Below are 57671 nucleotides of genomic sequence, written 5' to 3'. Positions count from 1 at the left end.
GCATCCGCGGGGAGGCTGCGGCTGACCACACCCTTGCCCATCCGCACACCCTTGCCCAACCGACCTTCCGGGCATGGTTCGCGCCATCCCGTCCGTTCGACGGTGACGGCGTCTTCTGGACGATGGCGGGCGAACATTCGGCAGGAAAGAGACCTCGGTCGTGAACAATGTTAAGAACCTCGCGCTCTGGGTGATCATCGCCCTGCTGCTGGTGGCTCTGTTCAATCTGTTCCAGAGCCCCCAGAGTCAGGGTCCGTCGCGCCAGGTCGCGTATTCGGACTTCCTCAACGCCGTGCAGGAAGGCCGCGTCACCGACGTGACCATCCAGGGCGACACGATCCGCGGTCATTTCAATGACGGCAGCGGGGTCGAATTCCGCACGGTCGCCCCGCCGAACGATAACGGCATGGTCGACCGGCTGCGCGAAGGCAATGTCCGCATCAATGTGGCACCGGCCGAGGACAATGTGCCCTCGCTGTTCGGGATTCTGATCTCGTGGTTCCCGATGCTGCTGCTGATCGGCGTGTGGATCTTCTTCATGCGTCAGATGCAGGGCGGCGGCGGAAAGGCGATGGGCTTCGGCAAGTCCAAGGCCCGTCTGCTGACCGAGAAATCGGGGCGCGTGACTTTTGAGGACGTCGCCGGTATCGACGAGGCGAAGGACGAACTCCACGAGATCGTCGAATTCCTGAAGTCGCCGCAGAAGTTCCAGCGGCTGGGCGGCCGCATTCCCAAGGGCGTGCTGCTTGTGGGCCCTCCGGGTACCGGCAAGACGCTTCTGGCGCGGGCGATCGCCGGCGAGGCGAACGTTCCCTTCTTCTCGATCTCGGGTTCCGATTTCGTCGAGATGTTCGTGGGTGTCGGCGCCAGCCGTGTCCGCGACATGTTCGAACAGGGCAAGAAGAACGCCCCCTGCCTGATCTTCATCGACGAGATCGACGCGGTCGGTCGCCATCGCGGCGCCGGCCTCGGCGGTGGTAATGACGAACGCGAGCAGACCCTGAACCAGTTGCTGGTCGAAATGGACGGCTTCGAGGCGAATGAGGGCGTGATCATCATCGCCGCCACCAACCGCCCCGACGTGCTGGACCCGGCCCTGCTGCGTCCGGGCCGCTTCGACCGGCAGGTCGTTGTGCCGAACCCCGACGTGTCGGGCCGTGAGAAGATCCTGTCGGTGCACATGCGCAAGGTGCCGATCGGCCCTGATGTGAATGCCCGGGTCATCGCCCGCGCGACACCCGGCTTCTCGGGTGCCGACCTGGCCAATCTGGTCAACGAGGCAGCCCTGCTGGCCGCGCGCCGCAACAAGCGCGTGGTCGGTATGGCGGAATTCGAGGACGCCAAGGACAAGGTGATGATGGGGGCCGAGCGCCGCTCGATCGCGATGAGCGAGGACGAGAAGCGCCTGACCGCCTATCACGAGGGCGGCCACGCCATCGTCGCCATGCACTGCCCGGCATCCGACCCGATCCACAAGGCGACCATCATCCCGCGCGGTCGTGCACTGGGCATGGTGATGCGGCTGCCGGAGCGGGACCGTCTGTCGGTGTCGCGCGAGAAGCTGGAAGCGGATCTGGCGGTCGCCATGGGTGGCCGGCTGGCTGAAGAGATCATCTTCGGCCATGACAAGGTCACCAGTGGCGCGTCGTCGGATATCCAGATGGCGACCAAGCTGGCCAAGAACATGGTCACCCAGTGGGGCATGAGCGACAAGCTGGGCCCGCTGAATTATGGCGAGGGCGACAACGAGCCCTTCGTCGGCTATGCGGTGACCCAGTCGCGCGGCACATCCGAGGCGACGGCCAATGTCATCGACCAGGAAGTGCGGCGGATCGTCGAGGAAGCCTATGACCGGGCGCGCACCATCCTGACCGATTACCGCGACCAGCTGGAGCGGGTCGCCCAGGCGCTGCTGGAATATGAAACCCTGTCGGGTGACGAGTTGAAGGCGATCGCCGCAGGCGAAACCATCAAGCGGCACCGCCCCGACGACATGGGCGATGGCGGCACCGCGCCGGCATCCGATCCGCGGCCGCCCAGGGCCTCGGTGCCGACGGCGGGCGGCGATGACGGGCTGCGACCCAGCCCGCAGCCGGGCGCCTGATCCGGCAGGACGGCCATCCGGCAGGACGGGCGGCTGCTCGCTTGGCCGATAGCCGTCTGACGATCATGGGGCCGGTGTCGACAGATACCGGCTCCGCACCGCCGACCGACAGCCAGGGACTGCTGACTTGCCCGCTGACCTGTCCACATCCATCGCGGCCGCATCGTCTGATGCGGCCGCGATGTCATATGTCGAGACCCGCATCCGTGACGCCGATGCGGGTCTTCGAGTGTATGTCCGCCCGATCGGGTTCGTGCCGGCCCGCACCGCCGGCGTCGGCGCGGCGCCCCGCGCGGCGTTGAGGCGGGCGCCGGTCGCGGGGTTCCGCTGCCTTGCCGGCGGCTGGCTGGCCTTTGGGGTGGTCGAGATCATCTGGCGGGCCGGACGGGGCGCCGGCGCGGCCGACCGGGTGGGCCGGGCGGTGATGCCGATCGAGGATGCCCTGCGTCTGGCCGACCGCTTGACCGCTCTGCCGGCGGGCCGGCGACTGGCCCGGCGCTTGCGGGCGCTGGAGGTGCCGCGCCAGAGGTTTGCCGGACTGGATATGCGCGGCCGGCCGCAGGTGATGGCGATCGTCAACGTCACGCCCGACAGCTTCTCGGATGGCGGCGATGCCTTCGCACCGGTCGACGCGGCGGCGGCGGTGCGCCGGGCGCTGGAGGATGGCGCCGATCTTGTGGATCTTGGCGCCGAAACCACCCGTCCGGGTGCGGCCGCCGTCGACCCGGCGGAAGAGATCCATCGCCTGGAGCCGGCACTGACGGCGGCGGCGGAACTGGGGGCGGTGGTGTCCGTCGACACCCGCAAGGCGGTGGTGATGCGCCATGCCGCGCGCCGTGGCGCTGCGATCGTCAACGACGTCAGCGGCTTCACCTATGATCCGGGGGCGGCCGATGCCGTGGCCGCCGCCGGGCTTGCCGCCGTGGTCATGCATATGCGTGGCACGCCGGCCGACATGCAGTCTCTGGCGGTCTATGACGATGTGGTTCTGGACGTCTTCGACGAGTTGGAAGACCGGCTGGCGCTGATGGATGAGGCCGGGGTGCCGCAGGGCGATGTGGCGATCGATCCGGGCATCGGCTTTGCCAAGACGGTGGACCAGAACCTTGCCTTGCTGCATAACCTGTCGATCTTCCATGGGCTTGGCCGGCCGCTTCTGATCGGCGTGTCGCGCAAGAGCTTCATCGGGCGCGTGGCCGGCATCGACCAGCCGAAGGCACGGGTGCCGGGGTCGCTGGCAGCAGCGCTGGCCGCGGTGGCCCAGGGCGCGCAGATCGTGAGGGTGCATGACGTGGCTGAAACGGCTCAGGCATTGGTGGTCGACGCGGCCATCGCCCGCGGCCGGGCGCCGGCGGGTTGACCCGCTGCCACCGCCTGTCCGGATGACGCCGCCGAAAGGGCCATGCTTCGGCGCCAGTTTCGCGCATACCCCGGACGAGGACCACGACCCCGATGCGGCAGAGATGCCGCACGACCGGGACAATCAGCCAGGATCTTGATCATGTCGCATCGCTATTTCGGCACCGACGGTATTCGCGGCCGTGCCAACAGCTGGCCGATGACCGCCGAGGTCGCCCTGCGGCTGGGTGTGGCCACCGGCATGCGGTTCCGGTCGATCCGTGCGCGCACGCGGGTGGTGATCGGCAAAGACACGAGGCTGTCGGGCTATATGATCGAACCGGCGCTGACCGCGGGCTTCGTTTCGGCCGGCTGTGACGTCATTCTTGTCGGGCCGATACCGACGCCGGCGATCGCGATGCTGACCCGGTCGATGCGGTGCGATCTGGGCGTGATGATTTCCGCCTCGCACAATCCGTTCGCCGATAATGGCGTCAAGCTGTTCGGCCCCGACGGCTACAAGCTGTCCGACGAGGTGCAGGACGAGATCGAGGCCCTGATGGACGGCCCTCCCGATGTCGGCCTTGCCGCATCGGAGAAGCTGGGCCGGGCCCGACGGCTGGATACCGCCCGCGACCGCTATGTCGAGGCGATCAAGGGCACCTTGCCCCGGGGCCTGAGGCTCGACGGCCTGAAAGTGGCCATCGACTGCGCCAATGGCGCCGCCTATTCGGTGGCCCCGACGATCTTGTGGGAGCTGGGTGCCGATGTGACGGCGATCGGGGTGGAGCCGGACGGCTTCAACATCAATCGCGACTGCGGCTCGACCGCGCCGGATGCCCTGGCACGGGCGGTGGTGGAGAAGGGATGCGATATCGGCTTTGCCCTGGATGGTGATGCCGACCGGGTGATCGTGGTCGATGAAGCCGGGCGCCAGGTGGATGGCGACCAGATCATGGCCCTGATCGCAACCAGCTGGGCCAAACGCAACCGGCTGGTCGGCGGTGGGATCGTGGCCACGGTGATGTCGAATATGGGGCTGGAACGCTATCTGGAGGCCAGCGGCCTGCATCTGGTCCGCACCCAGGTGGGCGACCGCTATGTGGGCGAGCGGATGCGTGCCGATGGCTACAATGTCGGCGGCGAGCAGTCGGGCCATATGATCTTCAGCGATTATGCCACCACCGGCGACGGACTGGTGGCGGCCCTGCAGGTGCTGGCGGTGATGGTGGATGACGGCATCAGTGCCAAGGCGGCGACCAACCGTTTCGAACCCTGGCCGCAGCTGCTGCGCAATGTCCGCTATGCTGGCCAGCCGCCGCAGACCGACCCGGAGGTGATGGCGGTGATTGCCGCCGAGACCGCGCGGCTCGACGGACATGGTCGGGTTCTGATCCGCCCGTCCGGGACTGAAACCCTTATCCGCGTGATGGCCGAGGCGGATGATGCCGCCCTGGTTGAAAGCGCCGTCGATCGCATCGTTTCTGCCATGGAAAAGGCGACCGCAAGGCGGTCTTGACCGCCCGGACGGGTGGAAGCGTTAACACTACGCCCGCTAACATGGCCTCATAGGACACGAGAGGCCGGCGGATCGGGCAATACCTCCGGGCGTCCGGGCTCGATGCATGGCAGGAAAGGGGCAGGTTGATGACGGGTGCTTCACGCGCGCCGATGAGGCGGCTGCTCAGCGTCGACCATGGCGATCCTGAAGGTCGTGGCGGTATCGCCTTCGACCTGAAGCTCGCCACGGCCTGCGGCGTCTATGCGGCCAGCGCCGTGACGGCGATCGTGGCCGACGGTGCCGCGATGACCGTGCCGGCCGACATCGTTGGCGGGCAGTTGAGGGTGGTGTTGGACGATATTGGTGCCGATGCGTTGAGAATCGGCCGGGCGACCGAAACCGATCAGTTGCTGGCGATTTCTGAGGCCGTGGAGCATTTCGGCGGCAATGTGCCGCTGATTCTGGACCCCGTTCTGGTCGACCCGTCGGGCCGTCACCTGATGAACCGCGACGCGTTGCAGGTGCTGAAGGCTCGGCTGGTGGTGCGGGCACAGGCCCTGGTGCTGGATCTGGCGGCTGCGGAAGTGATGGTCGGCCGCGAGATCCGCCATGTCGACGCGCTGATCGATGCCGTGGCGACCCTGGCGAGCCTGGGCCCTGAGCAGGTGGTGGTGGCCGGCGGACCGGCTTTCGGCATCGCCATCCTGAGCGGTGACAGCCTGGATGTGCTGCCGGATCTGGGCCTGGTTGCCGGGCCGCTGGGCGGGCCGCCGATCGGGCTTGCCAGTGCTGTCGCCCTGGGGGCGATGGAGCGGCTGGACGCACGCAGCGCCTGGTTGCGGCATCAGCCGCTGATCCGGGCGGTGATCGCCGCCGACCCGGCTGCGCGCGACGCCATGCATGCCCATCCCCATGTCGACCTGACCGGCGCCTTTCGGACGGTTGCCGCCGATGGTCCGGCAAGCCAGGAGACCCTGTCGTGACCGCAGACAGCACCATCGCCGGCAAGCCCACCCTGCTGCCGGCGGGCATGCTGCCGGCAGGCCGCCATCTGCCCCGCCTGCTGATCATCGCCGGGTCCGATTCCGGCGGTGGTGCCGGCATTCAGGCCGATGTGAAGACCGCCCTGGCTCTGGGGGTGGACGGCTATGCCGCCATCACCGCACTGACCGTGCAGAACACCCTGGGCGTCCATGGCGTGTGGGAGGTGCCGCAGCCGGCGCTGATGGCCCAGATCGACGCTGTCCTGGCCACCGGCGTGGTGGCGGTCAAGACCGGCATGCTGCATTCGGCCATGGTGATCGACACCGTCATCGGCCGCATCGGCGCCGTGGTCCGGGCCGGGCTGCCGCTGGTGGTGGACCCGGTGATGGTGGCCAAGGGCGGGCACCGGTTGCTGCGCGAGGATGCGATCGCGGCCCTGACCACGCGCATGCTGCCGCTGGCCACGATCGTGACCCCCAATCTGCCCGAAGCCGAGGTGCTGACCGGGCGGAAGATCGCGACCGTCGACGACATGATCGCGGCCGGCCGCAGCCTGATCGGCATGGGCGCGCGGTCCGCCTTGATCAAGGGCGGCCATATGTCGGGCGATACGTTGAGCGACATTCTGGTGATCGCCGGCGCCACCGGGCTTGACCCGGTGACGGTGACGCGGTTCGACGGTCCGCGTATCGACAGCCGCCATACCCATGGCACCGGCTGCACGATGGCAAGCGCCATCGCGGCCGGCCTGGCCCGCGAGCGGGCCACCGCGGATGCGGTGGCGATCGCGCGCAGCTATGTGCGCCAGGCCATGCTGGCGGCACCGGGTCTGGGCCATGGCCATGGCCCCCTGCGTCACGACTGGAACCGGCGAACGGCCTGATGGCCGCGCCCCGCCCGGCGTTCGAGTGTTCCGCCGCCGGCCGGCAGCGGGCGCCGACACCGGTTCTGGCCTGCAACCGTTCTGATGATGGCGCCGCACCACGAAACCTATGGTGGTTTTGCGGCGGAATGGCGTCCGCGGCAGAAGCCGTGTAAGGTGAGTCTTCTGGTCGGGCCAAGCATGGTCCGGCCCGTCATCGATCGGGCCGCGAGGTCCGGTTGCCACCTGTCGTCGTCGCGGACTGTTGCCAAAGATGTCGAACGGCACCCCAGACCAGCCGGGGGAGGGGCCAGCTTCCTCTCCGGGACAGACCAGCCGGGCCGTCAGCGGCCGACCGGTCGGGGACGTTCACGTATTGGCCACGCCGGTGCGCGCGCCCACGACCCAGACCGAGGTGTCCGGCCGTCGCATGCAGATACCCATCTGCCATCTGGACGTCTTCGCCGACCGCGTGTTTCGCGGCGTTCCAGCCGTGGTCTGCCCGCTGGACAGCTGGTTGCCCGACGACATGCTGGCCGATATTGCCGGCGAGCATGCCAAGGCCGAAACGGTGTTCATGGTGGGTGCCACCGGCGTCTATCAGGTCCGCTGGTTCTCTCGCGCAAGCGAGGTGCCACTGTCGGCACCCGGCGCCCTGGCCGCCGCCCATACCGTGTTCCATTATCTTGAACCGCAATTGCGCCGGGTTCAGCTGCTGACGCCATCGGGCATGATCATGGGCCAGCGCGAGACCACCTCGGTTCTGGTCGATCTGCCGCTGCGCCCGCCGGTGAAGATGCTGGGGCGGGTCGATCTGGCGCCGGCGCTGGGCGGTATCGTGCCCGAGACGGTGATGATGCTCGACAGCTCGTGCTATGTCGCCGTGCTGGAAAACGAGGATGCTGTGGCCCGGGTGCGGATCGACCGCACTGCCATGGAAGCCCTGGAACGGCCGGTGGTGGTGTTGACCTCGCCGGGCGACCAGAGCGATTTCACCGCCCGGGTGGTGGCCGCGAAATGGGGGCCGGCGGCGCTGGCGGTGCGCTCGTCCGCCCTGTGCACATTGCTGCCCTATTGGCGCCAGCGGCTGGATCGCGAGGATCTGACCGTGCGTGTGGTGGGTCAGCGTGGCGGCGGCGCCTGGGCGAATGCCGGGCGCGAACGCGCCATCGTGGCGGCGCTGGTCCAGCGCTATATGGAAGGCATCATCTATCTCTGACCGCCACGGCACCGGCGGGGCGGGCGGCATGCTTGTCGTCATACATCCGCCGGTCGGCGGCGGCGCACAGATCCGTCAGGGTCTGGCCGTCATCGGGCGCGATGGCATAGCCGGTGCTGATCCGGCGGGGCAGGGGCATCTGGTGGCGATCCCTGGCCAGCGCGATGTTGATCCGCGCCGCCAGCCTGTGGACACGCTGACCCAGAGCCGTGGCGTCGCCGGCCTCTTCGACGAACAGCGCGAATTCATCGCCGCCCATGCGGATCACGGTTTCGCCGGGGCGCACCGAGGCCTTCAGCATGTCGGCGATCCAGCACAGGGCCTGATCGCCCTGTTTGTGGCCGTGGTCGTCATTGACGCGCTTGAAGCCATCGAGGTCGATCAGCACCAGGGCCGTGCCGCTGCGCGGCAGATGGCGGCCGGCCAGCCGGTCGAGCATCCGGCGGTTGCCGATACCGGTCAGCGGGTCGCGGTCTGCCATGTCGGCGAGCGCCCGCTGGACCTTCAGGTTGACCATCAGCAGCATGCCGAAGGTCCAGCTGAGGATGAAGATCAGCGATACGAAGAAGACATAGGCGTGGGCCGGATCGCCCGGTGCGCGAAACTGCCCCCGGGGCGTGGCGAGCGCCACGTCGACGCGGATCAGATAGACAGCGATCATGAGCGCCGTGGCGACGGCGATCATCAGGTGGATGATGCGCTCGTCACGGCGGGCACGGTGGAGCAGAGAGGCGATCATCGCCGACAGGATCAGGCTGTTCAGCACGTCGTTGAGGACGATCCGAAGCCAGTCCTGGTCGAGATTGGTATGCACCTGAACGGCTGCGACCATCACCGCCACCGGTGTCATCCAGCGCAGCCGGCCGGGCGGGATCAGGCCGCGGAAGCGCAGTGTCCCGTCCAGGATCAGCATCAGGCTGCCGGTGGCGATCGCCATGTTGAGGGGGATGGCGACCGCGCGCCCCAGCCAGGGCATCGAGACCCAGGCAAGGAAGGCGGCGGTGCCGGCGAAGGCGGCCATCATCCACGAGACGAGGCCGGCCATCGGCCGGTTCAGGCGCCAGAGGACGATCGAGACCATCGACGAGATCACGCAGGTCATGATGATCATGAACCCGACGGTTCTGATGTCGATGAGGTCAGGCCAGGAGAGCATTTGGTTGCAGCCGATATCGGGAACCGAAGGCGGATAGTATGCCGGCAATCAGGTTAACAGTCTGTGCCGCCCGCAGCTTCCGCGGTTCAGGGTATAGCCATGCGTCTGACGCATGGCTTCCGTCCGATTCCTGCGTATCGGACATGTGTTGACCGGGTGGCCACCCCTCTCTATCGTCTGCCTCGGGCCGCGATCCCCCAACGGGTCGCCACTCTTCCTGAGGGGAAGGCATATGACGACGAAACCCGCCGCGAAGCCGCTTGATCCGCGCTTCTCGTCTGGCCCCTGCGCCAAGCGCCCGGGCTGGACCCTTGATGCCTTGAGCGATGCAGCGCTCGGCATCTCGCACCGCGCCAAGCTCGGCAAGGCGAAGCTCAAGGAAGCGATCGACCGCACCGCGGCCATTCTTCGCGTCCCCGCCGACTATAAGGTCGGCATCGTGCCCGCATCGGATACCGGCGCCTTCGAGATGGCCATGTGGACCATGCTCGGCGCCCGCGGTGTCGACGTGCTGGCCTGGGAGAGCTTCGGCGACGGCTGGAAGACCGACATCCTGAAGCAGTTGAAGCTGACCGATGTCCGCAGCCTGAACGCGCCATACGGTGCGCTGCCGGTTCTGGGGCAGGTCGATTTCACCCGTGACGTGGTGTTCACCTGGAACGGCACCACCTCGGGCGTGCGCGTGCCGAACGGCGACTGGATCGCCGCCGACCGCGAGGGGCTGACCTTCTGCGATGCGACCTCGGCTGCCTTCGCGATGGATCTGCCCTGGGACAAGCTCGACGTCGTCACCTTCTCGTGGCAGAAGGTTCTGGGCTCGGAAGGCCAGCATGGCATGCTGATCCTGTCGCCCCGCGCCGTCGCCCGGCTTGAGAGCTATAGCCCGGCCTGGCCGCTGCCCAAGATCTTCCGCATGACCAAGGGCGGCAAGCTGATCGACGGCATCTTCAAGGGCGAGACGATCAACACGCCGTCGATGCTGGCGCTGGAAGATTATCTCGACGCCCTGAAATGGGCCGAGCAGATCGGCGGCCTCGACGCCCTGATCGCCCGGACCGAAGGCAATTTCGCAGCACTCGCCGACTGGGTCGCCAAGACCCCGTGGGTCGATTTCCTGGCGGCCGATGCGGCCACCCGCTCGCCGACCTCGATCTGCCTGGCGATCGTCGATCCCTGGTTCCAGGATCTCGATGCCGCAGGGCAGGCCAAGGTGCAGAAGGATCTGACCGGTCTGCTGGACGCCGAAGGTGCGGCGCTGGATATCGGCGCTTATCGCGATGCCCCGGCGGGCTTGCGCATCTGGGGCGGTGCCACGGTCGAGCGCGCGAACATCGAGGCGCTGCTGCCCTGGCTCGATTGGGCATGGGATCAGGTGAAGGCCAAGGCGGCCTGACTGGCGCCATCGCGTTCGGCGCCACCGCGCCCCGACGCCACCACGCCCGACGCCACCACGCCTGACTGATCCACCCTCGTATCCTGTTTGTATTCCATCCGGTTTGAACGACGGTGCGCGTCCGCATGATGGCGGACGCTGCCACCCTCGCCAGAGGTATCCCATGCCCAAGGTTCTGATTTCCGACAAGATGAGCCCCGCCGCCGCCGAGATCTTCTCGTCCCGCGGGATCGAGGTCGACGTGACGCCGGGGATGACCCCCGATGAACTGCGTGCCGTTATCGGCCAGTATGATGGTCTGGCGATCCGCTCGGCCACCAAGGTGACCAAGGACATCCTGGCTGCCGCCACCAATCTGCGCGTCGTCGGCCGCGCCGGCATCGGCGTCGATAATGTCGACATTCCGGCCGCGTCGTCCCATGGCGTGGTGGTGATGAACACCCCCTTCGGCAACTCGATCACCACCGCCGAGCATGCGATTTCGCTGATGCTGTCGATGCTGCGCGAGATCCCGGCCGCCAATGCCTCCACCCATGCCGGCAAGTGGGAAAAGAACCGCTTCATGGGCGTCGAGGTGACCGGCAAGACGCTGGGCGTGATCGGCGTCGGCAATATCGGCGCCATCGTCGCCGACCGGGCCCAGGGCCTGAAGATGAAGGTGATCGGCTTCGATCCGTTCCTGTCGCCGGAACGCGCGCAGGATCTGGGCGTCGAGAAGGTGGAACTGGACGAGCTGTTCCGCCGCGCCGACGTCATCACCCTGCACACGCCGCTGACCGACGGTACCCGCGGCATCATCAATGCCGAGGCGATCGGCAAGATGAAGACCGGCGTTTACATCGTGAACTGCGCCCGTGGCGGTCTGGTGGTCGAGAAGGATCTGAAGGCGGCTCTGGATGCGGGCAAGGTGGCGGGTGCCGCCCTCGACGTGTTCTCGGAAGAGCCGGCCAAGCAGAACCCGCTGTTCGGCGACGAGCGCGTGGTGGCAACCCCGCATCTGGGCGCCAGCACGGTCGAGGCGCAGGAAAACGTGGCGCTTCAGGTTGCCGAGCAGATGGCCGACTATCTGCTGACCGGCGCCATCACCAATGCCATCAACGTGCCGTCGGTGACGGCCGAAGAGGCGCCGCGCCTGAAGCCTTATATGAAGCTGGCCGAACAGCTGGGCAGCTTCTCGGGCCAACTGGTGGAAAGCGGCATCCGCGGCGTGACCATCGAATATTCCGGTCAGGTCGCCACCCTCAACACCCGTCCGATCACCGCCGCCCTGCTGACCGGCCTGCTGCGGCCGCTGCTCGACAGCGTCAACATGGTCAATGCCCCGATCGTCGCCAAGGAGCGCAACATCTCGGTCACCGAGGTGCGCAGCGACAAGGCGACCGACTTCCAGACCCAGATCAAGCTGACCATTTCGGACGAGCGCGGTGGTCGCAGCGTCGCCGGTACCCTGATCGCCGGCTCAAAGCCGCGTCTGGTGTCGATCGAGGATGTGGCGATCGAGGCGGAACTGGCCCCGAACATGCTGTTCGTGGTCAACGACGACAAGCCGGGTTTCATCGGTGCCGTCGGTCGCGCACTGGGCGAGGCCGGCATCAACATCGCCAGCTTCCATCTGGGCCGGCAGTCGCCGGGCGCCCGCGCGATCTGCCTGATCGAGGTCGATCAGCCGCTGCGTGAGGCGGTGCTGAAGCAGGTGCAGGGCCTGCCCAATGTGGTGACCGCGCTGTCGCTGACCTTCTGATCCCGGCCAGTCATTCGGGTTCGGATCATGCTGAAACCGGTCGTACCCGCGGGTGCGGCCGGTTTCATGCGTTTCGCGGTTGAGTGCCGGGACGCGGGGGGCTAAACTCCGCCTCCGGTCGCCGGCACCGCTCAATCGGGTGCCGTTGCGGCTGTCGTCTGTCTTCAAGCCGGCCGCGCATCAGCGCGGTCCGGGTGTTTTCCATGGGTAGAGACCGGGCCTGTCCTGATGATCGACGACCGCCAGCGCGCGCTTCTGCCCAACGGGCTGCAGGATCTTCTGCCGCCCGAGGCCGCCTTCGAGGCGCAGACGATCGAGCGGCTGATGGCGCATTTCGCGGCGGAAGGCTATGCCCGCGTGAAGCCGCCGCTTGTCGAATTCGAAGAAAGCCTGCTGACCGGCCCCGGCCGGCTGCTCGCCGCCCAGATCTTCCGGGTGATGGACCCGGTGTCGCAGCGGATGATGGGCGTGCGCGCCGACATGACGCCGCAGCTGGCCCGTATCGCCGGCACCCGCCTGTCACATGCCCGCCGGCCGCTGCGCCTGTCTTATGCCGGCCAGGTGCTGCGGGTGCGCGGCGGCATGCTGCGGCCCGAACGCCAGTTCGCCCAGGTTGGTATCGAGCTGATCGGCGCGCCGGAACCCACCGCCGATGCCGAGGTGGTGCGGCTGGCCGCCGAAGCCCTGACCGGCATCGGTGTGCGCGGGTTGACCATCGACCTGAACCTGCCGACCATGGTCGACGTCGTGGCCGAGGCCTTCGGGCTGCCGGCCGACCAGACCGGCCGGCTGCGCGAGGCGCTGGACCGCAAGGATCCGACCGCGGTCGCCGAACTGGCCGGTGCCGCGGCACCGCTCTTTGCCGGGCTGCTGGATGCGGCCGGTCTGGCGGATGCGGCCCTGGCCAAACTGGATGCGCTGGCGCTTCCGGCCGAGGCGCGCCGCCTGGTCGCGATGGTGGCCGATGTGGTCAAGGTCATCGATCTGGCCGATCTGGATGCCCAGGTGACGATCGATCCGGTCGAACATCGCGGGCTCGACTATCAGACCGGTGTCAGCTTCTCGCTGTTCGCGGCCGGTGTCCGTGGCGAACTCGGCAGTGGCGGGCGCTATGTCGCGGGCGCCGATGCCGGCAATGCGGGTGAACCGGCAACCGGCTTCAGCCTGTATATGGACAGTGTGCTGAGGGCGCTGGACGCGCCCGTGCGGCCACGCCATGTCTACCTTCCCTTCGGCAGCGGCCCGGTCATCGGCCGGCAGTTCCGGGCCGAGGGATGGATCACCGTTCAGGGCCTCGCCCCTGAAACCGACCCTGTCGCGGAGGCGCGCGCCCAGGGCTGTTCCCATATCCTGCGGGTGGCTGATGCCGTCCCGCTCGACGCCATCGATTTCCGGGGGGCGTAAGCTCATGAGCAACGTGGTCGTTGTCGGCTCCCAGTGGGGCGACGAGGGCAAGGGCAAGATCGTCGACTGGCTGTCGCACCGTGCCGATGTGGTGGTGCGCTTTCAGGGCGGTCACAACGCCGGTCACACGCTGGTTATCGACGGCAAGACCTATAAGCTGAGCCTGCTGCCGTCGGGCGTGGTGCGGGGCAAGCTGTCGCTGATCGGCAACGGCGTGGTCGTCGACCCCTGGGCGCTGCTGGACGAGATCGAGCGGATCGGCAAGCTGGGGGTTGCCGTCACCCCCGACGTGCTGCGGATCGCCGAGAATGTCTGCCTGATCCTGCCATTGCATGGCGTGATCGACCGTGCGCGCGAGGATGCGCGCGGTGGCAACAAGATCGGCACCACCGGTCGCGGCATCGGGCCGGCCTATGAGGACAAGGTCGCCCGGCGGGCGATCCGCCTGTGCGACCTGACCGATCGCGACCTTCTGGTCGCCAAGATCGACGATCTGCTGGTGCATCACAATGCGCTGCTGACCGGGCTTGGCGCCGAGGAGCGGTTCACCCGCGACGAGGTGCTGGCGAAGCTCGACGAGATCGCGCCCAAGCTGCTGCCCTATATGGACCCGGTTTGGCGGACGCTGCACGAGGCGCGCCGCGCCCGCAAGCGGATCCTGTTCGAAGGCGCGCAGGGTGCGATGCTCGACATCGACCATGGCACCTATCCCTTCGTGACCTCGTCGAACACGGTTGCGGCGCAGGCCGCCACCGGCACCGGCTTTGCGGTCGGTCAGATCGGCTATGTGCTGGGGATCACCAAGGCTTACACCACCCGCGTCGGTTCTGGGCCGTTCCCGAGCGAGCTGCACGACGAGATCGGCAAGCTGCTGGGTGAACGCGGCCACGAATTCGGCACCGTCACCGGCCGTCCGCGCCGCTGTGGCTGGTTCGATGCGGTCGCCGTGCGCCAGGCGATCAAGACCGGCGGTATCGACGGCATCGCGCTGACCAAGCTCGACGTGCTCGACGGCCTGGCCAAGATCAAGGTCTGCACCGGTTATCGCCACAAGGGCGCGATCATCGACTATCTGCCGTCGAGCCCGCGTGCCCAGGCCGAGATCGAGCCGGTCTATGAGACGATCGAGGGCTGGAGCGAGAGCACCCAGGGCGCGCGGTCCTGGGCCGATCTGCCGGCCACGGCGATCAAGTATATCCGCCGGATCGAAGAACTGATCGAGGCGCCGGTGGCGATGCTGTCGACCAGCCCCGAGCGCGAGGACACCATCCTGGTCCACGATCCGTTCATCGATTGACCAGCCGCCGACAGATGTCGGTGGAACCGGACCACGACCGAAAACCGCCGGCGGGCCATCCGCCGGCGGTTTTCGCATGCCGGTGGCCGCGTCCTGCATCATGCGGTGCTGCCGATTGATGCAGCATGGGCCGGAACCGGCTATACAAGTGTGGGGTAGAGACATGGTCCGGCGACCGGCCGGATCGGTGCTGCGGACGGGGGACGCATCGGCATGGCCGAAGCGACACAGGGCGAGGCGACGATCGTCGGCGGGCGGTACCGGGTGATGCCCGAGATCCGGCTGGAGGAGTTCGACCGGACGCATATCGAGGCCTTCGCGGTCGAGGACATGCGCGACCGCACGCGTTCGCTGATCGGACTGGTTGCCCGTCGTGGCCGGCCGGTGCGCGACGAATGGATGTCGGCGATCCGGCGGATCGACCAGCCGGGCCTGTTGCGGACCATCGATGGCGGGGTGGTCGATCCGGGCGACGGGCAGGGCAAGCGCTATGCGGTGATCATGGAACGCCCTCAGGGCGGCCGTGTGATGGACTGGCTGCGCGCCGAAGGCCAGAGCCTGGACGATCTGGAGATGTCTCGGCTGCTGCTGCGCCCGCTGGCGGCCGCCCTGAAGGCAGTGCATGACGTCCGGACCGCCCATCGGGCGATCGCCCCCGATAACCTGTATTTCGTCGATAGCGCCCGCACCCGGATCGCGCTGGGCGATTGCCTGTGCGGCCCGCCGGGCGAAAGCCAGCCGGTGGCGTTCGAGAGCGTCGAGCGCGCGGCGGCCCATCCCGCCGGCCGCGGCGATGGCGGCCCGCGTGAGGATTTCTTCGCCCTGGGGGCCTTGTTCGCCGCGGCCCTGGCCCGCAAGGTGCCCGGAACGGAAAGCCCCGAGGCCGCCGCCGATCTGATGCTGCGCCGGCTGGAACGCGGGTCATATGTTGCATTGACCGATCGGGCGCGGTTCGGCAGCGATGTCGGCGGCCTGCTGCGCGGCTTGTTGAGCGACAACGCCGAGGAGCGTTGGGGCTTCGAAGAGGTGCGCGCCTGGCTGGACGGCCGGCGCAGCATCGGCGCCATGCATTCGACCCGCCCCCAGGCCGCGCGCGCCTTCACCTTCAAGGGTGTCGATCATTCCAACACCATGAGCCTGGCGACCGCCCTGGCCCAGCACTGGCGCGAGGCCTTGCGGGTGGTGATCGAGGAAAAGCTCGATGGCTGGGTGGCGCGGGCGATCGGTGACGAGCGTCGTGGCAGCATGATCGCCCAGACGATCAGCGCCGGCCGCACCGATGGCGGCGCCGGTGCCGATGCCACCCTGGCACGGGTGCTGGCGGCGCTGGACCCCGAGGGGCCGTTGAGGCTGCGCCATGTGTCGGTGATGAAGGACGGGCTGGGTACGCTGATCGCGGTGTCGTTCCTGGATGATGACCGCGACACCCGGCAGGCCCTGGCCGAGATGCTGGTGGAAGGGCTGCCGATCACGTCACTCGGGCTGGTCGACACCAACGATGCCCAGCGCCGGCGGTTGGCGCAGAGCGAGATGGCCGAATTCATGCGGCTGCGCGGCTTCGTGGCCGAGACGATCATGGGCTTCGGCCTGGAACGGGTGCTGTATGACCTGAACCCGACCCTGCCATGCCTGAGCCCACTGGTCGCCGACGCCTATCCGCAGACCGTGCCGGCATTGCTGATGGCCCTGGACCAGCGGGCGGCCAAGGCGGGGCGGGGCACGGCACCGGTCGACCGCCATATCGCGGCGTTCATCGCCACCAAGCTGGGGATTTCCTATGCCGGTGCGCTGAAGGGCGTGGTGCGCCAGGACAGCGAGGCATCGGAGCGGCTGTCGCAGTTGAACCTGCTGAGCCTGGCCCAGGAAACCCAGCCGCAGGTGCTGGTGCCGGCACTGAGCCGCTGGCTGGTGCAGCGGCTGGGGCCGGTGGTGCAGAGTTATGGCGCGAAGACCACCCGCGCCTGGATGGAGAAGGAGCTGGAACGTGCGGTATCGACCGGCAACCTGAACGCGCTGCGCGCCATCGTCGACAACCCCGACCGGCGGATGGCCGACGACAGCGGGATGGCGGCGGCCCGCACCACCCACGCGCAATTGGGCATGGCAATGCGCCGCTATGACGAAACCCGCGCCGCCCGACGCGCCGAGGCGCAGCATTTCGGCCGTCAGGTGGCGGCGATGGTCGGCTATACGCTGTTGCTGAGCGTGCTGGCCGCGCTGACATTCGGATCGGTCGGATGAGGATGACCATCTTGCGTTCCAGATACGGGCAGGGGCCCGGTGCCGCGACCGGCAGGGGCTGCTTCTGATGGCGAAGAAGGCCGCAGCCAAGCGCCGCGCCAAGGGCCCGGCCAAGTCGAGCGGATCGAGTTCCCGCCTGGTGGTGCTGGTGGTGATGGTGGTTCTGGCGCTGGTCGCCACACCGACCGCACTGGTGCTGGCGATCGGCATGGCGCCGTCCCTGGTGGCCCTGTTCCTGGAAAACCGCCCCGGCGCCTATACCACGAAATGCATCGCCGCCTGCAATCTGGCGGGTGTGCTGCCGGTGTTGCGGGATTTGTGGCTGGGCGGCCACCTGCTGTCTCAGGCCCGGATGCTGGTGGGTGACCCGCTGGTCTGGTTGCAGATGTACGGGGCGGCCGGTGTCGGCTGGTCACTGGTCTGGCTGGCGCCGCTGGTCGCGGGCGTGCTGGCCGATGCGGCTCATGACCGCGCCATCGTCAAGCTGCGGAGCCGGCAGGAAAAACTGCGGGAAGAATGGGGCGACGAGATCGGGTCGTGAGGTCATCGGGCCGTGACGGCAGAGCTGGCGCCGGGGCGTCGTGGATTCTGAGGGATGAATTCGGAGGCTGGGCCGGCGATGCATGCTGCGCTGCAGCGTCGATTCGGCGGATCTGCTGAAAGCTTAGGCAGATCCGCCGATATCTGATCGTCAATGGCGCAGAGCTGGCGTGGGAAGAATGGGTGTACGACCCATTTCACGTTTGGTTTCGCGCTTCACCCAGCGGCTGACCTTTTCAAGCGCCCGCGCCTCGATCTGTCGGACGCGTTCGCGGCTGATGCCGTAAACCTGGCTCAGATCCTCCAGCGTCGCCGGCGCTTCGATCAGGCGCCTGCGGTTGAAGATGTCACGTTCCCGGTCGCCCAGGCTGGCGACGGCGCTGGCGATCAGGCTGCGCGCGCGGCCGCTTTCCTGCTGGTCGGCGAGGATCGTTTCCTGGTCGTCTTCGGGGCTTTCCAGCCAGTCCTGCCATTCGGTATCGGCTTCCTGGCGCACCGGCTCGTTCAACGAGCTGGCGATGCCATCCAGATAGCGTTCCATCGCGACCACGTCGCCCGGCTCGACATCCAGCTTCTCGGCAATGATGGCAACCTGATCGTCGTTCAGGCCGGCCTCGCCGATGATGTCCAGCTCGCTCTTCACCCGGCGCAGGTTGAAGAACAGCCGCTTCTGCGACGCGGTGGTGCCCATGCGGACCACCGACCACGAACGCATGATGTATTCCTGAATGGCGGCCCGGATCCACCAGATGGCATAGGTGGCAAGCCGGAACCCGCGATCGGGATCGAAACGGTGTACCGCCTGCATCATGCCGAGATTTCCCTCGGAGATCAGATCCGCCAGCGGCAGACCATAGCCGCGATAACCCATCGCAATCTTCGCCACCAGCCGGAGATGGCTGTTGACCAACTGGTCCGCAGCACGTACATCACCCTGGTCGCGAAAACGACGCGCCAGACGCTGCTCCTCGGACAGTTCCAGAACCGGATAGCGGCGGATCTGTTGCAGATAGGGGCCGAGGCCGGCGTCGAACATGTTTTGACGACCGACGGTGCGGGGCGTGCGTGAAGCCATGGCACATGCCTCCTCTCGACTGACCACGCGGGCGGAAGCCCGCGGGCCGGGTCTGGCCGCGCCGTGGATCGGGCGACCGGTGCGGAGCCTTGTCACCCGCGGGATGCGGGGCTGGTCCGTCTGACCCGTCGCCGGAGTGCGATGCAAGCATCGCGCCAATTCTGGCGGTCGTGACCCGTTAACTTTTTGAACCACATTGGGAACGGTTACACGAAGCAGCCGCTCCATTCCTACGCTGGACGTACACGTCCCAGTGCGGACGCGACGCCCGGCTTGATACCGGACATACGAGATGGCCTCTCCGACACCGGTCAGAGGACCGACAGAAGACAGAGGCAGCCCGGTCTTCCGGCCAGAGATGCACCACGCACCGCCCGGCTGGGCGCCATGCGCGGCCTGGGCCGCCGAAAGCTAGAACTCCGTGATCTGTCTCTGTTAAAAAGCCAACTGATCAAACCAAACCTGGTTCCCACCCGGTTGTGGTCACCGCGTGTCCATATCGGGGCGGCGGGTGGCCGCGACCATACCGGACATGTCCGCCCCGGCCCGACGCCCGACGCCCTTCGTGAAAACTCTAGTCGGTGACGGCGTTAACGTCCATCACTTTAGAAGAAGTCTAAACTCTCAAGATGCTGCCGCATATCGGCTGGCAATTGGCTTTCGAATCGCAAATTGCGACCCGTGATGGGATGCACGAAGCCCAGGCGGCGCGCGTGCAGTGCCTGCCGGGGAAAGCGGCACAATGCCTGGATCCGCGGATCCTCCATCCGCTGCAGCCGGGCGGGGCTGCGGCCATAGACCGGGTCGCCGACCAGCGGATGGCCGATATGGGTCAGATGGACCCGGATCTGATGAGTGCGTCCGGTTTCAAGGCGGCAATCCAGAACCGAGGCGAAGGGCTCTTCGCCCAGCTCCGCCAGACCCACGGTGTTGGCGATGCGATAATGGGTGACAGCGGGCTTGCCGCCGCGGGTCACCACGCTCATCCGCTGGCGTTCCACCGGATGGCGGCCGATATTGCCCTCGATCCGGCCCGGATCGACCCCGGGCACACCCCAGACCACGGCGGTATAGGCGCGGCGAATGGTGTGCTCGGCGAATTGACGGGCCAGCGCCAGATGGGCCGCATCGGTCTTGGCGAACACGATCAGCCCGCTGGTGTCCTTGTCGATGCGGTGAACCACACCCGGCCGGGTGGGGGCGCCGATCGACGACAGCCGCCCCTGGCCATGGGCCAGCAGGCCCGAGACCAGCGTGCCCCGGTCATGGCCGGCGCCGGGATGGACCACCAGTCCGGCAGGCTTGTCGACCACGATCAGCCACTCATCCTCGAACACGATGTCCAGCGCCATCGGCTCGGGTTCGAGCGTTCCGTCTTCGGGCGGCGGAACCGTCACGGTCAACGACTGGCCGGGCTTTACCCGCCGGGAGGGGTCGGCTATCGTCGCGCCGTCGAGTGTCACCCGTCCGTCGCGGATCAGACCCTGGACGCGTCCGCGCGACAGCGACGGCGCGGCATGGGCCAGCAGCCGGTCGACGCGTTCCTCGACGAAGCCCGCCGGCAGGGTGATATCGACCACGCCACCCAGCACGGCCGCGGATTCCAGTGCCGAAAGCTCGTCATCGTCCAGTGCCGTGTCGTCGTCATCGAAAATGGCGGGCAGGGTGTCGCCATCTTCATCCGCAGCGGCATCATCGGTGCCGGATGCGGACGCGACGGAACCGGCATCGGGCCAGGCATCGGGACCGGGCCGGGCATCGGGATCAAGACCGGTTTCGGCGTCATGGCCGGGCCGGGGCCGGTGTGGCCGGCTGGTGTCGCGTCCGCTCAAAACCGTCAACTCCCTCGGGGATCGGGATCATACACTATGCAGGAACAGTCGCCCGAGTCGATCGAACAGCGCATGACCCGCATTCTGAAGCGGGTGATCATCGGGCTTGGCATCGCCATCGCCATCGTCGGTGTCGGCATAGGTGTGCTGATATACCAGCGCAGCGTGGCAAACAAGGACGATAAGGCCGGCCTGCCGGTGGCGACCGGCCAGACACAGGCGCCGGCGGCACCCGCCGCACAGGCCGGGGCCACCCCCACAGTGCCGGCGCCATCCGATGTGACGCCTGTCATGCCGGGGCGGATCGTCGGCGATTTCGGCGCGGCGCGCCCACCCATGGCACCTGCGACGGCGCCGCGGGGGGCCGAAGGGCCGGCCTTGCTGCCCGGCGAGCGTGTGGTGACGCTGGCCGCCGCCGGCGAGGACGTGATGATGGTGGCGGAAGGTGAGGGCGGTGCCCAGGTTCTGGTGGTGATCGACCGGAGCAGCGGCCTGCTGATCCGACGGGTGCCACTGAACGCCGCCGCTGCCGGCCGATGACCGGGGGCGGTGCTGTGGCGCGATGGCCGGTCCGGATCGAGGCGGCCGCGATGCGTGCCGTCGTCGATACGGTGGAGGCGGCCTATCCGGGCGAGGGCTGCGGATTGCTGCTGGGCCGGATCGTCGATGGGGCGGCCGTGATTGAACGCACGGCGGCCTCGGTCAATCTGGCGCCGGACCCGCTGCGCGCGTTCGAGATCGACCCCGGCCTGCGCCTGCGGTTGCAGCGCGAGGCCCGCGCGGGCGGCCTTGCCGTGATCGGGCTCTATCACGGGCACCCGGACATGGCGGCCAGCCCGTCGGCCGCCGACCTTGCCGGTGCCTGGGAGGCCGGGCTGGTGTGGATGATCCTGCGGGTCGAGGATGGCCAGATGATCGAGGCCCGATGCTGGCAACTGGCGGCAGATGGCAGTTGCTTCGTCGAGCGGCCATGGGGTGTGGCGCGCGGCCGGGCCGTGGCCTATGGTCCGCCCCGCGCGGTCGAGCCGGGATGACCGCGGATATCGTGGGCCGCAACAGAATTGGCCCTGTGATGTACAGGCATGCGACAACAAGCAGAACGATCAGATCCTTCAGATAATTCAGATAATAAAGAGAGCGTGTGTGGACGAGGATCGCGACGACGAGGCGGAAGACCGGGAAGACGAGACCGGCTCCGATGACGATGATGGCGGCCCGGCGGGCTTGCGCGCGGGCAACGAGATCGAGGTGGAGATCACGGCGCTGGGCAGTCATGGTGACGGTATCGGCGAGCATGACGGCCGGCCGGTCTTCGTCAGCCATGCCCTGCCGGGCGACCGGGTTCTGGCCGCGGTGGACGCGGTGGAGCGCGACCGCATCCGGGCACGCTGGCTGGAACTGATCACCCCCGGCCCGGTGCGCGTCGAGCCGCCATGCCCGTATTTCGGCCCCTGCGGTGGTTGCTCGCTGCAGCATATGGCGCTGCACGCCTATCGGGGCTGGAAGCGCGGCCTGGTGGTCGACATTCTGGCCCGCAACGGCTTTGCCGATACGACGATCGCGCCGATGATCCCCGGTGAGCCGGGAGAGCGCCGCCGTACCGCCTGGAAGCTGCGCGCCACCACCCGCAAGGCCGTGGTCGGCTATGCCGAGGCCGGCAGCCGCCATGTCGTCGATGTCGAGCACTGCATGCTGCTGGTGCCGGAACTGGATGCGCTGATCGGCAAGCTGCGCCGGTTCATGACCACGGCCGGCGAGGGCGAGGCGCCGATGGCGGCTGGTGATGCCGACCGTTATCCGACACCGGCCGATTTCCGCGATGCCCATGCCGAGGCCACCGATGGCGGCGTCGATCTTGTGGTGACGCTGGCCCGGGCGCCGGACGGCGCCGGATTGCAGGCACTGGCGGCCTTTGCCGAAGCCGCCGATCTGGCGCGCATCTCGTGGCGGCCCGAGCCGGAGGCCGCGCCGGAACCGGTGTCGAGCCGCGGCGGCAAGGGCCGGGGCGGTGCGCGACGCGGCCCCGTCCGCGGCGGCCCGCGTGCCGGCAGCAATCCGATGATCATGGCCGAACCACAGGTGGTGGTACGCCGGCGCCCGGCCTTCGTGCACCGTGGCGGCGTGCAGGTGGAGCCGCCGCCTGCCGGCTTTGCCCAGGCGACCCATGCGGGCGAAGAGGCTCTGATCGGCTTCGTGATGGGCGTTTTCGGCAGTCTGGCTGAAAGCGGCGGCACGATCGGCGATTTCTATGCCGGATCCGGCACCTTCGCCCTGGCGCTGGCCCATCGTGGCGCCAAGGTGATCGCGGCCGAGGTGGAAGGGCCGGCCCTGGATGCCCTGACGCGTGCCGCGGCCGGTGCGGGCTTGTCCGACCGGGTGACGATCGAGCCGCGCGACCTGATGCGCTGGGCACCGTCGGCTCGCGAGCTCGGCGTTCTGGACGGGGCGGTGTTCGATCCGCCGCGTGCCGGCGCGCGCGCGCTGGTCGAGGAACTGGCGCGATCGGGCGTGCCGCTGATCGCGGCGATTTCCTGCAACCCGGTCACCTTTGTCCGCGACGCCAGAATTCTGGCGGTGGCGGGCTATCGGCTGGTGCGGGTGATGCCGGTCGATCAGTTCCTGTGGTCGCGGCATGTGGAACTGGCGGCAGAATTCCGGCTTGACCCTGCGGCCGCATCGGCCCGCATCCAGACCGGACGCGACCGGGTGCGCGACGATCCGCATGCCCCGCCGCGCGGGCGCAGGCCTGGGGCTGCATCCGGCAACCGTCCGGCAGGACCGGCCAGCGGACCTGCGGGTAAAGCAAGAGGAACGCGATGAATTTCCACAGCGATCACGTCGTCGGCGCCCACCCCAGGATCATGGAGGCGGTGGTTGCCGCCAATCGCGGGGCGGTGCCGTCTTATGGCAATGATCCGGTGTCGGCGGCGCTGGTCGAAGACCTGTCGGTGCTGTTCGGCCGGGAGGTTCATGTCTTCATGACACCCACCGGCACGGCGGCCAACGCCCTGTCGCTGGCCGGGCTCACCCCGCGCTGGGGCAGCATCTATGCCCATACTGAGGCGCATGTCGAACTGGATGAATGCGCGGCGCCCGAATTCTATACCGGCGGCGCCAAGCTGGCGCTGGTGCCGGGCGACCATGGCCGGATGGATCTGGATCTGCTGGAAGCCCGGCTTCAGGCGGCACCCCGCGGCTTCGTTCACGCGGCACAGCCGGCGGTGATCACGCTGACCCAGGCGACCGAGGCCGGCACGGTCTACAGCCCCGATCAGGTGCGGCGCGCCGGCGCCATCGCCGCCGCGCAGGGCATGCGGCTGCATATGGATGGCGCGCGGTTCGCCAATGCCTGCGTGCATCTGGGCGTGGCGCCGGCCGAGATCACCTGGGATGCGGGGGTGGACATCCTCAGCTTCGGATCGGCCAAGAACGGCACCATGGGGGCCGAGGCGGTGGTGGTGTTCGATCCGCAACTGGCCGAGGCGATGGCCTATCTGCGCAAGCGCGCCGGGTTGCTGATTCCCAAGATGCGGTTCCTGGCGGCCCAGTTCCGCGCCTATCTGGAGGGCGATCTGTGGCTGGCGTTGGCGGGGCATGCCAATGCCATGGCCACCCGGCTGGCCCATGGGCTGCAATCGCTGCCGGGGGTGAGCCTGGCCCATCCGGTCGAGGCGAACGAGCTGTTCGTCGATCTGCCCGAGGCGGCGGTTGTCTCGCTTGAGGCGGCCGGTGCCGGTTTCTATCGCTGGGCCGACCCGGAACCCGGCATGGTGCGGGTCCGGCTGGTGACATCCTGGGCGACCGATCCGGCCGAGGTCGACCGTTTCCTCGACCATGCCTCGATTGCCGCGGCTGCGGCCAGACATGGAGAGGGCCGGCGCTGAGGTCGGGGATGTCCTGTTTTCAGGGGCTTGGTGGCCAGCTTTCAAGCCCCTGAAATCTTCGTCATCCGATCTTCATTTTTTCGCTTGCGCAGCCGGTCGGGCTCTTGTAGATATCCGCCCACACCGATGACGCCCCCATCGTCTAGCGGTCCAGGACGCCGCCCTCTCACGGCGGAAACAGGGGTTCGATTCCCCTTGGGGGTACCAATCCTCAGGTGTCATCAGCGAAACGCCGCGCGGATCTTACGATCCAGCGCGGCGTTTCGCGTTTAGACCTGTGGCTGGTCTTATCGTCATCTTGAACGGGACTGCCGGTTGCGGGCGAGGATCGTAAAGCAACGGGATTCGGGAACGGATCGTGGTCCTTGGCCTTGTCTGCATCGGAGCCCGGTCCTATCGTGCGCACTCTGGCCCGCAATTGAAGACGCATGAGGAGACAGCGCGGTGAGCGACAATCTCTACGCCCGCATCCGGGCACGGTTTCCGGCCGAACTTGCCCGGCCGATGCTGTACCGTCCCGATGGCAGCATGCTGACCTATGGCGATGTCGACCGGATTTCCGGTCAGGTGGCCGGGCTGCTGGATGCGTTGGGTGTGGGCGTGGGCGACCGCGTGGCGGTTCAGGTCGACAAGTCGCCGATGGCGCTGATGCTGTATCTGGGCTGCCTGCGGCGGGGCGCGGTCTATCTGCCGCTCAACACCGCCTATAAGCCGGCCGAGCTGGACTACTTCATCGACAATGCCGAACCGCGGCTGGTGGTGTGCCGGCCTGAGGCCGAGGCGGCGGTGCGCGCGATCATCGGTCAGCGCGATATCGCGGTCGGCACGCTGGATGGCAGCGGCGATGGTGCCTTTGCCGACCGGGTGCGCGCGCAGCCGGGCGGGTTTGCACCGGCGGCGCGCACGGGCGACGATCTGGCGGCGATCCTGTATTCGTCGGGCACCACCGGCCGGCCGAAGGGCGTGATGCTGTCGGGCGACAATCTGTGGAGCAACGCCGAAACCCTGGTCGAGGCCTGGGGCTTCACCGACGGCGACGTGCTGCTGCACATGCTGCCGATCTTCCATACCCATGGCCTGTTTGTGGCCACGCATTGCGTGCTGCTGGCGGGGGCGGCCATGCTGTTCGAACCGAAATTCGATGCGGCACGGGCGCTGGCGCTGATGCCGCGCGCCAGCGTGATGATGGGGGTGCCGACCTTCTATGTCCGCCTGCTGGCCGAGACCGGGCTGACGCGGGAGGCGACCCGCCATATGCGGCTGTTCGTCTCGGGCTCCGCACCGCTGCTGCCCGAGACGTTCCAGCGCTTCGAGGCCGTCACCGACCATCGGATCCTTGAACGCTATGGCATGACAGAGACCAATATGAACACCTCGAATCCGCTGGATGGCGAACGCCGGCTGGGCACGGTGGGCCGGCCGCTGCCGGGGGTGGATCTGCGCATCACCGGCGAGGATGGCCAGCCGGTGCCGGCCGGTGCCGCCGGCATGATCGAGCTGCGCGGCCCCAACGTGTTCAAGGGCTATTGGCGGATGCCCGACAAAACCGCCGAGGATTTCACCGCCGACGGCTTTTTCCAGAGCGGCGATATCGGCCAGATCGACGGCGATGGCTATGTCTCAATCGTCGGCCGGGCCAAGGATCTGGTGATTTCGGGCGGGTTCAACGTCTATCCGAAGGAAGTCGAACTGGTCATCGACAGCATCCCGGGCGTGGCCGAAACTGCGGTGATCGGTGTGCCCCATGCCGATTTCGGCGAGGCGGTGGTGGCGATCGTGGTCCGCGAGCCGGGCGCCGATACGCCCGACGAGGCGGCGGTGCTGGCGGCAACGCGTGAGACGCTGGCGAATTTCAAGCAGCCGAAGCGGGTGCTGTTTGCGGCCGATCTGCCCCGCAATGCGATGGGCAAGGTGCAGAAGAACCTGCTGCGCGATGCCCATCGCGATCTGTTCAAGGCCTGAGCCACGCGCTGAACAGCTTGCAACGCGGGTCGAAGCGGCGCATCAACCCGTTATGAACGGCCATCCGTGGTCCAGCCACATGTCAGCCAGAAAGGCACCGACGCCATGCGCATCGACGTGATTTCCGACACCGTCTGCCCCTGGTGCTTCATCGGCAAGCGCCGGCTGGAGGCGGCCCTTGAGATGTTCGCCGACCGCCCCGACGCGGTGCCGGTGGATGTGCGCTGGCACCCGTTCCAGTTGAACCCGGCGATGCCGCGCGAAGGCGCCGATCGTGCCGGCTATCTGGCCGCCAAATTCGGCGGACCGGAGCGGGCGGCGCAGATCTATGGCCGCATCCGCGCGGCCGGTGCCGACGTGGGCCTGGACCTGGACCCCGAACGCGCCAAGGTGATGCCCAACACGCTGGACAGCCACCGCCTGCTGCACCGCATGCAGATGCGCGACGAGACCCTGGCCGATGGCGCGGGGCGCGGCGACCGCACCGCCGAGGCATTGTTCCGCGCCTTTTTCGGTCAGGGCCGCAATATCGGCGACCCGGCGGTTCTGGCCGAAATCGCCCGGGCGGTCGATCCGGCCGATAGCGGTGCCGCCGCCTATCTCGCCACCGATGACGACCGCGACATGCTGGCGGCGGCCGATGCCCATGCACGCGAGATCGGCATCGATGGCGTGCCCTGCTTCATCATCGATGGCCGCTGGGCGGTGATGGGGGCACAGGCGCCGGAGCAGATGCTGGCGGCCCTGGTGCGGGCGGCAACGAACACCACGGCCGGTGGCGTCGACGACAGTGGCGATGATGCCATGTCGGAAGACGGCCAGAACTGCTGACACCGGACCCCGCGCACGCCATGACCACCGATCAGACCGGCCGCGACCGGCGGACCGCCGGCCTGCGGCTGAAGGCGCCCCTGCTGCTGCTGTTGTTCGGCACGGTGATGGGCAGCGCCTATGCCCTGGCCCGTTTCACCACAGAGGCCGGCGTGCCGCCGCTGTCCTTCGTGTTCTGGCAATGCTTCGGCGGCTTCGTCGGCGTATCGCTGACGGTCGTTCTGGCGCGCCGGCCGGTGGTTCTGGGGCGCCGGGCGCTGGGCTTCTATCTGGGCAACGGGCTGCTGGGGCTGACCTTGCCCTATATCGCATCGATGCTGGCGGTGCCGCATATCGGCGCCGGCCTGCCGGCCGTGCTGATGGCCTTGTCGGCGGTGTTCACCTATCTGTTTGCCGTGCTGCTGGGCATGGAGCGGTTCCGCGCGCTGCGTGCGGCAGGGCTGGTGGCGGGGGTGGCCGGGGCCGCGCTGATCGTGATCGGCGGTCGCGGCATCGATGTGGGACCGGGCGGCGCCACCGGCGTCGGTCTGGTGTTGTGGACGCTTGTCGCGACCCTGGCGCCGATGTGCACCGCCGGCGGCAACATCTTTCGCGCCCGATTCTGGCCGGCGGGCATCGATGCCGCGGTGATGTCGGCGGGCATGCTGTTCATGGCATCGGTGACGCTGCTGCCGCTGGTTCTGATCGACGGCCTGGCCATCCCCGGCATCGGCGTGGCGGCGGGGTTGCCGGGCTGGATCCTGATCGGTCAGGGCGCGCTGACCGCCATCGCCTATCTCGCCTTCTTCGAGTTGCAACGGATCGCCGGGGTGATCTATTTCGCCCAGGTCGGCTTCATCATGACCGGCACCGGACTGGTCTGGGGCGTGCTGGTGTTCGGCGAACGCTATGGCAGCGTGGTCTGGCTGGGCGTGGGCCTGCTGGCGGCGGGCCTGCTGTTCTATAATCTGGGCCTGCGGCGGATTGCGGCCAAAGGGCACTGATCCGCGGGCCTCAGCCGAGCCGGGGCCTCAGCCGAGCAGGATTTTCAGCCGAGCAGAGTGAGGGCCAGCGACACGGTCGCCACGGAACCGATGGTCGACAGCAGGATGGCGGCCGAGATCCGGCTGGTATCCATCCGGTACTGATCGGCCAGCACGAACACCGACACCGCGATCGGCAGCGATGCCTCCAGCACCAGAACCTTGATCAGCAGCGGATCCAGCCCCAGCAGCGGCCCGGCCAGCAGCAGCACCAGCATCGGATGGACCACGATCTTGAGCAGCGCCAGCGCGCCGACCTCGCCGATGCCCCGGCTGAGCGAGCAGCCGGCAAGATTGGCGCCCAGCGCGAACAGCGCGCAAGGCGCCGCCGCAAGCCCGACCAGCGCGCCATAGGCGGCAACCGGCTTGGGCAGCTCCAGGCCCGATGCGCCGAACAGGGCGCCGGCGATGATGGTCAGGATCAGCGGGTTGAACAGCAGGCCGCGACCGATCTTGACCAGGGCACGCTTCAGGCCGCCACCGGCTGCCCGTTCGCCTTCAATCAGCAGGACGCTCAACCCCATCATCAGCACGTGATCGAGCACGATGATGGTCATAGCTGGCGCCGCCGCATCGGGGCCGAAGGCGAAGATCACCAGCGGCAGGCCCATATAGCCGACATTCGAAAAGGTGGCGGCCAATCCGCGGATACCGGCCACGGCGCCGCCGCCGCCGAACAGCGCCCGGCCGCCCAGGCTGGACAGGGCATAGACGATCAGCCCCGCGCCGTAATAGGCGGCGATCAGTTTCGGATCGAGCAACTGGCCGAGCGGTACATCCGCCACCTTCACGAACAGCAGCGGCGGCAGCGCCACCCAATAGGTGAACCGGTTGAGCCCGGCCAGCCCCGCCGCATCGATGAACCGCCGGTGGCCGACGAACCAGCCAGTCAGGATCACCGCGAAGAACGGCAGGCAAACGTCGATCAGGATCTGCATGCGGATGGGCTCTGCCGGCGGAGGAGATGGAACGGGGGCGATCCTGACCGCCCGCGAGCGGCTTGGCAAGCCCACCCGCGCACTGCGCGCGCCCTGTGGCCAAGCACTCGCGGTGCAAGCGACTTGACAGGCCGGGTCTTGAGACCGGATAGTTGATCCAGGTTGAATGGTCCTGGCGCCGGATCGATCGGGCCGTTCCGCGATGGGGGATTGCGGGCCGGTTTGCGCTTCCGGCACCTCTGGTGGTCCGTCTTCTGTACCGAGACGCGGGTTCGCGCATGGACCGCTATCGGCCTTCCGTTCACGAGCACCTTTAATGGGCGGGCTTTGGCCCGCCCGTTTTTTTTGTCGGGGCAGGGGTCGGCTTCGGCCCACCGGGCTTTTTTTGGCGTGCCTGCCGGCATCGGGGGGCGGGCATGCGTGCGCCGCGTCTCGCATGAGGCCGGCGCCTGCGATATAGTGCGCGCCGCCGGTGGTGCGCCGCCGGCATCTCCAACTCTTGCAGGAGCGGCCCATCCTATGAGCGGCAAGCCCACCGTATTCATCGACGGCGAGGCCGGCACCACCGGCCTGCAGATCCGCGCGCGGCTTGAGGGGCGTGACGATCTCACGCTGGTCTCGATCGCCCCGGACCGTCGCAAGGATCCGGAGGAACGGCGACGGCTGCTGAACGAGGTGGATGTGGCGGTGCTGTGCCTGCCCGATGCCGCCGCGATCGAAAGCGTGTCGCTGATCCGCAATCCGGCCGTGAAGGTGCTGGATGCATCCACCGCCCACCGCACCGCACCGGACTGGGTCTATGGTTTTCCGGAATTGCTGCCGGCGCAGCGCGCTGCGGTCGCGGCCGCCAGCCGCGTCTCGAACCCCGGCTGCTACCCGACCGGCTTCACGGCCCTGGTGCGGCCGCTGGTCGATGCGGGCCTGATCGCCGCCGATGCGGCCCTGACGGTGAACGCGGTCTCGGGCTTCTCGGGCGGTGGCCGGCAGATGGTCGAGGATTATGAGGCGGCGTCCCCCGCTGGCCGCGAGGCCGCCTATCCCTATGGCGATTATGCCCTGACCCTGGAACACAAGCACCTGCCCGAAATGGCGGTCTATGGCGGGCTGGACCAGTCGCCGCTGTTCGTTCCGGCGGTCGGCCATTTCAAGTGCGGCATGCTGGTGCATGTGCCGCTGACCGCATCGCTGCTGAAGCCCGGCACGACCGCGGCCGATGTTCACGCGGTGCTGGCCGCGCGTTATGCGGGCGAGGGCTTTGTCGGTGTCGCACCGCAGGATGGTGGCGACCTGTTGCGTGACGGCAAGTTCCTCGACCCCCGCGCCCTGAACGGCACCAACCGGATCGAGCTGTTCGTGTTTGGCCACAAGAGCCGTGGTCAGATCCTTCTGGCGGCACGGCTCGACAACCTGGGCAAGGGGGCCTCGGGCGCCGCGGTGCAGAACCTCAACCTGATGCTGGGCCTGCCCGAGATGGCGGGTCTGGAGGCGCCGTTGCCGTTGACCGATACGATCATGACCTGAGATGCAGATCCCGATCAGGTGGGCCGCCTGATCGGGATTTTCTTTGACGGACACAAGCCCGACCGCCCAGCCGCCAGGATCGCGATGGCGGGGGTGCTATGACCGGTGATCCCGCTTATTTGAGTGACATGCGGAAACGGCCGAGCGAGATGGCGAACAACACCGATCCGATCGCCACCAGCGACAGGAATTGCGGCCAGACCGTGCCAAGCCCGGCACCGCGATAGAGGATCGATTGCGCCAGCATCACGAAATGGGTGTTGGGTGCTGCCAGCATCACAGTCTGAACGATATCGGGCATGCTCTCACGCGGGGTGGTGCCGCCTGACAAGATCTGGAGCGGCAGCAGCACCAGCATCAGCAACAGGCCGAATTGCGGCATTGACCCCGCCATGGTGGCAAGGAAGATGCCGAGCGACGTTGTGGCGAATAGGTGCAGGGCGGCCCCGGCCAGGAACAGGATGAGCGAGCCTTCGATCGGCACCGCCAGCAGCCCCTGGACCACGAAGACCAGGGCAAAAGCCGAGGCCGCGAGAACCACCATCCCCATCGACCAGACCTTGCTGATCATGATTTCCGAGGGCGTCACCGGCATTACCAGCAGATGCTCGATCGTGCCGTGCTCGCGCTCGCGGATCAAGGCGGTGCCGGTCAGCACGATCGACAGCATGGTGACGTTGTCGATGACGCTCATGATGGCGCCGAACCAGCTTTTGTTAAGTTCAGGATTGAACCGTGCCCGCAATGCCAGATCGACCGGCGGTGTCGCATCCTTACGATAGCGCTGAAGAAATTCGGTGATTTCGGCCGACAGGATGGTCTGGATATAGCCGGCGCCATTGAAGGCCTGGGTCATGCGCGTGGCATCGACGTTGAGCTGGATCACCGGCGCCTTGCCAGCCAGAAGGTCGGCCTGGAATTCTGGTGGAATATCAATCGCGAAGGTGTCGGAGCCCGCATCCATCCGACGGTCCATCTCAGGCGGGGTGATCGGGGTGGGTGTGGTGAAGTAGGGGGGATAGAAGGCGCCGGCGAGCCGGGCGGACAGCGGTGAGACATCCTCATCGACGATCGCGATCGCCGCCCGGTTCAGGGTCTCGGGCATGGCGGTCGCCGATGTGTAGATGGCAAGGGTGAAAGCATAGACGATCAGCACCAGAAGCATCGGATCGCGCAGCAGGCCGCGCAACTCCTTGACGCCCAGATGGAAGATGGTGGCGACATGCATGTCCTACCTCGCCTGCTTCTTCAGCAGCAGGACACAGAGCCCTGTCAGCACTGGGATCGCGAGGGCAAGTGGCATGAGGGATGCTTGAAGATCGCCAAAGCCCAGCGCCTTTGAAAAGGTGCCACGGGCAATGGTGATGAAATGGGCGGTGGGATAGACCTGCCCGATCAGCGCGCCGATGCCTTCCAGCGACGATACCGGATCGGTCATGCCTGAAAACTGCACGGCGGGCAGGATGGTCAGCACCGATGTTCCGAAGATCGCCGCGATCTGGCTGCGCATGAAGGTCGAGATCAGAAGCCCGATACCGGTGGCCGCGGTGACATAGAGCAAAGCGCCTACGGCCAGGGTCCAGAAGCTGCCGGTCAGGGGGACACCGAAGATGAAGACCGCAAGCCCGGTCAGCAGCAGGAAGTTGATCATCGCCAACCCGATATAGGGCAACTGCTTGCCGATCAGGAATTCAAACCGGGTGATCGGCGTCACATACATATTGACGATCGAGCCCAGTTCCTTCTCACGCACGACGCTCAACGCCATCAGCATGGCGGGGATCATCATCAGCAGCAACGGGATCACCGCCGGCACCATGGCGACAAGGCTGGCCACGTCGGGGTTGTAGCGGAAACGGGTCTCGATGCTGAACGTGTCGGCCGTGGCCACGCCGTTTGCCCTTGCCCGTGCCGCCAGCCAGTGGGCATGCATGCTCTGGACATAGCCCCGGATGGTCTCGGCGCGCTGAGGCATGGCGCCGTCGAACCAGGCGCCGATCTCCACCGGCCGGCCACGGGCGACGTCACGCCCGAACCCCTCGGGGATCTCGATCGCGAGCGACAGCGTTCCCGCCCGCATCCGCCGGTCCAGATCGGCATGATCCAGGATCGGCGCCCGCTCGACGAAATAGCGTGAACCCGCGATATCCTGGACATAGCTGCGACTGGTGGTGGTCTGGTCGCGATCGAGCACCGCGAAGGTCAGATCCTCGATGTCCAGGTTGATGCCATAACCGATGATGAACATCAGCAGCATGCTGCCGATCAGGGCAAGCGTGGCCCGGATCGGATCCCGGCGCAGTTCAAGGCTTTCACGGCGGGTGTAGCTGAACATGCGGCGCGGATCGAAGACGCGCCGCAGCCGGGATGGCGCCGGCGCGTCGGCGAACCCCTCCGCGCCATCTCCGATCGTCTCGGCGATGGTCGCGTCCGCCGCGTCGTCCGTTGCCGCCCCGGCGCCGGCGTCTTCCAGAACGGCAATGAATGCCTCTTCCAGCGTGGCCGCGTTGCGCTTGCGCCGGATGTCCGCCGGCCGGTCGCTGACCAGTACCCGGCCGGCATGCATCAGCGAGATGCGGTCGCAGCGTTCGGCCTCGTTCATGAAATGGGTCGAGATGAAGATCGTCACCCCGTCCTGCCGCGCCAGATCGACCAGGATCTGCCAGAAGCCGTCCCGCACCACCGGATCGACGCCCGATGTCGGCTCGTCCAGGATCAGGATATCCGGGGCGTGGATCATCGCCACCGCCAGCGACAGTCGCTGGCGTATGCCCAGCGGCAGGGCGCCGGGCAGTGTGTCCATCACCGCATCCAGATCGAAACGGGCCGCCATTTCGCTGACCCGCACCGGAATGCCGTGCGGGTCCAGGCGGAACAGACGGGCGTGCAGTTCCAGATTCTGGCGGACAGTGAGTTCGGAATAGAGCGAAAATGCCTGCGACATATAGCCGACCCTGCGGCGGATCTCGATATCACGCGGGTCGACATCGGCGCCGAACAACCGCGCGCGGCCTTCCGTCGCCGGCAGCAGCCCGGCCAGCATCTTCATGGTCGTGGTCTTGCCGCAGCCATTCGATCCCAGAAAGCCGAAGATCTCACCACGGGGGATGCGGAAACTGACATGGTCGACGGCGGTAAAGTCGCCGAAACGCATCGTCAGCCCCTCGGCCTCGATCGCCATCTCGCTTTGCCCGGCCGCAGTTTGCGGCGGGATGTCGACCGGCCGGTAATCCTGCCGGACGGCCTCGGGCAGCAGCGCGATAAAGGCCGCATCCAGCGTGTCGGCACCGGTCCGTTCCAGCAGTGCCGCGGGTGTGCCTGTTGCCAGCACGCGGCCTCCATCCATCGCCACAAGCCAGTCGAAACGGGCGGCCTCCTCCATATAGGCGGTGGCGACGATCACGCTCATCCCCGGCCGTTCAGAGCGGATGCGGTCGATCAGATCCCAGAACTGACGGCGCGACAGCGGGTCGACGCCGGTGGTCGGCTCGTCCAGGATCAGCAGATCCGGGTCGTGGATCAGGGCGCAGCAAAGCCCCAGCTTCTGCTTCATGCCACCCGACAGCTTGCCGGCCGGCCGGTCGGCGAAGGGCGCGAGGCCGGTGCTCTTCAGCAGCCGGCCGATGCGCCGGTCCCGCTCGGCCCGGTCATGGCCGAACAACCGGCCGAAAAAATCGACATTCTCGAACACGCTGAGCGTGGCATAAAGATTGCTGCCCAGCCCCTGGGGCATATAGGCGATACGCGGGCAGGTTCTGCGCCGATGCCCGACATCGGCGATGTCACCACCCAGCACCTCCACCCGGCCCGACGGCACCGCGCGCGCGCCCGAGGCCAGCGCGAGCAGGCTGGACTTGCCGACACCATCAGGCCCGATCAGGCCGACCATGCATCCCGACGGCACCTCCAGACACACGTCATCCAGAGCCCGCACCCGGCCAAAGGCGAGCGAAACCCGGTCGAGCCGGACGACGATCCGCTCCATGATCACTGCACCAGCGTGCCGTCGAGCGCCTTCGGCCAGGCGGCATCAGGCGTTAGGCGGACATAGGCCATGCCCGGCAGACCGGTCTTTACCTGCCGGATGTACTTTTCAAGCAGGTCCGGTGCGATCCGTGCCCGGACCCGGAACATCAGCTTCTGCCGCTCGATCGCGGTCTCGACCGTTTTCGGGGTGAACTGGGCGACATCGGACACGAACGAGATTTCGGCCGGAATCACATATTGCGGTGCGGCATCCAGCACCAGTCGTACCTCTGTGCCCAATGCCACCTGTCCGACCTCGGATGTCGACAGGAAGAAGGTCATGTAGACGTCGGCCAGATCGACCATGTTGAGCACGTGTCCGCCGGCGGACAGAACCTCGCCCGGCTGCGCGACCCGGAACTGAATCCGGCCGTCGCGCGGCGCCTTCAGTTCGGCATCGGCAATATCCGCGTCGATCCGCTCAAGCGTCGCGGCCGCGGCCTCCACTCCGGCTTCGGCATCGACGACGCCGGAGCGCGCGGCACCGATCGCCGCGTCGGCGGCGGCGGATTGCGCCCGTGCTGCGGCCACCGCCGCCACCATGCCTTGCAGGTTGGCCCGGTCGTCATCAAGAATCTGATCCGAGACGCTGCCGCGTCGCGACAGCATTTCGGTGCGGCCCAGACGCTTGGCCGCTGCATCACGCTCGGCATTGCGTTGGGCGATCAGCGCTTCTGCCGCGGTTTTCTCGGCCTCGCGCTGGGTGACCAGGCTGCGGGCGGTCTCGACACCGATCCGCGCCCTCCGCAACTGGGCATCGGCCTCGCGGCGCTGGGCCATCAACTGGTCGGTGTCCATCAGGGCCACCGGCTGGCCGGCGACGACGAAATCGCCCTCACGCACCATGATATCCCGGATGCGGCCGGCAATGCGGGTCGAGATATCGATCTCCACCGCCTCGATCCGGCCATTGCCGGCGGCGATGCCGTCGGGCAGGCCCTCGGGCTGGAGCTGTGTCCAGGCGTACCAGCCGGCGGCGGCTGCCACCAGCCCGATCGCCACCAGGACGATCCGTGATCGCTTGGGCATGAACCTTCTCGCTTCCTTCGACGTCAGCGTGACAAGAGGACAAGCATATCAGCTTCGGAGCATGATGCATGTTGCGCCATCGGAAATCACTGGCCTCAGCCGGGTGCGACTATATGCCCCATCGCCAGCCTTATGGCCTCGGGGTTTGGGGCCGGGCGCGCCGATCTTCGGCGAACACGAAGACGGCTGTTCCGCCCGGGCGGAACAGCCGTCAGTTCTGTCGCGCCGGAACCGATCGGACGCCCTGATCCGGGACCAGGGACCATAGGGGGCGTGGATCGGTCGCCGACCGGGCAAGCGGCCCTGGACGGGCTGGCTCAGGTGCCGGTATCGGGGGACGACCCCGTCTTCGGGCCGGTTGCCGGTGCACGATCGACACGATGCAGCGTATTGTCCGGCGAATTCCGCGTCAATTCGTATAACGCCGCGATGGTTTTATCGCAGGATATGCGCCTGAACCGTGCAGCCGTGCCTGACCGGCCGGATCGGCTCAGAAACTGGGCGGGGTGCAGGCGGAGACGATCTCGGCCTCGTCGTCGCCGACATTGCGGAAGCGATGGGGCAGGCGGCTGTCGAAGTAATAGCCGTCGCCTGCTTCCAGAACCGAGATTTCTCCACCGACGGTCAACTCGATCCGGCCGCGCACCACGATGCCGCCTTCTTCCGAGTCGTGGCGCAGCATCTGCTTGCCGGTATCGGCACCGGGGGCATAACGCTCATGCAGGATCTGCATCCGCCGGCGACTGAGATTCTCGCCGATCTGAGCATAGGCCACGTCACCACGCGCGATCAGCGTCAGTTCGTTGGCGCGATAGAAGGCGCGCTGCGGCGCCGTCAGGTCCAGCGCGAAGAATTCCGACAATGAGATCGGAATGCCTTCCAGCACCTTTCTCAACGACCCGACCGAGGGGCTGACCTTGTCCTGCTCGATCAGCGAGATCGTGGCGTTGGTGACCCCGGCGCGTTTGGCAAGCTCGCGCTGCGACAGACCATAGATCTGTCGGATGGTCTTGAGCCTGATGCCCAGATCGGTGCTCATCGGGCGGCCTCCGGCTGGCGGATGTTTAAGATAATTGACATTCTGTGCATCTGGCGACGCAATATCAACATGTTGCATACCCTGTGGAAATCACTTTGTCGAGTTTAATTGCCGGTGATAGTCTGCATACAGAACGACGACAAGAGGGGGCGGCCAATGCGGCTGCCCGGTCGCGTTTTGCATAATTGCCGAGTGACAGGGAGCGACGCGGTCATGGCGCGCATCATGGTTCCGAACGATCTGGACGCGCATTGGATGCCGTTCACCGCCAACCGCCAGTTCAAGGCCAATCCGCGCCTGCTGGTCGGGGCGAAGGGCATGTACTACACCAGCCATGACGGCCGCGAGGTGCTCGACGGCTGCGCCGGCCTGTGGTGCGTGAATGCCGGCCATGGCCGCGACCGGATTTCGGAAGCCGTCGCCCGGCAGATCTCCGAGATGGATTATTCCCCGTCGTTCCAGATGGGCCATCCGAAGGCGTTCGAACTGGCGACCCGTCTGGTCGAACTGGCACCCGCCGGCATCGATCACGTGTTCTATTGCAATTCCGGCTCGGAAGCGGTGGACACGGCGCTGAAGATGGCGCTGGCCTATCACCGCATCCGGGGCGATGCCAGCCGCACCCGCCTGATCGGCCGCGAGCGCGGTTATCATGGTGTGGGTTTCGGTGGCATCTCGGTCGGCGGCATCGTATCGAACCGCAAGCATTTCGGCACCATGCTGGGCGGCGTCGACCACCTGCGCCACACCCATGACCTGGATCGCAATGCCTTCTCGTGGGGCCAGCCCGAGCATGGCGCCGAGCTTGCCGATGATCTGGAGCGCCTGGTCGCGCTGCACGACGCATCGACCATCGCCGCCGTGATCGTCGAACCGATCGCCGGCTCGACCGGCGTGCTGATCCCGCCGAAGGGCTATCTGCAGCGCCTGCGCGAGATCTGCGACCGCCACGGCATTCTGCTGATCTTCGACGAGGTCATCTGCGGCTTCGGCCGGACCGGCCGGAACTTCGGCGCCGACAGCTTTGGCGTCACCCCCGACATGATGACCACCGCCAAGGGCATCACCAACGGTGCGGTGCCGATGGGGGCCGTGTTCGCCAAGAAGGAAATCTACGACGCCTTCATGACCGGGCCGGAACATCTGATCGAGTTCTTCCACGGCTATACCTATTCGGGCCATCCGCTGGCCTGTGCCGCGGCGCTCGCCACCCTCGACATCTATGCCGAAGAGAAGCTGTTCGACCGGGCGGCGGCGATGGCGGATTATTTCGGCAAGGCGGCGCATGCGCTGCGCGATCTGCCGAACGTCATCGATATCCGCAATTACGGCATGGTCGCGGCGGTGGAGCTGTCGTCGCGCGCCGGCGAGCCGACCAAGCGGGCCTATGAGGTGTTCGTGCGCGCCTATGAGCAGGGCGTGCTGCTGCGCTATACCGGCGACATCATCGCCATCTCGCCGCCGCTGATCATCAACGAAGGTGAGATCGACCGCCTGTTCGAGGTGCTGTCCGAGGCGATCAAGACCGTGGCATGACCATCAGGCACCGCCCGGCACCCGCCGGGCGGTGACGACCGACGACTGCCGGTGTCACCCGATTCTGCCCGTGATTGCGGCCCGTCCGCATACGAGACACGCCCAAGCCGACACAGTGCGGCGGCCAAAGTGCGGCGGCCAAAGTGCGGCGGTATGAAAATCGGGGACACCGGCGGGCTTTTCCTGGGGAGGAAACCACCATGCGCCTGGGCGTGCCCAAAGAAATCAAGACCGACGAGCACCGTGTGGGCCTGACACCCGCCGCCGTGCGCGAGCTGGCCCGCCATGGTCACAGCGTGCTGGTGGAGCGGGGGGCCGGTATCGGTGCCGGTCTGGACGATGCCGCCTATGAACAGGCCGGCGCCCGGCTGGTGGCCGATGCCGATGCGGTCTTTGCCGGGGCGGAGATGATCGTCAAGGTCAAGGAGCCGCAGCCCGACGAATGCCGGCGCCTGCGGCCCGGCCAGATCCTGTTCACCTATCTTCATCTGGCGCCCGATCCGGAACAGACCCGGCTGCTGCTGGCCAGCGGCGCCACCGCCATCGCCTATGAAACCGTCACCGATGCCGCCGGCCGTCTGCCGCTGCTGGCACCGATGAGCGAGGTCGCCGGGCGGATGTCGGTGCAGGCCGCGGCCCATGCGCTTGAAAAGGCGCAGGGTGGACGCGGCATGCTGCTGGGCGGCGTGCCCGGTGTGCGGCCGGCGCGGGTGGTGGTTCTGGGCGGTGGGGTGGTCGGCACCAATGCCGCCCGGCTGGCCATCGGGCTTGGCGCCGAGGTGGTGGTGATCGACCGGTCGCTGAACCGGTTGAAGGAACTCGACGCGCTGTACGGGCCGGCGATGCGCACGCTCTATGCCACCACCGAGACCATTGAAGAGGCAGTGGTCACGGCAGATGCGGTGATCGGGGCGGTGCTGGTGCCGGGTGCGGCCGCGCCACGGCTGATCGACCGGGCACTGCTTGGCCGGATGCAGCCGGGTGCCGTGCTGGTCGATGTGGCGATCGACCAGGGCGGCTGCTTCGAGACATCGCGTGCCACCACCCATCGCGCGCCGACCTATGAGGTCGACGGCATCGTGCATTACTGCGTCGCCAACATGCCCGGCGGCGTTGCCCGCACATCCACCTTCGCCCTGACCAACGCCACCCTGCCATTCGTGCTGGCGCTGGCCGACAAGGGCGTGGTGCGGGCGCTGGGTGATGATCCGCATCTGTTGAATGGTCTGAACGTCCATGCCGGACAACTGACCATCGAAGCCGTGGCCGAGGTTCAGAACCTGACCGCCGTCACCCCCGCCGACGCGCTGCGGCACGTCGCCTGACGGTGCGGTTCAGGCATCTCCCGCCTGGACCCGGCCACAACGGCCCGACGCCCGCCAGCGAAAGCCGGCGGGCGTCGGTATTTCTGCCCCGGCGAAGCTCAGGTCGGAGAGGCGGGCCGGACCGGGCCACGCGCCAGCCTGAAGGCCGCGATCACGCCGACGAGCCCGATCGGCAGGAAGGCCGCGAACACCCAGAATCCCACACGGGCGGCGGTTTCCGGATCGGGCAGCGCCCCGCCATGACCGCCGCCCAGGCCTGAGAGGTTGGCGGCGATGCCGGCCGCCGCCGCACCCAGGGCATAGCCCAGGATCTGCATGGTTGGCACGGCGGATGAGGCGCTCTCCCGCGCGTCATCGGGCACCGCACCGACGATGCGGCGGACGATGAACGCCCAGCACATGCCGAAGCCCGCGCCCTGCGCCGCTGCAAACGGGATCACCATCCACAGCGACCCATGCGGGATGACGATGGCGAAACCGGCAATGCCGCCCAGGATGACCACCGCGCCGGCACGGATCAGCCAGCGTTCGGCGCGGGGGCCGGCACCCGACAGCAGCACCGACGCGATCGTCCAGGCAACCGCCTCGATCGCGACCAGGAAGCCTGCGGTCAGGGCATCGGTGCCGTGCAGAACCACGAACAGGATCGGGCCATAGACCGTGAACGGCACGGTCCCGGCTGACAGGGTCAGCACCATCATCAGCCCCATGCCCTGGCGATGGCGCAGGTTCAGCGCCGCCGGCGGGAACAGGCCCCGGCCCAGCGGCTGGCGGCCGTCGACGCGAAAGAACACGGCCAGCAACGCCACACCGGCCAGGCCCAGAAGGGCTGCGGTGGTGATGGCGCCCGACACGCCCGCCGCCGCCACCGCCAGCACGGCGATGATCAGCAGCGCCAGCCGGCCGAACGGCACGCGGGCCGCCGGCATGGCATGGGCCTCGCCGCGTTCCGCCGCATCCATGGTGGCAATGCCCACCCGGTTCAGCAGCAGCCCGCCGGCCACGGCCACCACCAGCGCCTGCGCACCGAAGGCCCAGAACGCGCCGCGCCAGAGGCCGGCATCGGCGAACAGCCCGCCGATCATCGGCCCGGCCAGGGCGGATGCGCCCCACAGGCCCGACATGATCGCATAGAGCCTTGGCCACAGCCGGGGCTCGTAGAGTCTGGCCACCGAGACATGCGCCAGCGCCACCAGCGTGCCGCCGCCCACCCCCTGCACCAGCCGGCCGGCCAGCAAGGTGCCCATATCGGGGGCGAGGGCACTGATCACGCAGCCCACCGCGAAGGCTGCCGCGGCCAGGGTCGTCGCCCGGCCCAGCCCGGCCGCCCGCACCGCCAGCCCGGTGCAGGCGCCGGCCACGATCGAGCCCAGTTCGTACAGCGCCAATGCCCAGTTGACCCAGGCGATGCCGCCGATTTCGGCAGTCACCGCCGGCATGACCGTGGTGGTCAGCAGGCTGTCGGCCGCATGCAGCCAGATCCCCAGGCACAGCACCATGAAGGCGCCGAACCGCCCGCCCCGGCGGATTTCCGCCCAATCGCCACCCGTGGTGGTCATGCCGGCCTCCTTTATAGAAAGTGATAGCCTGTTTAATTTGGTTTCGATAATTTAAACAAGATATATTTTGTTAAATGGCTGTGAGCATGGGACCATGGCTCCCGTCACACTGCCCCCGGCTGGTGCCGGGGGAGCCTGCATGCAACATGAAGATCAGGTGGTGTTCAACGGCGCGATTTTGACCGGCCCGCACCGCCGGCCCGCCCGCATCCCGATCCGCCCGCTCCCCCGATCCGCCCGCTCCCCCGATCCGCCCGCTCCCCCGATCCGGCTGTGGGCCCGATCCGGCTGTGGGTCCGCCCGGCCGGTTGCGGCGGCCTTGCGGCTGACGGATGATGGCAAATAGTTGAGAGCCGCCACCTGACAAGGACGATATGACCGATAGCGACGATCGCCTGCTCACCCGGATCAAGACACTGGCGCCCGTGACCGCGGCGGACCTGGCCGCTGCCCTTGGCGTGACCGCGCAGGCCGTGCGCGAGAAGCTGGCGCGGCTGGTGGATGACGGTCTGGTCACCTTCGAAGACCGGGTCGAAGGCGTCGGCCGGCCGCGCCGCTTCTGGCGGCTGACGGCGGCCGGCCACGCGCATTTCCCCGACGGCCATGCCCGGCTGGCGGTGGACCTTCTGGAGGGCGTGCGCGCGATGACGGGCGATGCCGGGATCGACCAGTTGATCGCCGGCCGCGAGGCCGCCCAGCGGCGCAGCTATGCGGCGGCGCTGGCGGCTGCCGACGACGATGGCCCGGCGCGGCTGCGGGCGCTGGCCGCCGCGCGCAGCGCGGAAGGCTATATGGCCGAGATCACGGCTGATGCCGATCTGCCCGGCCAGTTCGTGTTGACCGAGCATCACTGCCCGATCTGTGCCGCCGCGACCATCTGTCAAGGGTTCTGCCGGTCCGAACTGGCGCTGTTCCGCGAGGCCCTGGGGCCGGACGCGATGGTGGAGCGCATCGCCCACCAGCCATCGGGCGATGCGCGCTGCGCCTATCGGGTGTGGTTCAGAACCGGTCGACCGTCAGACCGTTGATGTCGATATCAGGCTGGCGGCCCGACACCAGATCGGCGACCACCCGTCCTGATCCGGCGGCCATCGTCCAGCCCAGCGTGCCATGGCCGGTGTTGAGGTACAGGTTGCGGAAGCGCGTGGGGCCCAGGACCGGCACGCCATCGGGGCTGGCTGGCCTGAGCCCGCACCAGAATTCAGCGCGGCTGGTGTCACCGATGTCGGGAAACAGCGTCTCGACCGCTGTCAGGATGGCACGGGAGCGGACCGGGTTCATCGACAGGTCATAGCCGGCGAGTTCCGCCGTGCCGGCGGCGCGCAGCCGGTTGCCCAACCGGCTGAACACGATCCGCCGGGCGTTGTCGGTGATGCTGCCGCGCAGCGCCGCGTTGTGCCGGTCGACCGGCACGGTCACCGAATAGCCCTTCAGCGGATAGACCGGCAGGCCGACGCCGATCTGGCGCAGCAACAGGGGGGTATAGCTGCCAAGGGCCGCCACCACCGCATCGGCCCTGACGCTGGTGCCGTCCGACAGACGCACCGCGTTGACCCGGTCGCCATCCGTGTCCAGCGCCAGCACGCCGGTGCCATAGCGATAGAGGACGCCCATCTCACGGGTGCGCACGGCAAGGCGGGTGGTGAACAGATGGGCGTCGCCGCTTTCATCAGCGGGGCTGAGCACGCCGCCGGCCAGGCTGTCGCGGATGGCCGCCAGCGCCGGTTCATGGACGACGCAGTCATCGGCGCCAAGGACGGTCTGCGGACAGCCCAGATCGCGCGTCAGATGGCGGGCATGGTCGACGGCGCGACCGAAGCCGGCCTCGTTCTGATAGATGTGCAGGATGCCGCGCGCTTCCCGGTCATAGGAGATGGCTTCGTCCCGCCGGATCTGGTGCAGCATGTCCAGCGAATAGCGGCCGATACGCCAGGCGCGCTCGGTGTTGCGGCGGGTGGGCGCCGCGCGACAATTGGCCAGGAAGCGCAGGCCGAAGGCCCAGAGCTTCGGATCGGCGCGCCAGCGGATGATGACCGGCGCATCCTCGCGGAACAGCCACCGGGGCAGCAGCTTCAGGGTTTCGGGGTTGGCCCAGGGTTCGCAATGGCTGGGGCTGATCTGGCCGCCATTGGCGAAGCTGGTCTCAAGCCCCGATCCGGGCTGACGGTCGATGACCGTGACCTCGTGGCCCTGGCGCGCCAGAAAATAGGCGGTGGTGGTGCCGATGACACCACTGCCGAGAACGACGACCTGCACGGCAACCTGTCTCCGGATGGCGGGGTGGGGGGTGTGATCGCATCGGCTCTGCGACCCCGCGCCGCCTTGTCCGGCGTGGGTGCGGCGAGATATAAGCCCCTGACGGCCGCGAACCAAGCGTTGCGCGCCGATCGGAACATGATGCGGACCGGGCGGCGTCATGCGCGCCGCCGCTTGCAACATTGGAAGGGACGACGCCCATGCTGCGCACGATCTGGATCATCGGCGCGCTGAGCGCCCTGCTGGCGGTTGCCGCCGGTGCCTTCGCCACCCACGGGCTGCAACAACTGGGTGACGTGCACGGCGCCGATATCGTGCGCACCGGCGCGCTGTACGGGCTGGTTCACGGGCTGGTGCTGCTGGTGCTGGGCGTGGCTCACAGTCTGGCGGTGAAAGGCATGCTGCCGTTCGGACAGAAGCGGCTGCTGGCCGGCGCTGGTGCGGTAGCACTTGGCGCCGTGCTGTTCCCGGGCAGTCTTTATCTTTATGTCGCAACCGGATGGAGGCCGCTGGTGTTCGTGACGCCGGTGGGCGGCACGGCGTTTCTGATCGGCTGGGTGTTCATCGGCCTGTCGGTGTTTCGTGCCCGCGCCAGGGTTTGACGGCGCCGTTGCCGGGGGATCCGGCCCCACCGTGACCCGTGCGGACGCATCGACTTTCAGGCGTGCGCCGGCATGTTGGATGCAACTTTCACGCGGTCGAACATCGCTTGAAATTATGCTTTATGGTTTAATGGCTTGAACCCGCCGGTCGCGATGCTACCCTCTGGCCAGAGATGAGGCTTTTCACGGGATCTTCATGGCCATGGACCAGACCACGCAGCCGGCCAAATTCACGGGCACAGACAGCTATGTCGCGACCGAGGATCTGATGATGGCGGTGAACGCCGCCCTGACCTTGGGACGACCACTGCTGATCAAGGGCGAGCCCGGGACCGGCAAGACCATGTTGGCGGAAGAAGTGGCGCGCGCCCTTGGCCGGCCGCTGCATCAGTGGCATGTGAAGTCGACCAGCAAGGCCCAGCAGGGGCTTTACGAATACGACGCGGTGTCGCGGCTGCGCGACAGCCAGCTTGGCGACGACAAGGTCAAGAGCGTCGACAACTACATCATCCGTGGCGCGCTGTGGGACGCCTTCGCCAGCGAAGAGCCCACCGTGGTTCTGATCGACGAGATCGACAAGGCGGATATCGAATTCCCCAACGACCTGCTCCGCGAGCTGGACCGGATGGAATTCTATGTCTACGAGACCCGGGCGACGGTGCGCGCCATTCACCGGCCGCTGGTGATCATCACGTCCAACAATGAAAAGGAACTGCCCGACGCCTTCCTGCGCCGGTGCTTCTTCCATTTCATCGCCTTCCCCGATGCCGACACCATGCGGGCGATCGTGGATGTGCATTATCCGGGCATCAAGCAGGCGCTGGTGCGTGAGGCGCTGGAGATGTTCTTTGGTGTCCGCGAGATGCCGGGCCTGAAGAAGAAGCCCTCGACATCGGAACTGCTCGACTGGCTGAAGCTGCTGCTGGCCGAGGATCTGGACGCCGAGACCCTGCGCGAGGCCAAGGACAAGGCCCTGCCGCCGCTGTATGGCGCCCTGATCAAGAACGAACAGGATGTGTCGCTGGCCCAGCGGCTGGTGTTCATGGCCAAGCGTCGTGCGGAAGGCCCCGGTCGCGGCTGACCATTGCGGACCGCGCCCGGCCAAGGGCGTGGATCGCCGCCGATGAACACTGATGATACCGGCCCTGACATGCTGCGCGCGTCGGCGGGGGAACCGCCCGCCGCGCCCCGCATGCCGGGTTCCAACCGCTGGTGAAGGTTGCGCGCTGATGCTGATCGATTTCTTCTTCAAGCTTCGCGAAGCGAAGCTGCCCGTGACGATCAAGGAATATCTGGTCCTGATCGAGGGCATGCAGGCGGGACTGGCCCAGTTCTCGCCCGAAGAATTCTATTACCTCGCGCGCACCTCGCTGGTGAAGAACGAGAAGCATTTCGATCGTTTCGATCAGGTCTTCGGCGCCTATTTCAACGGCGCCCAGGCCCATTTCACGGCGATCGAGGGCGCCATTCCCGAGGAATGGCTGCGCAAGCTGGCCGAAAAGCACCTGACGCCCGAAGAGATGGCCGAGATCGAGGCACTGGGCGGTTGGGAAAAGCTGATGGAGACGCTGAAACAGCGTCTTGAGGAACAGAAAGGCCGTCATCAGGGCGGCAATAAATGGATCGGCACGGCCGGCACCAGCCCGTTCGGCGCCTATGGCTATAATCCGGAAGGTGTGCGCATCGGTCAGGACCGGTCGCGCAACCGCCGCGCGGTGAAGGTCTGGGACCAGCGCGCCTTCAAGAATTACGACGACGATGTCGAGCTTGGCACCCGCAACATCAAGGTGGCCCTGAAACGGCTGCGCGCCTTCGTGCGCGAAGGCTCGGATCTGGAACTGGATCTGCCCGACACGATCCGCTCCACCGCCCGCAATGCCGGCTACCTCGACATCAAGCTGGTGCCCGAGAAGCGGAACAAGGTGAAGGTACTGTTGTTCCTCGATGTCGGCGGATCGATGGATGATCACGTCAAGCTGTGCGAAGAGCTGTTCAGCGCCGCCCGTACCGAATTGAAGCATCTCGAATATTATTACTTCCACAATTTCATCTATGAAAATGTGTGGAAGGACAATTACCGGCGCTTTTCGGAGCGGACGCCCACGCTCGACGTTCTGAACAAGTTCGGCCCCGACTATAAGGTGATCTTCGTGGGCGATGCCACGATGAGCGCCTATGAGATCGTGATGCCCGGCGGTTCGGTCGAGCACTGGAACGAGGAATCCGGTCAGGTCTGGATGCGCCGGTTCATCGATCATTTCCCCAAGATCGTCTGGCTGAACCCCGAGCCGAAGCAGCGCTGGCGCTATACCGAAAGTGTCAAGATCACCCAGAAGCTGATGGAGGAGCGGATGTATCCGCTGACCCTTCGCGGTCTGGACGAGGCGTTGCGCTATCTGAGCCGTTAAACCACCGGCCGTGAGCGGCGCCGGCCCGGCAGACGATGCCGGGGCGGCATGAGGTGTCGCATCATGCGGTTGTTTCTGTTGCAGGAAGCCGCTGTTTGCCGCTAATCTGTTGCTAACGGTTCGCACCCATGACGAACCGATATCGTGCCATGTTCTTGGATTGCGTGACGGCCCTCAAGGGCCGCAGGTGGTCGTTTGACTCCAACCGGTTGATCGGGTGGTGGCACGATGGTGTCGAATACATCGGACCGGGAGCCGGAACGGCTCCCAAGGCAACGGGTGGTGCCGTCGGCGTTGAGACATCCGCCGACGGCACCACTGCCTTCATCTTCCCAGCCAACACATCCCCCGCTTTCGTCGTCGGCATCAGCCGCGGCCGCGGCCAATCTGTCTGCGGCCGCGCGTGCGGCATCGGACAGGCTGGCCTCGATGCGTTCGGCAACGGCGCTTGCCGGTGCCGCGTTCTCGGCATCGGCACTGCTGTCTGACATGGAGCCGGGCCGGGGAGCGGAGAGGGCCGACGGGTCGGAGACGGGTCACGACCTGTTCACCGACAGCCTGCGCGACTTGCGCAGCGCGCTCGCGGCCCTGTTCGCCCTGCTGGGCATGACGCCTGAAGAGGCGCGCGGTGCCGCCGACAAGGCGGTGGCGGGCGAAGACCTGCCCGACGGCCAAAGCGGTGCCCCCGGCACGGTATCGGCTGCCGCCGTCGGGCCTTCGGCCTTCGGTCTGGGCGGGCTGGATGTGCCCGACGGTGCCGCCCGCACGCTGGGCAAGGCCTTGAGCAAGGGCGCCCGGGCGCTGCACTGGGAAATGATCGCCCTGCTGCTGCGGCTGGGGATGGAGCCGGCGGCCGCACGGGTCGCGGCCTCGCGGCTGCTGGCTGGTGTTGCCGCATCCGGCGGCGGTGGCGACAGTCTGGCGCCGTCGCTGGTTCTGGCCGACATCCGCCGGGGCGTTGCGCCGTCCGCGGGCGCGGTCGGGCTGGCGCTGGCCGTGAAGTCGCTGAGCCTGGAGCGCGACGACACCCATGTCCGACTGCATCTGGACCAGCTGGTTCTGCGTGGCTTTCCGCTGGCGTCCGATGGTGTCCGCCTGGTCCGGGGCGATGCCACCGGCCGACGGCTGACCGCCGATCTGGTGATTCCGACCGGCGTATTGCTGCCACCCGATCCGGTCACGGATGCGGCGGCTATTCGGCAGCCAGTGCGATGACCGGATCCATACGCGCGGCTTTGCGGGCTGGCAGATAGCCGAAGACGACCCCGGTCAGGAAGGCGCAGCCGAAGGCAAGCAGGGCTGGTGCCGGGGTGATCAGCACATCGAAGCCCGCGCTGGCGAGCAGAAGTGCCGCCGGCAGCCCGACACCGATGCCGACGACGCCGCCAATGCCGCAGACGACCACCGCTTCGACATTGAACTGCATCAGGATGCTGCGCATCCGCGCACCGGTCGCCATGCGGATGCCGATCTCGCGGGTGCGTTCGGTTACCGAGACCAGCATGATGTTCATGACCCCGATGCCGCCGACCAGCAGCGAAATCGCCGCAACCGCCCCCAGCAGCAGGGCGAAGCTGCGCTGGCTGTCGCTCATCGCCGCCTGAACCGCGGCGGTGTCGCGGATCTGGAAGTTGCGGACGCGGTGCCGGTCCAGCAACAGGCTGTCGATCTGACGCGCGACCAGGGCGACCTGATCGGCGCTCTCGACCCGGACCGTGACGGAGCTGACATGCGACCGGCCAAGGATGCGCAGAAAGCCGGTCGACAAGGGCATCAGCACCACATCGTCCTGATCGCTGCCGCTTTGTGTCGCCCCTTTCGCGGCCAGGACGCCGATCACCTCGAAGGGGATGTTCCTGACCAGAACATAGCCGCCGATCGGGTCGCTTCCGTCGGGGAACAGATTGCGGGCGACGGTATCGCCCAGCACCAGCACAGACCGGTAGTCGTAGACGTCGGCGGCGCTGATGAATTGGCCGCGCGCCATCTGCCAGTTCCTGACCAGCAGCGCATCCGGCCACACGCCCTGAGCCATGGTGGTGTAGTCGATGCCGCCGACCCTGAGCGTGGTGCGCAGATTGCGTTCGGGAGCGGTGGCGACGATTCCGTCGATCTGCCGGATTGCTTGCACATCCTCGACCGTCAGCGAGGTGATGTCGCCAACCGCCCTGACACCCGGCGCGCCGCCCCGCACCGTCAGCAGATTGGTGCCCATGGTGGCAATCCGCTCCAGCGTCACCGCCCGGCTGCCATCGCCGATCGCGAGCATGGCGATGACCGACGCCACCCCGATCACCACCCCCAGCAGGGTGAGCAGCGAGCGGAACAGGTTGACCCGCAGGGCATGCAGCGCCATCCGCACCGCCGCGCCGAGATCGGTCAGCCCGAACCACGGCCTGCGCTGCATGCCGGGTTCGGTGGATGCCGGTGGTTCGGTGGCCGGTGAATCTGCCTTCAGAGGATCGGTGGCCGATGCCGAAACGCCACTGTCTGCGACGATGCGGCCATCGCGCATCCTGATCTGACGACTGGCATGGGCCGCGACTGCCGCATCGTGGGTGATCAGGATGACGGTGCGGCCCTCGCGGTTCAGATCCTTCAGCAAGGCCAGCACCTCGGCGCCACTTGCCTCGTCGAGCGCGCCCGTCGGCTCGTCGGCCAGGATGATCTCGGCATCATTGACCAGCGCCCGGGCGATCGAGACCCGCTGCTGCTGGCCGCCCGACATCTGGTTCGGCCGATGTCCGGCACGGGCGCCGAGCCCCAGACGGTCGAGCAGGGTGGCGGCAGCCCGGTGACGGTCGCGCGCGGCACGCCCCGCATAGACCGCCGGAACCTCGACATTTTCGCGCGCGGTCAGGCCGGGGAGCAGATTATAGCGCTGGAAGACGAAGCCGAAGCGACGGTTGCGCAGGCGGGCGAGCGCGTCGCGATCCAGCCTCGACACGTCCTGGCCGTCGACCAGATAACGCCCGCCGTCCGGCCGGTCGAGACAGCCAAGGATGTTCATGAGCGTGGTCTTGCCCGATCCGGACGCGCCCATGATCGCGACCATCTCGCCGGCGTGAATGGTCAATGACACGCCGGTCAAAGCCATGACGCCGCCGGCGCCGCCGAAATGGCGCGAGACGGTGTCGAGCACCAGCAGAGGCGCGGATGCGGGACAATCGGGGGTCATGGCGCCGGAGCGGCCGCGCGTGCCGTGGCGGCAGCGGGTGGGCGCCCGCCACTGCGCCAGCTGCCGACGGTGCCCGGCGCCCCACCCATGGCAGGCTCAGGCCCGATCACCACGGCATCACCCGGATGAAGCCCCGCCAGCACCTGGGCATGGCCGCGATCGACCAGCCCGATCCGCACCGGCCGGGTTTCGGTCCGCCCGTCGGGCAGCCGGAGCGCGACCACCCGGCCATCGGCCCCGTCGTGCAGCGCCGCCAGCGGCACCAGGGGCACATCGATCGCCTGATCCAGAATGAAGAACACCTGTGCGGTCATCGCGGTCATCAGCGCGCCGTCGGGGTTGGCGATGTCGATCAGCACGTCGTAGAGCACCACGTCGTTCAAGGTCTGCGGGGTCGGCAGCACCCGGCTTTCCCACACCCGATCGGGCATGCCGAGGGTGGAGAACCGCACCGGCTGACCCGTTCGGATGCGCACGTCATCGGCCTCGGCTTCGGTGGTGGCATTGGCCGGCATGCCCCGGTCGATCCACAGCCTGGCGCCCACCGTGATCGTGGCCAGAACGGCCAGTACCGCTGCGATACGCATGCCCCTGTGGCGGGTGATGGATATGGGCCGTGATGTCATGCGATCCTGACCTGAGGCGGGTGCTGCATGAGGGGGTGGCGGTGCGCTCCGGGCATTGACATGCGGCGCGTGCGAAATCCTACGCGGCAGTGCGAGGCGACGCCATCACTGATCCCTGGCACTGATCCCCGGCATTGATCCCTGGGCGCGTCGGCAGTTGAATGGGGCCACACCGGCCGCGCCGGAAACCCGTATCCGAGGATATATGCCGTCATGGGCAAGAAGGATCGCAAGCAGGACAAGGCCGAGCGCAAGGCCAAGGCGGCCGAATGGCGGGCCGGGGCACCGGAGGCGGTGGCCGAATTGCTGCCCGGCGAGGACACCGACCGGGCACTGAAGCGCCTGCAGGATCAGCTTGTCATGCTTCAGCATGCCTATGTCATCCACGGCCATCGCGGCATTGTGGTGCTGGAGGGCTGGGATGCCGCCGGCAAGGGCGGGCTGATCCGCCGGGTCGGCTGGTGCCTGGACCCCCGCCATCTGCGGGTGCATTCGATCGGCGCCCCAAACCAGACCGAGAAGCGCCAGCACTGGATGCAGCGCTTCTGGACCCGGGTGCCGGAAAATGGCCGCATGGCGATCTTCGACCGGTCCTGGTATGGCCGGGTGCTGGTGGAACGGATCGAGGGCTTTGCCAGCGAGACCGAGTGGCAGCGTGCCTATCACGAGATCCGTGCCTTCGAGACGACCCTGCTGGACGAAGGCATCCATATCGTCAAGCTGCTGCTCGACATCACGCCCGAGGTGCAGTTGGACCGGCTTCAGGCCCGGTACGACAATCCCGAGAAGCGCTGGAAGCTGACAGAAGACGATCTGCGTAACCGCGCGCGCTGGCGCGATTACGAGGAGGCCTATGGTGAGATGGTCGAGCGCACCTCGCTCGACCGCGCGCCCTGGCAGCGGATCAATGCCAATGACAAGGACACCGCCCGCATCGCCGCGTTCGAAGCGATCATCCGTGGTCTGGGCGACGGTGTCGACGTGAGCGAACCGGTGGTGCCGCCGCTGATCCGGGCATTTTTTGGGGATCCGTCCTGACAGGGTGCGGGCCTGACGGAGAGGGTTTTCGATGCCCGAGATAGCCGTGCCCACGCCCTATCTGGATCTGGCAAGCGCGCTCGCCATCGGCGCGCTGATCGGCTTCGAGCGCGAGAAGCACAAGGCCGATCAGCATCTGCGCGGCGCCATGGGCCTGCGCAGCTTCATCATCGCGGCCCTGGCCGGTGCCGCCGGCGCACTGGTCACCACGGCACTGAACAGCCCATGGCCGCTGGTGGCGGTGCTGATAGGGGTGGCCGCCGTGGTCGTGGCCTCGCATGTCGAGGCGGCGGTCCATGATCCGAGCAAGCTGGGCGCCACCACCGAACTCGCCGCCATCGCCACGACGGCGCTGGCGGCACTGGCGGTGCTTGGTCATCGCGACATGGCGGTGCCGCTGGCGGTTGCCTGCGCGGCGGCGCTGGCGTTCAAAGCGCCGCTGAAGCGGATGGTGGCCGGCTTCGGCCGGGACGACATCCACGGCATGATGAAGCTGCTGATCGCCAGCTTCATCGTTCTGCCACTGCTGCCCGACCGGACACTGGACCCGTGGGATGCGATCAATCCCTATCGGTTGTGGCTGCTCGTCATCCTGATCACCGCGCTCAGCCTGGTCGGCTATGTCGCGGTCCGGCGCTATGGCGCCCGCACGGGCACATTGATGACCGCGCTGGCCGGCGCGCTGGTGTCGTCGACGGCGGTCACCCTGTCGCTGGCCCGTCACGCCCGCACCGGCGATATCGCCACCCGCCGCGCGGCGGCTGGCGGCATCCTGGCCGGATGGACCGTGATGGCATTGCGGGTCGCGGTGCTGCTCGCGGCTGTGAACTCCGCGATCCTGCTGCTGCTGTGGCCGGTTCTGGCAGCCCTGATCGCCCCGGCGCTGGCCGGCGCGCTGTGGCTTCTGGTGCTGCGGCAGGCGCCATCCGTGGCGCCCGTGGTGCCGGCTAAAGGCGACGGCGCCCCGTCCGCCGATCAGGCATCGGCGGCGCCGGCGGCCGAGGTGCGGACATCGGTCGACAACCCGTTCAGCCTGGGCCCCGCCATTCGCTTCGCGGTTCTGATGGCGGCGATCATGCTGGTGTCGGCCCTGGCGGAACGGTATCTGGCGCCGACGGCGCTGGTGGCCGTGGGGGCATTGTCGGGGCTGGCCGATGTCGATGCGATCACCGTGTCGATGGCGGAGCGCAGCATCGGTGATGCCAGCCGCATCAATCTCGCGGCGGCGGCGATCGTGGCCGCGGCCGTGGTCAATACGGCGGTCAAATACGGTCTGGCATTGACCGCAGGCGGCCGCGGTCTGGCATGGCTGCTGGCGCCGGCAACGGCAGCCGCGTTGCTGGCGGCGATCGCCGCGGCGGTTCTGCGGCTGTGATCAGGGCGTGCGCGCGGTCATTCCTCGCGCGCGGCGCCCTCGATGCTGTGCAGCAGCGGTTCGATCAGATAATCGAGGGCGGTGCGTTCCCGCAACGGCACCATCACTTCCGCCGGCATGCCGGCGGTCAGCGTGGCATCGGGCAGGCGGGCCAGTTCTGACGGTGGGACCTCGACGCGCAGATCATAGTAGCCGACACCGGTGCGTTCGTCCGTCAGCCGGTCGGCGGACACCTGCGACACGCTGCCATCCAGCACCGGCGTTGTCCGATAGGGATAGGCTGTCAGCCGCACCTCGGCCTTCATGCCATGGCGCACGTCATCGACCTGATCGGGGCGCAACTGGGCACGAACGATCAGCGGCGCGTCGCTGGGCACGATCTCCATGATGGTCTCGCCCGCGCGGATCACGCCGCCGACGGTGAAGGCGATCAGCCCCACGACCGCGCCCGATGCCGGCGCCTTCACATCGGTGCGACCCAACTGGGCGCGCACCGCTTCCAGGCGCGGGGTCAGGTCGAACAACTGTTCCTGGGTCTGTCGCAGTTGTTCCGCCACCTCCGTCTGGCGCTCGCGCTCGATCTGGTCGATCTGAAGCCGGGCCTCGCCGATGGCCTGGGCCGCACGCGCGGCATTGGCCTCGTTCTCGCCCCGCTCGCCATCCAGGGATGCGGCGGCACGCTCCAGGGCCAGCACCCGGGTTTTCGGCGTCAGCCCCTTTTCGTATAGCGATCGGGTGCCCTTCAACTCGTCGCGGATCAGCGCAAGCTGGCGGCGATTGGCATCGGCCTGAGCCTTGAAGCCGGAAATCTGGGCCTCAAGCTGAACGATGCGCTGGCTGAGGATGTCCACCTGATTGCCACGCGAACTGGTGCGGGTCGCAAACACCCGTTCCTGGCCATGCACCAACTGGTCGATCTCGCCGACCTGGCCCAGCCGGGCCACGATGTCGGGCGGAAACACGATCGCGTCCAGCCCGTCGCGCTCCGCGACCAGCCGCGCCTCAAGGATCGTCAGGGCATCGGTCTGCTTCGACAGCACGCTTTCCTGGGCACGCAATTCGGTGCTGTCCAGACGCAACAGCATCTGGCCGGCGGCTACCCGGTCGCCTTCGCGCACCGGCAGTTCGGCGACGATGCCGCCATCGCGGTGCTGCACCGCCTGGCGGTTGCCTTCCACGATCACCACGCCGGGGGCGATGGCGGCGCTGTTCAGCGGCGCCAGCGCCGCCCAGCCACCCAGCACGCCAAAGAACAGCAGGCCCACGATGATGCCGGTGCGCATCGGCCGCCCGGCGCCGTCATCGACCGTTCCAGGCGCGACGGGCGGGCGGGCGGCAGCGGTTGCCGGTGCCGATTGCATGCTCATGCGTCGCCTCCGCGCCGATCATCGGGATCACGGCCGCCATCCCGGCGATTGTTGTCGGCACTGCCGGTACCACGCGGCGTCGGCCGCCCCTGCGGCTGTGGTGCATTGGGATGGGGGGCATTGGGATGGGGTGCATTGGGATGGGTCGGGGCCGGGGGGCGCCCGCCTTCGGCGCGGGGCGTGCTCAACGCCTTCACCACCTCGGCCGTCGGTCCATACATGTGAACCCGGCCTTCGCGCAGCACCAGCAACCGGTCCGACAGGCCCAGAATGCCGGTGCGGTGCGCCACGATCAGCACGGTGCGGCCTTCGGTCCGCAGACGTTTCAGGGCGATGACCAGAGCTTGCTCGCCATCATTGTCCAGGCTGGAATTCGGTTCGTCGAGCGCGATGATCGCCGGGTCGCCATAGAGCGCGCGGGCAAAGCCGATCCGCTGACGCTGGCCGCCCGACAGGCCGATGCCGCCATCGCCGACCCGGGTATCATAGCCCTGCGGCAGGGCCAGGATCATGTCATGGGCACCGGCGCGTTCGGCCGCCTGGATGACCAGGGCATCGTCGGCATCGCCGAAGCGGGCAATGTTGTCGCGCACGGAACCCGCCAGCAGCACGACATCCTGCGGCAGATAGCCGATCGCCGGCCCCAGCCGTTCCCGCGGCCAGCGCGCCGCATCGGCTCCATCCAGCCGCACCGATCCCGACAGCGGCACCCACAGCCCGATCATCAGCCTGAGCAGGGTCGACTTGCCTGCCGCCGATGGCCCCAGTATGCCGATGGTCTCGCCGGCGCGCACATCCAGGTCGACGCCACCGATCGCCGGCCGTTCGGCGCCGGCCATGCGGAACACCACGCGGTCCAGGGTAATGGCGCCCTTCGGACGGGGCAATTCGGTCTGCCCCGGCCGCGGCGGCGGGGTGGCGGCAAGGGCGGACTTCACCCGGCCATAGGCCTCGCGCGCCGAGGTCATCTGCCGCCACATGCCGACGATCTGTTCGATCGGCGCCAGTGCCCGGCCGATGAGGATCGAGCCTGCAAACATCGCCCCGGGCGTGATCTCGCGTTCGATGGCAAGCCAGGCGCCGATCGCCAGCACCAGGATCTGCAACGACAGCCGCACGCCCTTGGTGGCGGCCGACCAGAAGGCGCCGCGTTCGGCCGACCGGGCATGTCCGGCCAGGCCTTCCATCCGCGCGTCGTGCCAGCGGCTGATCAGCGAGGGCGCCAGCCCCATCGCCTCGATCGGCTCTGCCTCGCGGATCAGGGCATCGCCGGCCGCATGGGCGCGCAACTGCGCCTGCCCGGCGGCGGCGGCGGCGGCCTTGCGCATGCTGTATTCGCCGGCGATCGCCAACGCCAGCAGCAGCACCGATCCACCCAGGGCCAGCATGCCAAGCCAGGGATGGATGATCCACATGATCGCCACATAGACCGGCATCCAGGGCAGATCGAACATCGCCCCCGGCGCCGGCCCCGACAGAAACATCCGCAGGGTCTCAAGATCGCGCAAGGGCTGTGCCGCCGGCGGCTGGCCGGGCAGGGCGGACTGGCGGATCAGCCGTGCGAGCAGCGGCCCCGCCAGCACCCGGTCGACGCGCAGGCCCGCGCGGCTCATCAGAATGCCGCGCACCCGGTCGAGCGATGCCATGGCCAGCAGGGCCACCAGCGCGATGACGGTCACGAATATCAGGGTTTCGCCGCTGCCGCTGGACAGCACCCGGTCATAGACCTGCAGCATGTACAGCGACGGCGTCAGATACAGCAGGTTCACCGCGGCGCTGAATACCGCCGTGGCCCCGAGATGCCGACGGATGGCGGCGCGCGCCCGGTCGATCAGACGGGCGCCATCGACGTCGTCGCCGGGAACCGGCGCCACCGGCCGTATGGTGGATGGCCGGGCCATGGCAGGGATATGGGGCGGGCTGACGGTCATCGGGCCAGAGATCCGGGGGCTGTTATCTGATGTGCATCAGGGCGCACAGGCAGGTTGCGCGTCTGAGCGGACAATCATCATATATCAAGCGATGTGACGCGTATGTAACCGCCTATCAATATCGACGATCAGGGCACATGTCATCCGGCTTCCGGTTGCATGGCAAAGGACACAGCGCCATGTAGGTGTGTGACCGTGCACGCGGCCGTCACGATCGGGCGCGTCGCTGCTTGAAAAACACCGGAGCGAACATGATGACATAGATGACGCGCATCACATGGAACACCGCGACCACGGCGGCATCCAGGCCCAACGACAGCGCGATCAGCCCCATTTCGGTGAACCCGCCCGGCACCAGGCTGAGCAGCATCGCCAGCCTGGGCGCACCGGTCACAGCGGTGAACACCGGCGTGAACAGGATCGCCGTCACCAGCATCATCAGTGCCGAAATGATCGCCAGAATGACGATCCGGGCGAGTTTGCGCATCGACAGCCCGGCAAAGCGGGCGCCCATCATGGCGCCGGCCAGCATCTGGGCAAGGGCGATCGCCGCGGTCGGCAGTTGCAGGGTCACCAACCCTGACAGATGCAGGGCGCCCGAGACCAGCAGCGAGCCGATGAAAGTGGCACCTGGAATGCCGGTGCGGCTGGCCAGCCGATAGCCCAGGATGCCGCCCGCCACCAGCACGACATAGCTCGCGATCATGCCCGCCATGCCGCCGCCGGCCCAGATGGCGATCAGCCCGTCCTGTGTCGCATGCCGCGGGGTGATGGTGGCGGCGACGCTGTAGCCTTCGACATAGGCGAGGTAGAGCGGCACGGTGAAAACCACCGCATAGATCCGCACCGCATGGGTCAGTGCCACGGTCGCGATGTCGGCGTGGTGGTCTTCGGCCACGCGGGTCATCTCGTTGATGCCACCGGGCATGGCGGCAAAGAAGGCGGTGGCCCGGTCGACGCGGCCGAAGGCGATCATCAGCCAGTAGCCCATAGAGAACAGCAGCAGGATATAGGCCGCCAGCGCCGCCAGCCCCAGCGGCCAGCCGGCGGCATGGGCAAAGACATCCGGGGTGAAGCTGCCGCCCAGCACCATGCCGAGCGCCACCACGGTCCAGTTCCGCAACCGCCGGTTGGCAATCAGCGGCGCCCCCAGAATGCCGGTGAGCGCGGTCAGGCTCATGGCACCCAGCATCCATGCCAGCGGCAGATGCCACCAGGCGAACAGCCCGCCACCGGCGGCACCGATCAGCAGGGTCAGACACAGACGTGCGGCCTTGTGCCGGTCGGCGCCGCCGGTTGTCGTCACGGACGGCGGCTGTGGCTGATGTCGATCGGCGGACACGGGGGGATGGTCCTTGCAAACGCGATGATTGAAGTGGCAGGCTGGTCGCATATGGTATACCAAAGCCGTGCCGGCCTGCCCATCGACCAGTGCCGTCAGGGGTGCGCACAGGGCAACGAGTCCAGGTTAACGCGCTTGCAGAGCCGCCATGAGGTATTGTGTGTCCCACGTAGCAAGTTTGCGCCTGGC

The 57671-nt window shown here is 67.4% G+C and carries 46 protein-coding genes and 1 tRNA gene (1 of these 47 running past the window's edge); 32 read left to right on the top strand and 15 right to left on the bottom strand.

Annotated features, from left to right (window positions below; translation table 11 throughout):
- The 7 genes from tilS to IEW15_RS03730 all read left to right on the top strand — a co-directional run.
- Positions 1–164, top strand: the final stretch of a protein-coding gene (gene tilS, locus IEW15_RS03760) for a tRNA lysidine(34) synthetase TilS (RefSeq protein WP_188575057.1). It extends 1369 nt beyond the left edge of the window; 164 of the gene's 1533 nt are visible here — the last part of the coding sequence; its start codon lies beyond the left edge, outside the window; its stop codon occupies positions 162–164.
- Entirely contained in the window at positions 161–2104 is a 1944-nt protein-coding gene (gene ftsH / locus IEW15_RS03755; RefSeq protein ID WP_188575054.1) for an ATP-dependent zinc metalloprotease FtsH, read from the top strand. The genes tilS and ftsH overlap by 4 nt, the downstream gene beginning before the upstream one ends.
- Positions 2105–2285: 181 nt before the next feature.
- The gene (gene folP, locus IEW15_RS03750; protein ID WP_188575052.1) at positions 2286–3464 is read left to right on the top strand and encodes a dihydropteroate synthase; all 1179 of its coding nucleotides are present in this window, start codon (positions 2286–2288) and stop codon (positions 3462–3464) included.
- A 141-nt stretch (positions 3465–3605) separates the two neighbouring features.
- Positions 3606–4961, top strand: a complete 1356-nt coding sequence (gene glmM / locus IEW15_RS03745) for a phosphoglucosamine mutase (RefSeq protein ID WP_188575050.1) — start codon at positions 3606–3608, stop codon at positions 4959–4961.
- A 128-nt stretch (positions 4962–5089) separates the two neighbouring features.
- Positions 5090–5926, top strand: coding sequence for a bifunctional hydroxymethylpyrimidine kinase/phosphomethylpyrimidine kinase (locus IEW15_RS03740; RefSeq protein ID WP_188575048.1), 837 nt, complete (start codon positions 5090–5092; stop codon positions 5924–5926).
- A 47-nt stretch (positions 5927–5973) separates the two neighbouring features.
- On the top strand, positions 5974–6810 hold the full coding sequence (gene thiD, locus IEW15_RS03735; protein ID WP_188575207.1) for a bifunctional hydroxymethylpyrimidine kinase/phosphomethylpyrimidine kinase: 837 nt from the start codon (positions 5974–5976) through the stop codon (positions 6808–6810).
- A 409-nt stretch (positions 6811–7219) separates the two neighbouring features.
- A complete protein-coding gene (locus tag IEW15_RS03730; RefSeq protein WP_188575045.1) occupies positions 7220–8008 on the top strand; it encodes a PhzF family phenazine biosynthesis protein in 789 nt (262 codons plus the stop codon).
- On the opposite strand, the gene IEW15_RS03725 is transcribed toward IEW15_RS03730, so the two are convergent.
- The gene (locus IEW15_RS03725) at positions 7995–9119 is read right to left on the bottom strand and encodes a GGDEF domain-containing protein (RefSeq protein ID WP_188575043.1); all 1125 of its coding nucleotides are present in this window, start codon (positions 9117–9119) and stop codon (positions 7995–7997) included. The two genes, IEW15_RS03730 and IEW15_RS03725, sit on opposite strands and share 14 nt — an antisense overlap.
- Positions 9120–9396: 277 nt before the next feature.
- Here IEW15_RS03725 and IEW15_RS03720 point away from each other — a divergent pair, with 277 nt between their 5' ends.
- The 6 genes from IEW15_RS03720 to IEW15_RS03695 all read left to right on the top strand — a co-directional run bounded on the left by IEW15_RS03720 (position 9397) and on the right by IEW15_RS03695 (position 17781).
- Entirely contained in the window at positions 9397–10557 is a 1161-nt protein-coding gene (locus IEW15_RS03720; RefSeq protein WP_188575041.1) for a phosphoserine transaminase, read from the top strand.
- A gap of 163 nt (positions 10558–10720) precedes the next feature.
- Positions 10721–12298, top strand: a complete 1578-nt coding sequence (gene serA / locus IEW15_RS03715; RefSeq protein WP_188575039.1) for a phosphoglycerate dehydrogenase — start codon at positions 10721–10723, stop codon at positions 12296–12298.
- Between the two features lie 228 nt (positions 12299–12526).
- Positions 12527–13702, top strand: coding sequence for an ATP phosphoribosyltransferase regulatory subunit (locus IEW15_RS03710; RefSeq protein WP_188575037.1), 1176 nt, complete (start codon positions 12527–12529; stop codon positions 13700–13702).
- 4 nt (positions 13703–13706) lie between these two features.
- Complete coding sequence (locus tag IEW15_RS03705; RefSeq protein WP_188575035.1) at positions 13707–14999, top strand: adenylosuccinate synthase; 1293 nt, start codon at positions 13707–13709, stop codon at positions 14997–14999.
- Positions 15000–15212: 213 nt separating this feature from the next.
- Complete coding sequence (locus IEW15_RS03700) at positions 15213–17240, top strand: hypothetical protein (RefSeq protein ID WP_188575034.1); 2028 nt, start codon at positions 15213–15215, stop codon at positions 17238–17240.
- A 67-nt stretch (positions 17241–17307) separates the two neighbouring features.
- Positions 17308–17781, top strand: coding sequence for a hypothetical protein (locus IEW15_RS03695; RefSeq protein ID WP_188575031.1), 474 nt, complete (start codon positions 17308–17310; stop codon positions 17779–17781).
- Positions 17782–17931: 150 nt separating this feature from the next.
- Here the strand turns inward: IEW15_RS03695 and rpoH are convergent, their stop codons facing one another.
- A complete protein-coding gene (gene rpoH / locus IEW15_RS03690) occupies positions 17932–18855 on the bottom strand; it encodes an RNA polymerase sigma factor RpoH (protein WP_188575204.1) in 924 nt (307 codons plus the stop codon).
- Positions 18856–19460: 605 nt separating this feature from the next.
- Positions 19461–20687: an RluA family pseudouridine synthase gene (locus tag IEW15_RS03685; protein ID WP_229707798.1), complete on the bottom strand. Its 1227-nt coding sequence runs from the start codon at positions 20685–20687 to the stop codon at positions 19461–19463.
- Between the two features lie 36 nt (positions 20688–20723).
- Here IEW15_RS03685 and IEW15_RS03680 point away from each other — a divergent pair, with 36 nt between their 5' ends.
- The 8 genes from IEW15_RS03680 (at position 20724) to IEW15_RS03645 (ending at position 28347) form a co-directional block, all read left to right on the top strand.
- Positions 20724–21227: a hypothetical protein gene (locus IEW15_RS03680; RefSeq protein ID WP_188575028.1), complete on the top strand. Its 504-nt coding sequence runs from the start codon at positions 20724–20726 to the stop codon at positions 21225–21227.
- A gap of 14 nt (positions 21228–21241) precedes the next feature.
- Positions 21242–21721, top strand: coding sequence for a Mov34/MPN/PAD-1 family protein (locus IEW15_RS03675; protein WP_188575026.1), 480 nt, complete (start codon positions 21242–21244; stop codon positions 21719–21721).
- A gap of 109 nt (positions 21722–21830) precedes the next feature.
- Entirely contained in the window at positions 21831–23507 is a 1677-nt protein-coding gene (locus IEW15_RS03670; protein WP_188575024.1) for a class I SAM-dependent RNA methyltransferase, read from the top strand.
- A complete protein-coding gene (locus tag IEW15_RS03665; RefSeq protein WP_188575022.1) occupies positions 23504–24571 on the top strand; it encodes a threonine aldolase family protein in 1068 nt (355 codons plus the stop codon). The genes IEW15_RS03670 and IEW15_RS03665 overlap by 4 nt, the downstream gene beginning before the upstream one ends.
- A 131-nt stretch (positions 24572–24702) precedes the next feature.
- Positions 24703–24778 (top strand) — tRNA-Glu (locus tag IEW15_RS03660).
- Between the two features lie 237 nt (positions 24779–25015).
- Entirely contained in the window at positions 25016–26533 is a 1518-nt protein-coding gene (locus IEW15_RS03655; protein ID WP_188575019.1) for a malonate--CoA ligase, read from the top strand.
- A 66-nt stretch (positions 26534–26599) separates the two neighbouring features.
- Complete coding sequence (locus IEW15_RS03650; RefSeq protein ID WP_229707797.1) at positions 26600–27364, top strand: DsbA family oxidoreductase; 765 nt, start codon at positions 26600–26602, stop codon at positions 27362–27364.
- A 20-nt stretch (positions 27365–27384) separates the two neighbouring features.
- A complete protein-coding gene (locus IEW15_RS03645) occupies positions 27385–28347 on the top strand; it encodes a DMT family transporter (RefSeq protein WP_188575017.1) in 963 nt (320 codons plus the stop codon).
- 44 nt (positions 28348–28391) lie between these two features.
- Here the strand turns inward: IEW15_RS03645 and IEW15_RS03640 are convergent, their stop codons facing one another.
- A complete protein-coding gene (locus tag IEW15_RS03640; RefSeq protein ID WP_188575015.1) occupies positions 28392–29324 on the bottom strand; it encodes an AEC family transporter in 933 nt (310 codons plus the stop codon).
- 519 nt (positions 29325–29843) lie between these two features.
- On the opposite strand from IEW15_RS03640, the gene argC reads away from it, so the two are divergent.
- Positions 29844–30845, top strand: a complete 1002-nt coding sequence (argC, locus tag IEW15_RS03635; protein ID WP_188575014.1) for an N-acetyl-gamma-glutamyl-phosphate reductase — start codon at positions 29844–29846, stop codon at positions 30843–30845.
- A 115-nt stretch (positions 30846–30960) separates the two neighbouring features.
- Here argC and IEW15_RS03630 read toward each other — a convergent pair whose 3' ends face one another.
- From IEW15_RS03630 to IEW15_RS03615, 4 genes are all read right to left on the bottom strand, one after another.
- The gene (locus IEW15_RS03630; RefSeq protein WP_188575011.1) at positions 30961–32073 is read right to left on the bottom strand and encodes an ABC transporter permease; all 1113 of its coding nucleotides are present in this window, start codon (positions 32071–32073) and stop codon (positions 30961–30963) included.
- 3 nt (positions 32074–32076) lie between these two features.
- Entirely contained in the window at positions 32077–34830 is a 2754-nt protein-coding gene (gene rbbA / locus IEW15_RS03625) for a ribosome-associated ATPase/putative transporter RbbA (protein WP_188575009.1), read from the bottom strand.
- 2 nt (positions 34831–34832) lie between these two features.
- A complete protein-coding gene (locus IEW15_RS03620; RefSeq protein ID WP_188575006.1) occupies positions 34833–35900 on the bottom strand; it encodes an HlyD family secretion protein in 1068 nt (355 codons plus the stop codon).
- Positions 35901–36390: 490 nt separating this feature from the next.
- The gene (locus IEW15_RS03615; protein WP_188575004.1) at positions 36391–36939 is read right to left on the bottom strand and encodes a cupin domain-containing protein; all 549 of its coding nucleotides are present in this window, start codon (positions 36937–36939) and stop codon (positions 36391–36393) included.
- Positions 36940–37152: 213 nt separating this feature from the next.
- Here IEW15_RS03615 and IEW15_RS03610 point away from each other — a divergent pair, with 213 nt between their 5' ends.
- Positions 37153–38475 (top strand): aspartate aminotransferase family protein, encoded by a 1323-nt coding sequence (locus tag IEW15_RS03610; RefSeq protein WP_188575002.1) that lies wholly within the window; start codon positions 37153–37155, stop codon positions 38473–38475.
- A gap of 200 nt (positions 38476–38675) precedes the next feature.
- Positions 38676–39800: an alanine dehydrogenase gene (gene ald / locus IEW15_RS03605; RefSeq protein WP_188575000.1), complete on the top strand. Its 1125-nt coding sequence runs from the start codon at positions 38676–38678 to the stop codon at positions 39798–39800.
- Between the two features lie 98 nt (positions 39801–39898).
- Here the strand turns inward: ald and IEW15_RS03600 are convergent, their stop codons facing one another.
- Positions 39899–41359 carry an MFS transporter gene (locus IEW15_RS03600; protein WP_188574998.1) on the bottom strand — a complete coding sequence of 487 codons (1461 nt, stop codon included), beginning with the start codon at positions 41357–41359 and terminating at the stop codon, positions 39899–39901.
- Positions 41360–41733: 374 nt separating this feature from the next.
- Here IEW15_RS03600 and IEW15_RS03595 point away from each other — a divergent pair, with 374 nt between their 5' ends.
- On the top strand, positions 41734–42387 hold the full coding sequence (locus IEW15_RS03595; RefSeq protein ID WP_188574996.1) for a helix-turn-helix transcriptional regulator: 654 nt from the start codon (positions 41734–41736) through the stop codon (positions 42385–42387).
- On the opposite strand, the gene IEW15_RS03590 is transcribed toward IEW15_RS03595, so the two are convergent.
- Positions 42359–43615, bottom strand: a complete 1257-nt coding sequence (locus IEW15_RS03590) for a D-amino acid dehydrogenase (RefSeq protein ID WP_188574994.1) — start codon at positions 43613–43615, stop codon at positions 42359–42361. The genes IEW15_RS03595 and IEW15_RS03590 overlap by 29 nt on opposite strands.
- Before the next feature lie 200 nt (positions 43616–43815).
- Between IEW15_RS03590 and IEW15_RS03585 the strand changes: the two genes are divergently transcribed.
- From IEW15_RS03585 to IEW15_RS03565, 5 genes are all read left to right on the top strand, one after another.
- On the top strand, positions 43816–44217 hold the full coding sequence (locus tag IEW15_RS03585; protein WP_188574992.1) for a DUF423 domain-containing protein: 402 nt from the start codon (positions 43816–43818) through the stop codon (positions 44215–44217).
- 202 nt (positions 44218–44419) lie between these two features.
- The gene (locus tag IEW15_RS03580; RefSeq protein ID WP_229707796.1) at positions 44420–45298 is read left to right on the top strand and encodes an AAA family ATPase; all 879 of its coding nucleotides are present in this window, start codon (positions 44420–44422) and stop codon (positions 45296–45298) included.
- A gap of 148 nt (positions 45299–45446) precedes the next feature.
- Positions 45447–46625 carry a vWA domain-containing protein gene (locus IEW15_RS03575; RefSeq protein ID WP_188574988.1) on the top strand — a complete coding sequence of 393 codons (1179 nt, stop codon included), beginning with the start codon at positions 45447–45449 and terminating at the stop codon, positions 46623–46625.
- 149 nt (positions 46626–46774) lie between these two features.
- Positions 46775–47113: a hypothetical protein gene (locus IEW15_RS03570; RefSeq protein WP_188574986.1), complete on the top strand. Its 339-nt coding sequence runs from the start codon at positions 46775–46777 to the stop codon at positions 47111–47113.
- The gene (locus tag IEW15_RS03565; RefSeq protein ID WP_188574984.1) at positions 47055–47840 is read left to right on the top strand and encodes a hypothetical protein; all 786 of its coding nucleotides are present in this window, start codon (positions 47055–47057) and stop codon (positions 47838–47840) included. The genes IEW15_RS03570 and IEW15_RS03565 overlap by 59 nt, the downstream gene beginning before the upstream one ends.
- On the opposite strand, the gene IEW15_RS03560 is transcribed toward IEW15_RS03565, so the two are convergent.
- Together IEW15_RS03560 and IEW15_RS03555 are read right to left on the bottom strand one after the other, a co-directional pair.
- Positions 47818–49803: a MacB family efflux pump subunit gene (locus tag IEW15_RS03560; protein ID WP_188574982.1), complete on the bottom strand. Its 1986-nt coding sequence runs from the start codon at positions 49801–49803 to the stop codon at positions 47818–47820. The two genes, IEW15_RS03565 and IEW15_RS03560, sit on opposite strands and share 23 nt — an antisense overlap.
- Entirely contained in the window at positions 49800–50390 is a 591-nt protein-coding gene (locus tag IEW15_RS03555) for an efflux RND transporter periplasmic adaptor subunit (protein WP_188574980.1), read from the bottom strand. Before IEW15_RS03555 ends, IEW15_RS03560 begins: the two co-directional genes overlap by 4 nt.
- Before the next feature lie 252 nt (positions 50391–50642).
- Between IEW15_RS03555 and IEW15_RS03550 the strand changes: the two genes are divergently transcribed.
- On the top strand, positions 50643–51467 hold the full coding sequence (locus IEW15_RS03550; RefSeq protein ID WP_188574979.1) for a polyphosphate kinase 2 family protein: 825 nt from the start codon (positions 50643–50645) through the stop codon (positions 51465–51467).
- Between the two features lie 31 nt (positions 51468–51498).
- Positions 51499–52842 (top strand): MgtC/SapB family protein, encoded by a 1344-nt coding sequence (locus IEW15_RS03545; RefSeq protein ID WP_188574978.1) that lies wholly within the window; start codon positions 51499–51501, stop codon positions 52840–52842.
- A gap of 17 nt (positions 52843–52859) precedes the next feature.
- Here the strand turns inward: IEW15_RS03545 and IEW15_RS03540 are convergent, their stop codons facing one another.
- The 3 genes from IEW15_RS03540 to IEW15_RS03530 form a co-directional block, all read right to left on the bottom strand.
- Positions 52860–54209 carry an HlyD family type I secretion periplasmic adaptor subunit gene (locus IEW15_RS03540; RefSeq protein WP_188574977.1) on the bottom strand — a complete coding sequence of 450 codons (1350 nt, stop codon included), beginning with the start codon at positions 54207–54209 and terminating at the stop codon, positions 52860–52862.
- Positions 54206–56140, bottom strand: coding sequence for a type I secretion system permease/ATPase (locus IEW15_RS03535; protein WP_188574975.1), 1935 nt, complete (start codon positions 56138–56140; stop codon positions 54206–54208). Before IEW15_RS03535 ends, IEW15_RS03540 begins: the two co-directional genes overlap by 4 nt.
- Before the next feature lie 208 nt (positions 56141–56348).
- On the bottom strand, positions 56349–57482 hold the full coding sequence (locus tag IEW15_RS03530) for an AbrB family transcriptional regulator (RefSeq protein WP_188574973.1): 1134 nt from the start codon (positions 57480–57482) through the stop codon (positions 56349–56351).
- Between the last annotated feature and the right edge of the window lie 189 nt (positions 57483–57671).

This window comes from Tistrella bauzanensis (assembly GCF_014636235.1).
In the GTDB taxonomy this organism is placed as follows: Bacteria; Pseudomonadota; Alphaproteobacteria; order Tistrellales; family Tistrellaceae; genus Tistrella; species Tistrella bauzanensis.
This window is presented reverse-complemented; position numbering and strand designations above follow the sequence as displayed.

Coding starts and splice junctions, on each gene's coding strand:
- folP (WP_188575052.1), top strand. CDS start 2,286: ATGTCATATGTCGAGACCCGCATCCGTGACGCCGATGCGGGTCTTCGA.
- glmM (WP_188575050.1), top strand. CDS start 3,606: ATGTCGCATCGCTATTTCGGCACCGACGGTATTCGCGGCCGTGCCAAC.
- IEW15_RS03740 (WP_188575048.1), top strand. CDS start 5,090: ATGACGGGTGCTTCACGCGCGCCGATGAGGCGGCTGCTCAGCGTCGAC.
- thiD (WP_188575207.1), top strand. CDS start 5,974: ATGCTGCCGGCAGGCCGCCATCTGCCCCGCCTGCTGATCATCGCCGGG.
- IEW15_RS03730 (WP_188575045.1), top strand. CDS start 7,220: ATGCAGATACCCATCTGCCATCTGGACGTCTTCGCCGACCGCGTGTTT.
- IEW15_RS03725 (WP_188575043.1), bottom strand. CDS start 9,119: ATGATCATCATGACCTGCGTGATCTCGTCGATGGTCTCGATCGTCCTC.
- IEW15_RS03720 (WP_188575041.1), top strand. CDS start 9,397: ATGACGACGAAACCCGCCGCGAAGCCGCTTGATCCGCGCTTCTCGTCT.
- serA (WP_188575039.1), top strand. CDS start 10,721: ATGCCCAAGGTTCTGATTTCCGACAAGATGAGCCCCGCCGCCGCCGAG.
- IEW15_RS03710 (WP_188575037.1), top strand. CDS start 12,527: ATGATCGACGACCGCCAGCGCGCGCTTCTGCCCAACGGGCTGCAGGAT.
- IEW15_RS03705 (WP_188575035.1), top strand. CDS start 13,707: ATGAGCAACGTGGTCGTTGTCGGCTCCCAGTGGGGCGACGAGGGCAAG.
- IEW15_RS03700 (WP_188575034.1), top strand. CDS start 15,213: ATGGCCGAAGCGACACAGGGCGAGGCGACGATCGTCGGCGGGCGGTAC.
- IEW15_RS03695 (WP_188575031.1), top strand. CDS start 17,308: ATGGCGAAGAAGGCCGCAGCCAAGCGCCGCGCCAAGGGCCCGGCCAAG.
- rpoH (WP_188575204.1), bottom strand. CDS start 18,855: ATGGCTTCACGCACGCCCCGCACCGTCGGTCGTCAAAACATGTTCGAC.
- IEW15_RS03680 (WP_188575028.1), top strand. CDS start 20,724: ATGCAGGAACAGTCGCCCGAGTCGATCGAACAGCGCATGACCCGCATT.
- IEW15_RS03665 (WP_188575022.1), top strand. CDS start 23,504: ATGAATTTCCACAGCGATCACGTCGTCGGCGCCCACCCCAGGATCATG.
- IEW15_RS03645 (WP_188575017.1), top strand. CDS start 27,385: ATGACCACCGATCAGACCGGCCGCGACCGGCGGACCGCCGGCCTGCGG.
- IEW15_RS03640 (WP_188575015.1), bottom strand. CDS start 29,324: ATGCAGATCCTGATCGACGTTTGCCTGCCGTTCTTCGCGGTGATCCTG.
- argC (WP_188575014.1), top strand. CDS start 29,844: ATGAGCGGCAAGCCCACCGTATTCATCGACGGCGAGGCCGGCACCACC.
- IEW15_RS03630 (WP_188575011.1), bottom strand. CDS start 32,073: ATGCATGTCGCCACCATCTTCCATCTGGGCGTCAAGGAGTTGCGCGGC.
- rbbA (WP_188575009.1), bottom strand. CDS start 34,830: ATGGAGCGGATCGTCGTCCGGCTCGACCGGGTTTCGCTCGCCTTTGGC.
- IEW15_RS03620 (WP_188575006.1), bottom strand. CDS start 35,900: ATGCCCAAGCGATCACGGATCGTCCTGGTGGCGATCGGGCTGGTGGCA.
- IEW15_RS03615 (WP_188575004.1), bottom strand. CDS start 36,939: ATGAGCACCGATCTGGGCATCAGGCTCAAGACCATCCGACAGATCTAT.
- IEW15_RS03610 (WP_188575002.1), top strand. CDS start 37,153: ATGGCGCGCATCATGGTTCCGAACGATCTGGACGCGCATTGGATGCCG.
- ald (WP_188575000.1), top strand. CDS start 38,676: ATGCGCCTGGGCGTGCCCAAAGAAATCAAGACCGACGAGCACCGTGTG.
- IEW15_RS03600 (WP_188574998.1), bottom strand. CDS start 41,359: ATGACCACCACGGGTGGCGATTGGGCGGAAATCCGCCGGGGCGGGCGG.
- IEW15_RS03595 (WP_188574996.1), top strand. CDS start 41,734: ATGACCGATAGCGACGATCGCCTGCTCACCCGGATCAAGACACTGGCG.
- IEW15_RS03585 (WP_188574992.1), top strand. CDS start 43,816: ATGCTGCGCACGATCTGGATCATCGGCGCGCTGAGCGCCCTGCTGGCG.
- IEW15_RS03580 (WP_229707796.1), top strand. CDS start 44,420: ATGGACCAGACCACGCAGCCGGCCAAATTCACGGGCACAGACAGCTAT.
- IEW15_RS03575 (WP_188574988.1), top strand. CDS start 45,447: ATGCTGATCGATTTCTTCTTCAAGCTTCGCGAAGCGAAGCTGCCCGTG.
- IEW15_RS03570 (WP_188574986.1), top strand. CDS start 46,775: ATGTTCTTGGATTGCGTGACGGCCCTCAAGGGCCGCAGGTGGTCGTTT.
- IEW15_RS03565 (WP_188574984.1), top strand. CDS start 47,055: ATGCGTTCGGCAACGGCGCTTGCCGGTGCCGCGTTCTCGGCATCGGCA.
- IEW15_RS03560 (WP_188574982.1), bottom strand. CDS start 49,803: ATGACCCCCGATTGTCCCGCATCCGCGCCTCTGCTGGTGCTCGACACC.
- IEW15_RS03555 (WP_188574980.1), bottom strand. CDS start 50,390: ATGCGTATCGCAGCGGTACTGGCCGTTCTGGCCACGATCACGGTGGGC.
- IEW15_RS03550 (WP_188574979.1), top strand. CDS start 50,643: ATGGGCAAGAAGGATCGCAAGCAGGACAAGGCCGAGCGCAAGGCCAAG.
- IEW15_RS03545 (WP_188574978.1), top strand. CDS start 51,499: ATGCCCGAGATAGCCGTGCCCACGCCCTATCTGGATCTGGCAAGCGCG.
- IEW15_RS03540 (WP_188574977.1), bottom strand. CDS start 54,209: ATGAGCATGCAATCGGCACCGGCAACCGCTGCCGCCCGCCCGCCCGTC.
- IEW15_RS03535 (WP_188574975.1), bottom strand. CDS start 56,140: ATGACCGTCAGCCCGCCCCATATCCCTGCCATGGCCCGGCCATCCACC.